42 protein-coding genes (1 of these 42 cut by a window edge) are annotated in these 44,774 nt (G+C 33.6%); 5 read left to right on the top strand and 37 right to left on the bottom strand.

Annotated elements, in window-relative coordinates:
* Nucleotides 1-205: 205 nt before the first annotated feature.
* From BN30_RS07960 to BN30_RS07855, 22 genes are all read right to left on the bottom strand, one after another.
* On the bottom strand, nt 206-1,180 hold the full coding sequence (locus BN30_RS07960; RefSeq protein ID WP_019214981.1) for a tetratricopeptide repeat protein: 975 nt from the start codon (nt 1,178-1,180) through the stop codon (nt 206-208).
* On the bottom strand, nt 1,180-1,923 hold the full coding sequence (locus BN30_RS07955) for a hypothetical protein (protein WP_195890982.1): 744 nt from the start codon (nt 1,921-1,923) through the stop codon (nt 1,180-1,182). The genes BN30_RS07960 and BN30_RS07955 overlap by 1 nt, the downstream gene beginning before the upstream one ends.
* A complete protein-coding gene (locus tag BN30_RS09445) occupies nt 1,877-3,571 on the bottom strand; it encodes a B12-binding domain-containing radical SAM protein (RefSeq protein WP_019214979.1) in 1,695 nt (564 codons plus the stop codon). Before BN30_RS09445 ends, BN30_RS07955 begins: the two co-directional genes overlap by 47 nt.
* Nucleotides 3,571-5,265, bottom strand: a complete 1,695-nt coding sequence (argS, locus tag BN30_RS07945; RefSeq protein WP_423219287.1) for an arginine--tRNA ligase — start codon at nt 5,263-5,265, stop codon at nt 3,571-3,573. The genes BN30_RS09445 and argS overlap by 1 nt, the downstream gene beginning before the upstream one ends.
* Before the next feature lie 12 nt (nt 5,266-5,277).
* Nucleotides 5,278-7,647: an endonuclease MutS2 gene (locus BN30_RS07940; protein ID WP_019214977.1), complete on the bottom strand. Its 2,370-nt coding sequence runs from the start codon at nt 7,645-7,647 to the stop codon at nt 5,278-5,280.
* Between the two features lie 8 nt (nt 7,648-7,655).
* Complete coding sequence (locus tag BN30_RS07935) at nt 7,656-9,731, bottom strand: U32 family peptidase (RefSeq protein WP_019214976.1); 2,076 nt, start codon at nt 9,729-9,731, stop codon at nt 7,656-7,658.
* Nucleotides 9,721-10,200: a cell division protein ZapA gene (locus BN30_RS07930; protein ID WP_019214975.1), complete on the bottom strand. Its 480-nt coding sequence runs from the start codon at nt 10,198-10,200 to the stop codon at nt 9,721-9,723. The genes BN30_RS07935 and BN30_RS07930 overlap by 11 nt, the downstream gene beginning before the upstream one ends.
* Nucleotides 10,201-10,211: 11 nt before the next feature.
* Nucleotides 10,212-12,587, bottom strand: a complete 2,376-nt coding sequence (gene pheT / locus BN30_RS07925) for a phenylalanine--tRNA ligase subunit beta (protein ID WP_019214974.1) — start codon at nt 12,585-12,587, stop codon at nt 10,212-10,214.
* Nucleotides 12,588-12,596: 9 nt separating this feature from the next.
* A complete protein-coding gene (gene pheS / locus BN30_RS07920; protein ID WP_019214973.1) occupies nt 12,597-13,619 on the bottom strand; it encodes a phenylalanine--tRNA ligase subunit alpha in 1,023 nt (340 codons plus the stop codon).
* 39 nt (nt 13,620-13,658) lie between these two features.
* Entirely contained in the window at nt 13,659-14,411 is a 753-nt protein-coding gene (locus BN30_RS07915) for a TrmH family RNA methyltransferase (RefSeq protein WP_026880721.1), read from the bottom strand.
* Nucleotides 14,401-15,063, bottom strand: coding sequence for a potassium channel family protein (locus BN30_RS07910; RefSeq protein ID WP_019214971.1), 663 nt, complete (start codon nt 15,061-15,063; stop codon nt 14,401-14,403). The genes BN30_RS07915 and BN30_RS07910 overlap by 11 nt, the downstream gene beginning before the upstream one ends.
* 8 nt (nt 15,064-15,071) lie before the next feature.
* The gene (locus tag BN30_RS07905; protein WP_019214970.1) at nt 15,072-16,415 is read right to left on the bottom strand and encodes a TrkH family potassium uptake protein; all 1,344 of its coding nucleotides are present in this window, start codon (nt 16,413-16,415) and stop codon (nt 15,072-15,074) included.
* Nucleotides 16,416-16,484: 69 nt separating this feature from the next.
* The gene (gene rplT / locus BN30_RS07900; protein ID WP_019214969.1) at nt 16,485-16,835 is read right to left on the bottom strand and encodes a 50S ribosomal protein L20; all 351 of its coding nucleotides are present in this window, start codon (nt 16,833-16,835) and stop codon (nt 16,485-16,487) included.
* A 13-nt stretch (nt 16,836-16,848) separates the two neighbouring features.
* Nucleotides 16,849-17,040: a 50S ribosomal protein L35 gene (gene rpmI / locus BN30_RS07895; protein ID WP_019214968.1), complete on the bottom strand. Its 192-nt coding sequence runs from the start codon at nt 17,038-17,040 to the stop codon at nt 16,849-16,851.
* An 11-nt stretch (nt 17,041-17,051) separates the two neighbouring features.
* On the bottom strand, nt 17,052-17,564 hold the full coding sequence (infC, locus tag BN30_RS07890; RefSeq protein ID WP_026880720.1) for a translation initiation factor IF-3: 513 nt from the start codon (nt 17,562-17,564) through the stop codon (nt 17,052-17,054).
* A gap of 212 nt (nt 17,565-17,776) precedes the next feature.
* Nucleotides 17,777-19,318, bottom strand: a complete 1,542-nt coding sequence (locus BN30_RS07885; RefSeq protein WP_019214966.1) for an ATP-binding cassette domain-containing protein — start codon at nt 19,316-19,318, stop codon at nt 17,777-17,779.
* A gap of 189 nt (nt 19,319-19,507) precedes the next feature.
* Nucleotides 19,508-20,755, bottom strand: a complete 1,248-nt coding sequence (locus tag BN30_RS07880; RefSeq protein ID WP_019214965.1) for a CdaR family protein — start codon at nt 20,753-20,755, stop codon at nt 19,508-19,510.
* A complete protein-coding gene (cdaA, locus tag BN30_RS07875) occupies nt 20,712-21,572 on the bottom strand; it encodes a diadenylate cyclase CdaA (protein WP_019214964.1) in 861 nt (286 codons plus the stop codon). Before cdaA ends, BN30_RS07880 begins: the two co-directional genes overlap by 44 nt.
* A gap of 8 nt (nt 21,573-21,580) precedes the next feature.
* Nucleotides 21,581-23,374: an oligoendopeptidase F gene (gene pepF, locus BN30_RS07870; protein WP_019214963.1), complete on the bottom strand. Its 1,794-nt coding sequence runs from the start codon at nt 23,372-23,374 to the stop codon at nt 21,581-21,583.
* 14 nt (nt 23,375-23,388) lie between these two features.
* Nucleotides 23,389-24,780 (bottom strand): peptidoglycan D,D-transpeptidase FtsI family protein, encoded by a 1,392-nt coding sequence (locus BN30_RS07865; RefSeq protein ID WP_019214962.1) that lies wholly within the window; start codon nt 24,778-24,780, stop codon nt 23,389-23,391.
* The gene (locus BN30_RS07860) at nt 24,773-26,002 is read right to left on the bottom strand and encodes an FtsW/RodA/SpoVE family cell cycle protein (protein ID WP_019214961.1); all 1,230 of its coding nucleotides are present in this window, start codon (nt 26,000-26,002) and stop codon (nt 24,773-24,775) included. The genes BN30_RS07865 and BN30_RS07860 overlap by 8 nt, the downstream gene beginning before the upstream one ends.
* Nucleotides 26,003-26,422 carry an FHA domain-containing protein gene (locus BN30_RS07855; protein WP_019214960.1) on the bottom strand — a complete coding sequence of 140 codons (420 nt, stop codon included), beginning with the start codon at nt 26,420-26,422 and terminating at the stop codon, nt 26,003-26,005.
* A 99-nt stretch (nt 26,423-26,521) separates the two neighbouring features.
* Between BN30_RS07855 and BN30_RS07850 the strand changes: the two genes are divergently transcribed.
* Entirely contained in the window at nt 26,522-26,962 is a 441-nt protein-coding gene (locus BN30_RS07850) for a regulatory protein RecX (protein ID WP_019214959.1), read from the top strand.
* Complete coding sequence (locus tag BN30_RS07845; RefSeq protein ID WP_019214958.1) at nt 26,962-27,225, top strand: GIY-YIG nuclease family protein; 264 nt, start codon at nt 26,962-26,964, stop codon at nt 27,223-27,225. The genes BN30_RS07850 and BN30_RS07845 overlap by 1 nt, the downstream gene beginning before the upstream one ends.
* A 29-nt stretch (nt 27,226-27,254) precedes the next feature.
* Here the strand turns inward: BN30_RS07845 and BN30_RS07840 are convergent, their stop codons facing one another.
* The 7 genes from BN30_RS07840 to BN30_RS07810 are packed head-to-tail and all read right to left on the bottom strand — an operon-like array spanning nt 27,255 to nt 37,459.
* A complete protein-coding gene (locus BN30_RS07840; protein WP_019214957.1) occupies nt 27,255-27,644 on the bottom strand; it encodes a hypothetical protein in 390 nt (129 codons plus the stop codon).
* Between the two features lie 60 nt (nt 27,645-27,704).
* Nucleotides 27,705-29,081, bottom strand: coding sequence for a hypothetical protein (locus tag BN30_RS07835; RefSeq protein WP_019214956.1), 1,377 nt, complete (start codon nt 29,079-29,081; stop codon nt 27,705-27,707).
* The gene (locus BN30_RS07830) at nt 29,065-30,477 is read right to left on the bottom strand and encodes a sensor histidine kinase (RefSeq protein WP_019214955.1); all 1,413 of its coding nucleotides are present in this window, start codon (nt 30,475-30,477) and stop codon (nt 29,065-29,067) included. The genes BN30_RS07835 and BN30_RS07830 overlap by 17 nt, the downstream gene beginning before the upstream one ends.
* Nucleotides 30,461-31,150, bottom strand: a complete 690-nt coding sequence (locus BN30_RS07825; protein WP_019214954.1) for a response regulator transcription factor — start codon at nt 31,148-31,150, stop codon at nt 30,461-30,463. Before BN30_RS07825 ends, BN30_RS07830 begins: the two co-directional genes overlap by 17 nt.
* Before the next feature lie 5 nt (nt 31,151-31,155).
* Nucleotides 31,156-34,083, bottom strand: coding sequence for a UvrD-helicase domain-containing protein (locus tag BN30_RS07820; RefSeq protein WP_019214953.1), 2,928 nt, complete (start codon nt 34,081-34,083; stop codon nt 31,156-31,158).
* Nucleotides 34,083-36,509 carry a PD-(D/E)XK nuclease family protein gene (locus BN30_RS07815; RefSeq protein WP_019214952.1) on the bottom strand — a complete coding sequence of 809 codons (2,427 nt, stop codon included), beginning with the start codon at nt 36,507-36,509 and terminating at the stop codon, nt 34,083-34,085. Before BN30_RS07815 ends, BN30_RS07820 begins: the two co-directional genes overlap by 1 nt.
* The gene (locus BN30_RS07810) at nt 36,506-37,459 is read right to left on the bottom strand and encodes a pseudouridine synthase (RefSeq protein WP_019214951.1); all 954 of its coding nucleotides are present in this window, start codon (nt 37,457-37,459) and stop codon (nt 36,506-36,508) included. The genes BN30_RS07815 and BN30_RS07810 overlap by 4 nt, the downstream gene beginning before the upstream one ends.
* A gap of 89 nt (nt 37,460-37,548) precedes the next feature.
* Here BN30_RS07810 and BN30_RS07805 point away from each other — a divergent pair, with 89 nt between their 5' ends.
* Nucleotides 37,549-38,166, top strand: coding sequence for an MltG/YceG/YrrL family protein (locus BN30_RS07805; protein ID WP_019214950.1), 618 nt, complete (start codon nt 37,549-37,551; stop codon nt 38,164-38,166).
* Nucleotides 38,167-38,212: 46 nt separating this feature from the next.
* Here BN30_RS07805 and BN30_RS07800 read toward each other — a convergent pair whose 3' ends face one another.
* From BN30_RS07800 to BN30_RS07790, 3 genes are read right to left on the bottom strand one after another with little or no spacing between them, the layout of a single operon-like run.
* On the bottom strand, nt 38,213-38,863 hold the full coding sequence (locus BN30_RS07800) for a DNA alkylation repair protein (protein WP_019214949.1): 651 nt from the start codon (nt 38,861-38,863) through the stop codon (nt 38,213-38,215).
* Nucleotides 38,864-38,867: 4 nt separating this feature from the next.
* A complete protein-coding gene (locus tag BN30_RS07795) occupies nt 38,868-39,341 on the bottom strand; it encodes a pyridoxamine 5'-phosphate oxidase family protein (RefSeq protein WP_019214948.1) in 474 nt (157 codons plus the stop codon).
* Nucleotides 39,342-39,352: 11 nt separating this feature from the next.
* Nucleotides 39,353-40,090 (bottom strand): carbon-nitrogen hydrolase family protein, encoded by a 738-nt coding sequence (locus BN30_RS07790; RefSeq protein ID WP_019214947.1) that lies wholly within the window; start codon nt 40,088-40,090, stop codon nt 39,353-39,355.
* 174 nt (nt 40,091-40,264) lie between these two features.
* On the opposite strand from BN30_RS07790, the gene BN30_RS07785 reads away from it, so the two are divergent.
* Complete coding sequence (locus tag BN30_RS07785) at nt 40,265-41,206, top strand: hypothetical protein (protein WP_019214946.1); 942 nt, start codon at nt 40,265-40,267, stop codon at nt 41,204-41,206.
* 174 nt (nt 41,207-41,380) lie between these two features.
* Here BN30_RS07785 and BN30_RS07780 read toward each other — a convergent pair whose 3' ends face one another.
* The 4 genes from BN30_RS07780 to BN30_RS07765 are packed head-to-tail and all read right to left on the bottom strand — an operon-like array spanning nt 41,381 to nt 43,912.
* A complete protein-coding gene (locus tag BN30_RS07780; protein WP_019214945.1) occupies nt 41,381-41,866 on the bottom strand; it encodes a dihydrofolate reductase in 486 nt (161 codons plus the stop codon).
* On the bottom strand, nt 41,866-42,837 hold the full coding sequence (gene pta / locus BN30_RS07775; protein WP_019214944.1) for a phosphate acetyltransferase: 972 nt from the start codon (nt 42,835-42,837) through the stop codon (nt 41,866-41,868). Before pta ends, BN30_RS07780 begins: the two co-directional genes overlap by 1 nt.
* A 9-nt stretch (nt 42,838-42,846) precedes the next feature.
* Complete coding sequence (locus BN30_RS07770; protein ID WP_019214943.1) at nt 42,847-43,383, bottom strand: chromate transporter; 537 nt, start codon at nt 43,381-43,383, stop codon at nt 42,847-42,849.
* A gap of 4 nt (nt 43,384-43,387) precedes the next feature.
* Nucleotides 43,388-43,912, bottom strand: coding sequence for a chromate transporter (locus BN30_RS07765; RefSeq protein ID WP_019214942.1), 525 nt, complete (start codon nt 43,910-43,912; stop codon nt 43,388-43,390).
* 115 nt (nt 43,913-44,027) lie between these two features.
* Here BN30_RS07765 and BN30_RS07760 point away from each other — a divergent pair, with 115 nt between their 5' ends.
* A complete protein-coding gene (locus BN30_RS07760; protein ID WP_019214941.1) occupies nt 44,028-44,543 on the top strand; it encodes a flavin reductase in 516 nt (171 codons plus the stop codon).
* 151 nt (nt 44,544-44,694) lie between these two features.
* Here BN30_RS07760 and serS read toward each other — a convergent pair whose 3' ends face one another.
* Nucleotides 44,695-44,774: the 3' portion of a serine--tRNA ligase gene (gene serS / locus BN30_RS07755; RefSeq protein WP_019214940.1), read on the bottom strand. Its footprint extends 1,198 nt past the window's final position; only the last 80 of its 1,278 coding nucleotides appear in the window; the start codon falls outside the window, past its right edge; the stop codon is at nt 44,695-44,697.

The following is a 44,774-nucleotide window of genomic DNA, read 5'->3' as shown; positions in this document are numbered from 1 at the left end:
AAAAAAGTTAAACAATTTTAAATTATTTTTAAAATTGTGTAAATACGTTTCTGTTACCACTATCTATAGTATTATTTAGTATAAGCTATTATTATCTTTTCCAATAAATTTTTTCAATTTTTATTTATAAATCTATAAAAAAACGCCCTCACTGGCTTACTCGTCAATGAGGGTTCATCTATTATTTATTCATCTATTTATTCATCTATTTATTCATTATATCTCTTTGTTCTTTCATCTTCTCTAAGTACTCTTTGGTGCTCGGAGTATAATCTTCTTTCTTTATCTGCTTTTCAAGTATAGCGATGGCGCTATCAAGATTGCCGCTGTTGTAGTTTGATATCGCAAGCTGATCCATGTACTGAGCGCTCTGCCTGTCCTTGCTTGCCTCTATCGCGTAGTCAAGTGCTTCTTTGAAATTACCTGTCATAGTCATCACAACGCTTAAGTAATAAAAAACTCTGTCGTCCTTAGCATTATCAATATTTTGAATCAATATATCATATGCTTCTTTAAATTTTTTCACGCCTATAAAGTACTCTGCTAGTTCAATTTTATACTCTTCATAGTCAAGGCTCAAAACGCCCTCTACTTCTTCTTTTTTCTCAAGCTCGTTCTCAAGCTTCAGATATTTTTCAAAGTATGCCCTGCTTCTGATATAATCTTTTTTAAATCTATAGTAATAGCCTAGCTTGTATAAAGCGTATTTTGTTTCTTTATTATTAAGATATATATTTTTAAGATATATATTTTCAAAAATTTCTATAGCTTCGTCAATGGCTTTTTCTTTATACTTTTCTTCAAGCAGCGAAACATATAAGTATACATAATTTATATCCTCATAATTTTCCTTAAGATAATAGGCATAGATTAGCCTTATGTCAAGGTCCGCATCTTCGTTTAAAGCCTCATGGAGTAAAAACTTATCAAAGTCCTTCACGGTTTTGATGGCCTCTTCATAAGCCTCTTTATGCTTAAAATTATTATCAAGCGCCAAAACTATTGGCATGGCTTTTAAAAATAATTTTACATCTATATCTTCTTTATTCTCTTTTACAATATTTCTCATGTCCTTGATAAGCACTGGATAATCAACATTTTTCTTAAACGCGCCTCTTTCGTCTTTTAAGTCTATGAAAAATATTTCGCTTAATAAATATTTAAAGCTATCGATATTCATTAGTCCATTCTCCTTCTAAATGCTCTCATTCGCATTGATGAATTGTCAAGTATTTTGAATAGGTGGCCTCTATATATAAAGATGATTGGCAATAAAACGTAGCTAACTAGTTTTCTTAAGATAAGAGTACCCGCAAATATATCATTGTTAAGCGCAAGCATCAATAGTATTGCCGCGAATAACCATTGAAGAAAGTTCTTTGCAAAAAATTTCGCTCCATAAGTAAATATGGCAAGGCTGTTGCTCTCTGTTTGATAAAGCGTCTCAAATGATGCGTTAAAAATGAAAACGGCAATTAAGTTCACAATCATTTTTTGAATTAATAGCGTATGATCTATTTGGTACGGATCGTAAAATGAGCCTGTTCTAAAAATCATATCTAGTGCTAAGCCAAACAAATATGTTATAAAAACGTAGTTAATTAGCTTTGTTAGATAGTATTTATATCCTACAAAAATGCTATTTAAGCTAATTTTTTCGCCTTCAACTACTCTTGATAAAAGGCTCGCAATAAATGAAAATTTCAAAAGCATAAGTATATACATGACTAGACTAATCAGCATAATGGTAAAACCGCCGCCAAAAGCCATAGCAAGTGCCATGCTTATTATATTTGTCACATAATCAAAGGCAAATAGTCCAAGCATTGTTATGATTAAAACTAGAAAATTGTCTTTAATTGTTACAAATAGCCTTTTAAACGCTTCTGTGTTTGTATAAATTATATCTTTGAACATAATCATCACTGATCCTTTCTACGTCCTCGTCAACAAGGTATGCCGCTCCATACATAAGTATGATGGCGACTTTATTGACGATGTCTTTGTTCTTCTCTTCTATATATTGCCATAAATAAGTTTTTCTAAACTCTTCATCTCTTAAAAGGCTATGAAGCTTGTCGCCTCTAAGCTTTGTAAATGGCATAAAATCTAGCGGTGCCTGTGATTTAACGTTTACTGCATAATCAAGGCTTAAAGTCTCAATTAGTTTATCTGAAAGAATGTCTTTTGCTTTTAAAAATTCATAGACTAGTCTATATAAATTTTCTTTTTTAATAGTTTTGTCCACGCCAAAGTTTTCATCTATAAAATTTGCTAGATCTTCAAACATTGCAAATGGGCTTGTATACTTTGATTCAAGTATATCAAGCGTCCTTTTAAAGCTTCCTTCGTTATAAATTTTGTCAACTACATAATCAATTTTCTTTAGCTCAATTATTTCATCTGTCGATAAAAATTCATTCTTCAAAACTTCATAAGGCGCATAATCAGTATACTTGTAGTCAAAAATCAACTCTTGCGAGCGAACTAAAGAGCCTTTAAGCATTTTCAAAAAGCCTAGCTGAATTTTTTCTATCTTAAAATCATAAAGATAATTAAAAGACTCTTTAAAGCTTTCAAAATCCTCGTAAGGAAGTCCAGCTATAAGATCTATATGCTGATGTATAGTCCCTAAATCCTTAATCTTTTGTGAATGCTCTTTTATTCTCTCAAGGTCATTGTGCCTTTGAATCGCTTTAAGGGTTTTCGGGTTTATCGACTGAAGGCCAATTTCAAACTGAATCATATCCTTAGGAAGCTTCTTTAAAGTCTCGTAAAATCTATCACTCATCCTATCGAGAGTGATTTCAAAATGAAATTTAGTATTCGTTTTATTGTTTTCTAAAATGTGTTCGATTATATTTATGGCAAAGTCTTCGTTTGAGTTAAAGGTTCTGTCTATAAACTTAACTATGGACGGCTTCATAGCTATTAGCCTATCTAAATCCATCTTCACTAAGTCTATAGGCTTATATCTAAGACCTTTTATTGCTGAAGATAAACAAAAAGAACACCTATATGGGCAGCCTCTTTGTGCTTCATAATAGAGTGTTCTATGCTCCAAAGCCTCTTCATCTTCATAAGGAAAGCTTAAATCCTTCATGTCGATAAGGGGTGCTTCTTCAGTTTTAATGTATCTATTATCATTAATATAGGCTAGATTGTGAACTTCATCGATACTTAGCTTGCCTTTTTTATAAAGAATAAATTCTTTCATAGCTCTCTCGCCCTCGCCATAAATTATGTAGTCACAGGCTGGATTTGCTCTAAGAAAACTTTCTTTTTCGAAGCTAACCTCAGGTCCGCCTAGGACTATAGTGTAGCTTGGCTTAATCTTTTTAAGTGAATTAATTACTTTTCTTATATAATCAATGTTCCAGATGTATGACGAAAACATAAGTACATTGGCGTCTTTCTTATGAAGCTCATAGACAATATTCTCCAAAGGCTCGTTTATGGTAAATTCCTCAAATGAAGAATCTACCATATCTTTAAGCTCATTGTTTAAATATCTTATAGCAATATTTGTATGTGAAAACTTTGCGTTAATACCTACAAATACGACTTTCATTACATTCTATCTGGAGTTTGTACTCCTATTAAGTTCATGCCTACTTTAATTGCTTTTTGAACTATGTCAACTATAGCAAGTCTTGAATTTGTAAGCTTTTCATCATCTGTAATTATTTGATTTGCTGCGTAATATTTGTTAAATGCTTTTGCTATGTCGATGATGTTTCTTGTGATATAGAATGCTTCGTATTTTTCCATAGCTAAAACTATAGTTCTTGGTAAATCGTAAACATATTTTAAAATTTCGTATGCTTCATCTTTAACTAGATTAAAATCAACTTTAGCTGGATCGAATCCGCCGTTCTTTTCGATTAATGATTTGCATCTAGCATAAGTGTATTGAGCATAAGGGCCTGTTTCTCCCTCGAATGAAAGTGTTTTATCCCAATCAAATACATAATCTTTGATTCTTTGGTTAAATAGCTCTTGGAAAACTATTGCTCCAGTACCAACCATCTTAGCTACTTCTTCTTTATTTTCAAGATTTGGATTTCTCTTTTCAATAATTTCTCTAGTTTTTTCTATTGCCTTATTTAAAACGTCTTCAAGTTTTAATACTCTTCCTTGTCTAGTTGATAAAGCGCCGTCCTTTAATGAGATTAAGCCGAAGTTAACATGTATACAATCATCTGCCCACTCGTCTCCCATAAGCTTAAGAACTTGCTTCCATTGTTGGAAGTGAAGATTTTGTTCGCTGGCAACTACGTAGATATTTTTGTAGAAATCATAAGTTTTCTTTCTATATCTTGCTGCAGCTATGTCTCTTGTAGCATAAGTTGTTGTTCCGTTGGACTTAACTATGATTAGTGGAGTTAGTCCATAAGGTTTTAAGTCAACGATGTATGCGCCGTCGTCCATCTTGCCTATGTTCTTTTCTTTTATCTCTTCGATAACTGCTGGCATCTTGTCTGAGTAGAATGCCTCGCCCTTGTATGAGTCATATTTTATTCCAAGCATATCATATACTTTTTCGAACTCAACTATAGAAAGTTTCTTCATCCAAGTCCATATTTCAGTTGCTTCTTCATCGCCTTGTTCAAGCTTTTTAAACCAGTCTCTAGCTGTGTCTCTTGCAGCCGGATCAAGCTCTTGAAGTTTATTGTATCTTACATATAAATCAAGAAGTTCATCAATAGGATTCTTTTCGATAGCTTCTCTGTCGCCCCATAATTTATAAGCTGCTATAAGCATACCAAATTGAGTACCATAGTCACCTAAGTGATTGATGGCGATTGTGTTATAGCCAAGGTGCTTGAATATATGATAAAGAGCGTTACCAATAACTGTTGATCTAATGTGACCTATGTGCATTGGTTTTGCAATGTTAGGAGATGAGAACTCAACTATAACATTTTTGCCCTTACCCATATCTGATGAACCATACATATCACCTTTTTCTTCTATCTCTTTATAAACTATTTCTAGAAGTTTTTCTTTACAGATAAAGAAGTTTACATAAGGTCCTGCATTTTCTACTTTGTCAAAATATTCATTATGTGATAATTTTTCTTTAATCTCTTCAGCGATTAAATTAGGTGCCTTCTTATATGTTTTTGCTAGTCTAAATACTGGGAAGGCGTAATCGCCCATATCAAACGATGGCGGTGTTTCAATTAGGTTTTCTATCTCTTCTTTAGATAGTCCCTCAATTACTGTGCTTAACGCATCTCTTACTTTTTCCTTAAAATTTATCATAATTACCTCCTATTTAATAACAGCTACGGTAGCTCCCGAACCGCCTTCCGTATAATCTGCTTCTCTATATTCTATAACATGTTTGCTATTTTGTAAATACTTTCTTATTGCATCTCTAAGTGTGCCTGTACCTTTTCCGTGAATTATTCTGACCTCTTTAAGCCTTGCAAGATAGGCATCATCAAGATATTTGTCTAGTAAAATTATCGCTTCATCAACTGTTCTTCCAATTAAATTTATTTCTGAACTTATATTTTTTGACTTAGCTTTGTTAATGGACCTAGTTTTTTTCTCGGCCTTTACTTCTTCTTTAGATTCACTTCGCTCTATATCCTTAATATTGCTTCTAACACTCATAATTCCGACCTGAATGTTTAAATCACCTTTCTCATCAGGAAGTGTTTCTACTTCTCCAAACTTGTCTATGCTAATGATTCTAACGCTTTCGCCAAGTTTGATGTCCTTTGGAATCTCTTTTGTACGCTTTTTATTGTCTTTTATCTTTAATCTGTTTTCATCTTCAAGGTCCCTTAGATAGTCCTTTGCCTCTTGAAGCCTTCGCCTGTCCTCTTTTTTTGATAAAGATGAGATGTCTTTTAATTCGTCTATAATGAAGGCGCTCTCGTTCTTTGCTTTCTTAACTATCTCTCTTGCTTCTTCTTTTGCCTTGTTAATGATGGCTTCTTGCTTTTCTTCAAGTTTTTTATTTTTATTCTCAAGCTTTTCTCTAAGCCTTTCTATCTCTTCATTCTCTTCATTTATTTTAATTCTTTTATTTTCAATATCAGTTCTATCTTCTTCGATGGCCTTAAGAACATCTTCAAAGCGAGTATCGTTCTCATTAAGAAGCTCTTTCGCGCTATCAATAATCTTTTGATCAAGGCCGAGCCTTCTAGATATTTCAAAAGCATTTGACTTGCCCGGTATACCTATGATTAGCCTATATGTTGGTGAAAGAGTATCGACGTTAAATTCCATCGACGCGTTTTTCACTCCTTCGCTCGTAAGCGCATAAAATTTGATTTGTGAGTAATGCGTCGTCGCCATGGTCCTGATTCTTCTCTCTCTAAAGAGTTTTAATATGGATATGGCAAGGGCCGCTCCCTCAGTTGGGTCTGTGCCTGCGCCTAGTTCGTCAAATAAAACTAAATCATTATACTCGGCATTTTCAACTATATGAACAATATTTTTCATGTGCGAAGAAAATGTTGATAGTGACTGCTCTATCGATTGTTCATCGCCTATATCAGCAAAGACTCTATCAAAGACCGCTACCGATGAATTATTATCGCATGGTATGTTTAATCCAGACTTTGCCATCAGCGTAATAAGTCCAACTGTCTTTAAGCTAACCGTCTTACCGCCTGTGTTTGGTCCTGTGATTATAAGCGATGTGTACTCATCTCCAAGTTCAAGCGTAGTTGGCACTACCTTATCTTTCGGTATTAATGGGTGCCTTGCATTTTTTAGATTGACATAGCCTTTATCGTTAAGTATCGGTTCTGTCGCCCTCATCTCTCTAGCGAGCCTTGCTCTTGCGAATATAAATGAAATGCTTTTTAAAGCTTCTTCATTCGTTTCAAGATAGGCCTTGTACTCAGAGACCTCGCTTGATAGCTCATAAAGTATCCTTTCTATCTCTTTTTTCTCTTCGTTTTCAAGCTCCCTTAGCTCGTTATTTAGTTTAACGACTGCCATCGGCTCGATAAAAACTGTTGATCCCTTTTGAGATATGTCGTGAATCATACCCTCAACGCTTGATCGATACTCATTTTTAACAGGAATTACATACCTTCCTTCTCGCATAGTAACTATGGCGTCTTGTAAATATTTTTTTGTTTTATCACTAGTTATATATGAATTTAATTTATCTTCTATCGCTTGATTCTTAAGTTTTTTGCTACGCCTTATGCTTCTTAAAGTGCTCGAAGCGCTATCCGCAACTTCATCTCTTGATACTATAGTCATGCTAAGCTTTTTCTTAAGATCATCAAGTGAAGCTAGACTATCATAAAGCTTTCTTAAGTGATTTAAATTTAAATTTTCATCATCTATAGATGTTTTTAAATATCTCTTAATTGAGCTTACTAAGAAGATGTTTTGCATTATATCGTACAAATCTTCTATAAATAACATGGATCCAAGACTTGCCTTTGAGACAAGATGCTTTATGTGTGATGCAGCCGAGTAATCTATGTCTCCGTACCTCACTAAAACCCTGTAGGCTTCTGATGTTTCCTCTTGCATGCGCCTTATCTCATCTATGTCATTTGACGGCTCAAGATTTTCTACCAAGTCTCTTGCAAGCTCCCCTTGAGTCAAGTCTAGTAGCATTTCTATTATTTTGTCATATTCTAAAACTTTGAGTGCTTTGTCCATTTATTCACCTATAAAACTTTTTTGTAGTAATGCGCTCTAGTAAAACTTTCTATCGCGTCTATTCCATCTCCATTATTAATTCTATCAATATATTCATTAATTTTTTTCTTATCATTTTCATTGTCAAGGTCTATGATAATACATGTTGGCCCTAATTTTTTAACATCGTCCATCTTGTCTAGCATAAAAATTTTTTGCGAGTTATAAATCTTTGTGTAATTATTTTCACGAGTGAAAATGAAACGCTCTTTATCCTCATAAACTAGTTCATTTTCCTTGTTTATAGGACAAGTCTCGCATCTTTGATCGCAATCAGTCCTAATATTTGCTAGTGGACAAGCCTTGCTCATCATCACGACAGGATATCCGTAAGTAAATAGCCTTGTCTCTAGACCATAGTTCATGAATTTTTCCATCTGTGCTAAGCTCATCTCAAGTGAGTATGTAAAGCCTGAGAAATAGCTTTCACTCATGTATTTAGCGGCTTCTGAATTAAAAATGTTCATCATATATGAAGCATAAATTTTTTTATTAAAGTCTTTTAACTTTTGATATGCACCTAGCTCACTTATTTCGATTGAGTCAACATTTTTGCCATATTCATTAATTAAATCATAGTACTCGTCTAGGTCTTCGTCGCTCGCTGCGTTTGATGTATAAACTTCTTTATTGATATTTATTTTACTTAAAAAATTAATATTATCTTTATTTAGATACAAGCTAAGCGTATCAGCCTTGTTTATATCAATTCCATCAAGGTCTTTGTAAGATGAGGCTCTAAGAATAATTTTTTGCTTATTATTCTTTTTATTATCATAAGGGGCCAAGATATCTTTTTTCTTGGTATTAATGTTAACGCCCTTAAAATCTTTTTTAAAAAGCTCGTCTATAAGCTCTCTTCTTAAGGATTTAAGCTCTTTAACCGGTATAAAGGCATCTTCATCTACATCTAATCTCACTTCTCTAACATTTAAAAAATCTTTTCCAGTCTTAATGATTGGATCAATAATTTTTTCTCTATCAATTGAAGCTGTTTTTGCTTTTTGAACTATGTATTCAGACTCTTTGGTGTATTCTTTATTCATATAATGAAGCGTTAAAATTATTTTTTTGCCTATCTTTGCTTTTAAATCAAAACTTATATCTTTTTTTGTAAATGAAAAATCTTCTAGCTCAAAACCGCCTTCAAAGTGCTTTTTCTCTTTGACCAGCATTTTGTCCATGCCATCTTTTAATATATGACCCTTTGTAAAGCCTCTATTAAAGACTTCGTCAGGTCTATGAGTATTTTCTACGCCTAAAATTTTATCCTTGTATAGCTTAGTTATAAGATAAACATAAGACGGATTTTTCATGCGGCCCTCTATCTTTAAGCTGTCAACACGGCCCACAAGTTTATCGATTGAATCTAAAGTGTTTAAATCGTACTCAGATATAGCATAAATTTTTTCTCTTAATAATTTTCCTTCGCTATAAACATCATACATCTTACGGCATGGCTGTGCGCATGTACCGCGGTTACCAGACCTTTCTCCTATGAGTGAGCTCATTAGACATTGACCCGAAACTGCGTAACAAAGTGCTCCATGAACAAAAGCTTCGAGCTCTATATCTTTTTCAGATGCTTTTTCTAAAAATCTATAGTCCTTTTCACGCGCTATAACCGCTCTTTGAAATCCATTCTCAATAGCCCAGTCAATGCTCGATAAATTCGCTATATTTAGCTGTGTTGACGCATGCACCTCGACATCTGGTAAATATTTTTTCACAAGTGATATTAAACCAAGATCAGTAATGATAAAGGCGTCGACACCCATGTTTCTATACTCTTCTATCAAAAAAAGTGCGTCGACTACTTCTTTATCATCTAAAATAATGTTTACTGTCATGCAAAGTTTGATATCATAAAGCTTTGCTAGCTCTATCATAGATTTTATCTCGTCATCTGTAATGCCCTTTGCAAAGCGCCTTGCGTTAAATTTTTCACTTCCAAAATAAACCTCATCAGCACCTGCTTTAAGCGCTGCAATGAACGCTTCGTAGGTGCCGACAGGGCTTAGTACTTTTGTCTTTTTATTTAACATTATTATTATTATTGTTATTCTTGTTATTCTTGTTATTATTTTTTATTGTTTTTGAGTCAATGTCTTGACTTGTTCCTTCTTTGATGCGGCTAAGCTGTTGATAAAGATCTTCTGTATTTAGCTTAGTCTTAACAAGTTCGTCTGCCTTGTTATTAAGCTCTTCTTGAAGCTTTTCTATCTTTTTAAGAGCTTCTTGATAAGCTTCATTAAGGTCCATGTATTCCGCCGACTTATTTATAGGAGTGTTTTCATACTCGCTAAGCTTTTTTTGTGCTTTAAATAATTCATCTGTAACATTGACAGTCGCAAGGGTTGTTGCCATAAGCGAGTCAAGCCTTGGATTATTAGCTAAAAGATCCTTTATTAACTTATTAACATAGTATGCGATGTCTGAAACATACTTTTCATCATACTCCGAACGAATATTAAAATCTCTGCCGTTTATATGAACGGTTACTCTCTCTGGCATGTCCTACCTCCTTACTTTCTTAAGATGGCAGCGAATTTTTCTTCAAGTGAAGCTAAAATTTCGCTCTCAACCTTTTGTATATCTTTATCTTTAAGAGTTTTTTCGCCTTGATACTTAATCTTGAAAGCTAATGATTTTTTGTCAGCTCCAAGCTTATCTGATTTGTAAATGTCAAATATTTGTACATCTTTAACAATTTCAAAGCCATGTGATAAAATTTCATTCTTAACGTCTCCAAATGGCACTTCATCATCTAAAACTATGGCGTAATCCCTCTTAACTGCTGGGAATTTATTTATCTTAACATATTTTCTCTCTAGATTAACTAGTGGATATATCTTTTCTATATCAAGCTCCATTACATAAACATCTGTTTTTATGGAGAAATTATCGCAAACAGCGTAATCAATTTGACCAAGGCTCGCAAATTTCTCGCCACCGATGTAAAAATCAGCGCTTCTACCCTTGTGGAATATGCTTGTTTCTGTGCTTTTCTTTACTTCATATCCTTCTATAGCAAGTCCTTCTAGTATCTTTACTAAAATATCTTTAATCATATAGAAGTCACCATAACCGTAGAAACCTACGGACATAGTCTTGTTTTCAATATATTTACTTCCTTCTTTTTCAAATGTATTTCCAAATTCAAAGAAAGCACCTTTTTCGTTCATGTTGTTGATATTTAGCGATAAAACTTTAAGCATATTAGCAATAAGTGTTGTTCTCATCGCTCTAAAGTCTTCTCCAAGTGGATTGATTAGTTCGATATATTTTCTAAATTCATGATTTTCTTTTAAATTAAGTGCATCATAATTCTTTGGACTGATGAATGAATAAGTTAGTATCTCATCCATGCCTTGTCCTATGAGTAAAGTCTTAATATGCTTATCGATTTGTCTTTTGTAATCAAGCATACCAACTGATGTTTCAGACTTGATAGGTTTTGCTTCGATATTGTGGAAACCATAGATACGACCAACTTCTTCAGCTATATCTTCTTCAATTGCAAGGTCAGTTCTGTAATATGGTGACTTTGAAATTAAAAGGCCGTCTTCATATTTTGTTTCTATGCCAAGTCTTGCTAAATTATCAAGCATTGTCTCAACACTTAAATCACTACCAAGTAAATTATTGATTCTAGCTGGATCAGACTTAATCACTTCGTCTTTTTCTTCGTAATTAACAATATCATAGTAACCATCAACCACAGTACCTACGCCTAATAGCTCAATTAGATAAGCAGCTCTATCAACTGCCTTTTTCGACATTAAAGGAGAAATGCCCTTTTCAAATCTATTAGAAGCCTCTGTTCTAAGGCCAAGTCTCTTTGATGTGTATCTGATTTGAGATCTATTAAAGCTAGCTCCTTCAAGCATGATAGTTTCAGTTGTGTCTGTAATAGATGAGTCAAGTCCGCCCATGATGCCGCCTAGAGCAAGATTTTCGCTTCCATCTGTTATAACGATATCTTCAGGCTTTAAATCTCTTTCGATTTCATCAAGTGTAGTGAATTTTTCTTCTTTAGCATTTTTTATATGAATTTCTTTTGTTTTAATAGTATTTACGTCAAACGCGTGAAGCGGCTCGCCAAGTTCAAGCATAACATAATTTGTAATGTCGACTATATTGTTAATAGGTCTAACACCCGACTCCATAAGTCTTTGTTGCATCCAAAGTGGAGAAAGAGCTATCTTTACATGTTTTACGACTCTTGCATAATATCTTAAACAGTCTTTTGTATCGATAGATATATTTTTAATATATTTTTTAATTTCATCAGAGTCTTTTGCTTCTTTATACTCAGGTTCTTTCAAATCTTTATTAAATGTTGCCTTCGCTTCTCTTGCCATGCCTAAAACGCTTAAGCAGTCAGGTCTATTTGGTGTAATCTCTATATCTAAAACTTTTTCTTCTAAATTAAGTATTTCTCTTATATCCTTGCCTATAGGAGTATCTTTATCAAGAATTAACACTCCCTCAGCTACTTTTTTGTTGATTACATTTGTATCATAGCCAAGCTCAGCTAATGAGCAGAACATACCATAAGAAACTACTCCTCTAAAGTCATGCTCCTCAATCTTGTTTCCGCCAGCAATTATTGCTCCAACTGTAGCAAGTGGCACTATGTCGCCTTCTTTTACATTTGGTGCAGCAGTTACTATAACAATCTCGCTCTTGCCATCATCAACATAGCAAACTCTTAATTTATCAGCATCTGGATGCTTTTCTATGCGCTTAATCTTAACAGTTATAACACCTTCAAGGCCTTTAAATGAGTCAACGATGCCATCTACGTGAGAACCTGTCAAAGTGATGTCTTCAGCTAGTTTTTTATTGTCGCAATCAATATTTACATAATCTTTTAGCCATCTAATTGGTAATAACATATCGTCCTCCTAAAACTCATCTAAAAATCTTTGATCGTTTTCATAAAGCAATCTTATATCGTTGATGCCATACGAAACCATAGTGATTCTGTCAACTCCGAAACCAAAGGCAAAGCCAGAGTATTTCTTTGGATCTATGCCGCAGTTTCTAAGCACATTTGGGTGCACCATGCCGCAGCCTAGTAATTCCATGGACCAGCCAGTTCCTCCACAAAATTCACAGCCTTCTCCTGCACACTTGTGACAAGTAACGTCAACTTCCATGCTTGGCTCTGTGAATGGGAAGTGATGCGGTCTATATCTAGTTTGTATCTTTTCACCTAAAAGTTCTCTAACAAATTGATCTATAGTAAATTTTAAATTCGCTAGAGAAATATTTTCACCTACTACAAGTCCTTCCATTTGATAAAACATTGGTGAGTGAGTGTTATCAACGTCATCAAACCTAAATGTTCTTCCGCAAGAAACCATCTTTAGCGGTGCTCCATACTTTTTCATCGCTCTAATTTGTACTGGCGATGTTTGTGTTCTAAGCAAATTTTCTTTATCAATATAAAAAGTATCAGACATATCTCTTGATGGGTGATCTTGTGGTGCGTTAAGTAAATCAAAGTTATTTTCAACAGTTTCAATCTCAGGTCCTTCTATAACCTTAAAGCCCATCCTCATGAATAAATCTTCAAGTTTTTCCTTAACCTTGATTAATGGATGCTCGTGTCCTAATGAAACTAAATCCTTATCAATACTTATGTCCAAAGTCTCTTCATCTAATCTTTTTTCTCTTTCAAGAGCATTTAAGTCGTCAAATTTATTCTTTAGAAGAGCTTCAATGTTCTCTCTTACTTCGTTAGCAAGTTGACCCATAACAGGTCTTTCTTCAGGTGATAGTGAACCCATCATCTTAAGTATGGCTGTTAAATCACCTTTCTTGCCTAAAAATTTAACTCTTAAATCTTCTAAACTCTTTAAATCCTCAGCTTTTTCAATCAAAGCTTTGGCTTCGTCTTTAATTTTTAATAGTTCTTCTTTCATATGCTTCCTCCGATACTTATATTATACCACATATTGCTACTATTGCATTAAATATCTTTCATATATGATAATTGAGCTTGCTACAGCTAAATTAAGTGATTCAAGCTTGCCAGTGTTAGATATAGTGATGGTCTCGTCGCTCATCTTAAACGCTTCCTCTGTCAAACCGTTGCCCTCATTGCCCATGAGTATAAAAGCCTTTTCGTCAGTATAGCTTATGGCCTTGCCTCTTGGCGATGTTGAGTAAACTTTGTAGCCATACTCTTTGAATGTATTTATTATATTTAAATCTTCATAATGAACATCAACTAAAAATATGGCTCCCATGGATGCACGTAAAACTTTTTCGTTATACACATCGCAGGAATTTTTTGATAATATTAATGTTTTCACATCAAATGATGCCGCACTTCTAATTATTGTCCCTAAATTGCCCGGATCCTGAATATCTTCTAAGTATAAAACTGTTTTTTCATCAAAATCATAAGCTTCATCTAATTTTTCTTTGCAAACGGCGATTATGCCTTGAGATGTAACTGTATCTTGTAAATTTTTAAATAAATTATTCTCGATTTTAACAATTTCATAAGACTTATCAGATATGAATTCATCGTCAAAGTCTTCGTTAATAACTATGTACACTATAGACGCAGAGCGTTCTATAGCCTCATAAACCAATCTTTTACCTTCAAGAATAAACATAGAATTTTTCTTTCTATATTTGGGCTTCTTTAAGGAATTGATTAATTTATAAATTTTGTTGTCCTTGGATGTAATCAGACTACTGCTCATTTTGAGAGTCCTTTTCCAAGGCACTTATATCATCAACTTGACCAAGAAGAACTAAAACATCTCCTTGTTCAAGACCCTTATCTGGTTTTGGTGACACATCGATGTTGTCATCGTTCTTAATAGCAATAACGTTAACGCCATAAATATTTCTAAGCTTAAGGTCAAGTAGGGACTTACCTATCCATGACTTAAGTATCTTAACTTCGGCGATTGAGTACTCACTAGAAAGTTCGATGTAATCAATAATGTTTTTGAATGTCAAGTTATGTGCAAGCCTTGTACCCATATCTCTTTCTGGGAATATAATTTTGTTTGCACCTATCTTTGATAATACTTTACCATGTGACTCGCTAGTAGCTTTAGCAATTATAGTCTTGATGCCAAGCTCTTTGCAAGTAAGCGTAGCGATGATGCTCGCTTCAAGGTCAGAGCCTATGCTTATGATAGCAACATCAAAATTTGATAAACCTATCTCTTTAAGCGCCATCTCGTTTTTTGCGTCAGCTTCAACAGCATGAGTAACATAGTCAGCCACTTCACTTACTAAGGCTGGGTCATAGTCTATCGCTAAGACCTCGTGGCCTATCCTTGAAAGTTCTTTCGAAAGTGCCATACCAAATCTTCCAAGTCCAATTATTACAAATGATTTCATATATCCTCCTATCCAACCATAAGGTTGCCTGGTGCGTTTCTATAGTCTCTCTTCATATTTCTTCTAGCAAATGCATAAGCCATAGTAAGTGGTCCAACCCTACCTATATACATAGTTAGAGTGATTACAAGCCTTCCTAGAGTGCTAAGTTTATCAGTTATGCCTGCGCTTAAGCCAACTGTGCCAAAGGCCGATGTTGACTCAAAAAGTAGGTTGATAAACTTTAAAGAGCTATCGGTAATTGTTAGTATGATAGCTGTTGAAAAGACTATAGCTAAGCCAATTAAAAATATTGATACAGCTCTCTTAATCGTTTCGAATGGTAACCTTCTATTTAAGCAGTTAACATCTTCCTCTCCCTTTACTACAGATATAGTCGTAAGGAGTAGACAGGCAAATGTTGTTGTCTTAATACCACCTGCTGTTGATCCAGGTGATCCGCCTATAAACATAAGCATTATAGTTGAGAATATGGTTGTTTCTCTAATCTTAGACATATCTACAGAATAAAATCCTGCTGTTCTTGGCGAAACGCTTTGGAAAAATGAGTTTGCAAGTCTTGATGGAAAGTTCATAGAACCCAAAGTGCCAGGATTTGAGCTTTCAAATAATAAAAAGCTAAGTGTACCTATTATTAAAAGCGATCCAGTCATGATAAGCACTACCTTCGAATGAAGCGTTAACTTTCTTAGCTTATCTTTTGCTAATAAATCCGCATAAACAGTGAAGCCTAAGCCTCCTAATATAATTAGTAGCGATAGTATAAGCAAAACGTAATAATCATTTTGAAATATAATTAAAGAATCGCCAAATATATCGAAGCCAGCATTACAATAGGCACTTATCGCATGAAATATGCTAAAGGCTAAGCCCTTTTCAAATCCAAACATAGGAACAAAGCGAAGGGCTAATAGTAATGATCCCATCATCTCAAGAAAGAAAGTGTAGCCGATAACCTTTTTGGTTAGCTTAACTATACCTTGTATTGATTCAGTATTTAATTGCTCCTTAATCATAAGCCTTTCTTTGAAAGATATCTTCTTGCCCATAATGATATAGCCAACAGTAGCTAAAGTCATTATGCCAAGTCCACCAAATTGTATCAAAGTGATGATGATGACTTGACCAAAAGGCGTGAAGTCCCTAGCGGTATTAAGAACTGTTAAGCCAGTTACGCACACAGCCGATGCTGATGTAAACAAACTGTTTACATAGCCAATAGAGCTGCCGCTTGATGAAGCTATAGGTAGATTTAAAAGTATACTACCTATAAGTATTAAGGATAGAAAACCCAGTGCCAAAACTTGTGGCGGGTTCAATTTGTCTTTAAATAATTTTTTTCTTATTTCCATAAGTATATTTTACTACAAATCAAGAATTTTTGCCATATAGAAAAGAAAAAGTTCCCAAAATTGAGAACTTTAAGCATTCTTTGCCATATCAACTAAATTCTTAAAGCTTTCTTTATCATGAATAGCCATTTCGGAAAGCATTTTTCTGTTTATGTCAATATTTAATTTCTTTAAACCACCGATAAATTTGCTATAGCTCATATCGTTTACTCTGCATTCAGCGTTGATTCTTGCTATCCAAAGTTTTCTGAAGTCTCTCTTTCTGTTCTTTCTACCAATGTATGCGTAGCTAAGTGACTTCATAACTGCTTCGTTAGCAGTTCTAAATAGCTTGCTCTTTGCGCCAAAATATCCTTTAGCTTGTTTTAAAACTTTTTTATGATTCTTTTTAGCATTTACTGCTCTTTTAACTCTAGCCATATTTATCCTCCTACTACATTACCATAGAGTCGATTCTCTTTTGATCGCCCTTTGATACTAATGATCCTTTTCTTAAATTTCTTACTCTCTTAGCAGATTTCTTTCCTGTTAAGTGACCCTTGTATGCTTTAAATCTTTTTAATTTACCAGAAGCAGTTCTTTTAAATCTCTTAGCAGACGCTCTGTGTGTTTTCATCTTTGCCATTTGTATTCCTCCTAATTTTTATTATTTTGAATAACAGTCATAGACATGTTTCTTCCTTCTAACTTTGGTGCTTTTTCAACCATAGCTTCAGGACCTAATAGTTCAAGAAATTGATCAAGAACTTCTTTACCAAGCTCAGTGTGTCCCATCTCTCTACCTCTAAAGCGAACGGATACCTTAACCTTGTCCCCATTTTGAATAAACTTTTGTGTAGTTCTAACCTTTACATTAAGGTCATGCTCTTCAATGTTTGGAGTCATTCTGATCTCTTTGATATTGATAACCTTTTGTTTCTTTTTAGCTTCCTTGTTCTTTTTTTGCAGTTCATATCTGTACTTACCGTAGTCCATGACCTTGCAAACAACAGGGTCAGCATTTGGAGAAACCATTACAAGGTCAAGCTTAGCAGCTTCTGCTATCTCTAAAGCCTTGCTGTTATCGACAATACCATATTGTGTTCCATCTTCACCAATAAGTCTTATCTTCGGATTTCTAATCTCTTCGTTGATTAGTAGCTCTTTAATTGTTTACACCTCCATTAAAAAAACGGGCATAAAAAATGCCCGTACAATACAATTAATTAACCTTATGAACAACCGGTTATAAGGTGAGAAAGCATTTTCTTCTTGTTTTATTATTCATTACTCATATAGTATATACTCATATAGATTATTTGTCAAGTACTTTTTTTGATTTTGCAAAAATATTTTACTATGACAATGGTATTAGAGTCATACTATGCGTTTATATTAACATTAATAAGACCACTTGTCAAGTCGTCGTGACTGATGATGAAGCATATCCTTTCGTCTCTAGTCTTGTTTAGATAATCATATATCTCTTTCGTCGATTCCTTGTCAATGTTTGAGCATATCTCATCCAAAACGAGTACGTCTGGATTTTTTAGTAAAGACCTTGCAAATGATATCTTTTGCTTTTCTCCGCCAGATAGGTTTGTACCACCAATAAGTATCTCGTCGTCAAGTGATTTCTTTTCAAGTATGGATCTAATAAATTGGTTTTGTGTTAAATCTATGTGGCTTCCGTCATCAAAATCAAGTAGAAGATTTTTTCTTAGTGAACCGTTGACTATAGGTGCGTTTTGAACAACATATTCAATACGATCTCTTATGTCTTCGTTTTTACACTTATCAATGTCTATGCCATTCACTTTAATTATCTTAACGTCTCTAAACTTTACTAGTCCCTTGGCAAAAGTGCTCTTGCCACTACCATTGGCGCCATTGATTCTAACTATATCACCCTTCTTAAGCTTTGCCTTTGCATTAAAGTCAAGTTTCATATCCTTAATATTTATGCTACTGATATCAAGCTCTATATCATTAATCACGTCAATCGCGTCACTGCCATCGGCTTCTTTATTAGCGATGAGTTCTTTTTCAAAATCTTTTGCTATATCAAAATTTCTCTTTTCAATATTTGAATTAGTTATTGTCGATACATTAGCAAAATATAAGGGGAAGATTAGTGTAACTAGTATAATTGAGTAAATGCTGCTGCTATTTGCCATGTAATCATAAACAACTATTAGCAGTAAAAGTGTTTTGATGATCTCGTTAATACCTTCTAAAACTACAGTCATTGACTGAGCGTACTCATTGACCCTTGCCATGCTGCCATAAACTTTTTCAGTCGCTGGCTCTAATTTATTATATATCATAGATCTATCAGATAGCTGCTTTACATAGTCAACCTCTTGTACATAAGAAAGTATTTCTTGAAAGCCCATGCCTGTGCTCTTTTGCATCTCTTCAGACTTTTTCTTTAGCTTCTTATTTAATAATTTATAGCCAAAATAGTTTATAGGTAGCGCTAAAAGCATTATCAAAGCTAGATACAAATTTACATTAGCAATTAAAATTAAACATACTAAGGCAACTAAAAGTGAGGAGAATATCTGTATGTAGCCACTCATCATGAAGGAGTAGATGCTGTTAACAGATATCGATGCCCTCTCTAGTAAGTTCATAGCGCCTTTTTCGATGATGCTATCGTAGTTCATATTGAAAATGTTTTTTATGTAAGAAATAAAATTGCCTTTATTATACTCTTTTGCAAACTTTTCTCTAAATATTGTAAATAATATAGTAAGCACTTTTGATGCAAGTATAAGTAAGACTATAAATACTATCTTCTTTGTATCAAGTGACGTGCCATTTGCCTTCCATAGCTGTATAAATATCGGCGCAAGTAGTGCTGATATTGATGAACACAGTATCAAGATAAACATGATTATAAAAAATTTCTTGTACTTCATAAGATCCTCCCTTGTAATGATTTAGCAAAATAAATTATTATTAAATATATTATACCACCCCAATAAAAATTTGCAAGCAATATTATATATATTAGTAAATTTTATACTTTATTCACTTATTATAAATTTTTCTTATATAAAAAGAAAACTGAGTAAGATCTTACTCAGTTTTTCTTCATATTATTTTTTTTAATTGTTTTTCATTGCAAAGTCTAGGCTAATAGTGTCGTTAATTAAATCCAGATACTCTTTGTCTGTTACTAGCTCAAGTCTAAGTTGTTGTTTGCCCTCTATTGTTACGTTTGATGCGTCTGCCATAAGTTTGAATGTTTCTTCGTCTATCTTGTCTAAGACGGATTTGTATCCTTTTAATTTTATTGTTATAAACTTTTCATTTGTATCTTTTAGTTCCATATCATCTTTTAGATTAACTAGCTCAAGATTTTCTATAGGCACTTTAATTTCTTTTTCAGCCTCTTCTTCTACTTCATATGTCACCGTGATTTTTACACTATCATCAAGAAGTGAAACGCCTTGTGGAAGTATTGGTTTAACTACTAATTCGCCATCCTTTGGCTCAACTGCATCGCTTACCTCTATCTTTTCTGTCTTGATTGAATTAACACTATCGATATCGTCTTGTCCTTTGATAACTAGCTTTTGTGGATTAGTTTTGATATTAACAATTTTGTAATTGCTTGGCAAATGACTTACAAAGTCTGTTTCTATAGGAACAGATTTTGTTTTATCTATCTGTACATTGATATTAACCACTTGTGGATATAGACTCACTTGATCGATTTGATTATCTTTTATATCAACTGCATATAATTTACTTGATATTGTAAATGGTTTATCCTTATTTGTTAAATCAATCTCGGCTATAACTTTATCAACTTTTGCTAAATAGCTTTCTGGTCCTGTCAATTTAACATTTTCCACGTCCATGGATATGTCTGACAAAGCACAATTTTCTTTAACTTCGCCCTTTTGTCTTACTTCTATAGGCTTCTTATATGATTCAACGCTATCAAGATTAAAAATTACCTCTGATGGTCCAACTGATGTTACTTGCAAGGTATTGTATTGGCCAATGATTTCTGCTTTAACTGGTATCCTAACTTGACCTGAATCGTAGCCTCTAAAGTCTATGGCTGCTTTGATGTTGTTTTCGTTAATATTATCAAGCTCACTCTTTTTACCTTTTACTTGAACTGAAACTTTTGCCTCATTTGGTCCAAGATTAACAAGTTTAGTGTTATTAAGGTATTCAATATTTTTAAATGCTACGTTAATATTTCTATATGTCCTTGTTTCTTCTGGATTGACAAGTCCCATAACATAGTACCAAAGAAAGATGGCAACGATGACTGAGACTACTTTTGCAATGATATTATTCTTGTTCTTGATCTTGAACTTCTTCATCTTGAACTTCATCTTTTGCCCTCCATTTAAATAATGCTTTTTCTTCGCTACTTTCTGGTAAATAAACGCTTAATAATTTTTCTCTAAGTGTGTTTTCGTCTAAGTATCTTGAAATAACGCCTTCTTCTGCTGTGGATATGGATCCTGTCTCTTCTGATACTATAACTGCAAGTGCATCACTCATCTCTGTTACGCCAAGTGCTGCTCTATGTCTTGTACCTAATTCTCTTGGAACGTTTTGATTATCTGTTAATGGTAAAAAACAAGCAGCAGCTCTAATCTTATCACTCTTAATAACTACTGCGCCATCATGTAGAGGTGTGTTTGGTATAAATATATTGATAAGTAAGTCACTTGATACAAGTCCGTCTATGTCAGTACCTGTATCAACTATCTCGTTAAGACCGGTTTTTCTCTCGATAACTATAAGTGCGCCTATCTTTTGCCTTGATAATGATAGGCAGGCGTCAACTATCTCATTAACTGTTCTTGAAAAATTTTCTTTTTTAAACTCGGAAATGGATTTAGAAAAAAACTTCATCCTTCCTATATACTCTAGTCCACGTCTCAATTCTGGCTGAAATACAACAACTAAAGCGATAAGACCTACATTGAATAGGTTTTCAATTAACCACCTAAGTGTATATAGGTGAAAAACGTCGCTTAGCTTGGTAACTATAAGCAAGGCCAAGAAGCCTTTTGTTAGCTGCTCAGCTCTTGTTTGCTTAACAAGCTTATATAGTTGATATATTATTAAGGCAATGATTGTGATGTCGACAAGGTAGCTTAGTTTAAAATTTACTAATACATCCTTAACTTGTTCGAACATAGGTCCTCCTACATAAGTTCTTCAAACTTATCCATAAATTCATTAAATGTATCTAAACTGTTTAGTATTGGGTCCTTCTTAGTCATATCTACGCCAGCTTCTTTAAGTATGTCAATTGGGTACTCGCTTGATCCCTTTGATAAGAAGCCAAGATATTTTTCAACTGCTCCTTCTTCTTTAGAAAGAACTTTTCTAGCAAATTCTGTAGCGCAGCTGATGCCTGTTGAGTATTGGAACACGTAGAAATTGTAGTAGAAATGAGGTATTCTTGCCCATTCGTATTTGATTTTATCATCAACAACTACATCTTCACCATAATAAAATTTATTTAAGTCATAGTAAGTTTTATTTAAGAAATCAGCGTTTAATGTACCGCCCTCTTGAGCGTACTTGTGAATTATATTTTCAAATTCAGCAAACATCGCTTGTCTATATAGTGTTGTTCTAAATGATTCAAGATAATTATCTATGAAATATAATTTTTCTTCTTTAGTCTTAGCATTGTCAATCATGTAATGAGTTAATAGTGTTTCATTCATTGTTGAAGCTATCTCTGCTAAGAATATACTATAGTTAGCATATTGAATAGGTTGATTTGTGTTTGTTAAGTATGAGTGCATTGAGTGACCCATTTCGTGACAGCATGTGAATAATGAGTCAACTGATTTATTATGATTTAATAAGATGTATGGATAAGTACCCTTAACACCTGATGAGAAGGCTCCGCCTCTTTTGCCCTTTGTTTCATAAACGTCAACCCATCTTGAGTGATATCCCTTATAAGCAATGTCTTGATATTCTTTGCCAAGTGGAGCAATTGCTTCTTTTATAATTTCAGTTGCTTCTGGATAATCTATCTCAAATTTTAAACTGCTAAGCATTGGCATGTATATATCATACATGTGTTGTTCTTTTAGTCCCATGTATTTCTTTCTAAGCTTCATATATCTATGAAGATAGTGAATTTTATCATGAACTGATTCGATTAGATTGTCATAAATTTTTTCATCAACAGCATTTGCGAAAAGTGCCGCTTCTCTAGCGCTCTTGAAATTTCTAACTTCTGCTCTAAAAATGTTTTTCTTAACAGCTGCCTTTAATGTAGCTGCAAGCATATTGATATGATCAGCATAATTGTCATAGTATGTGTTAAATGTATTTTTTCTTAAAACTTCATCATCTGATGAAAGAAGCTTAGTGAATACACCTGAGCTAAGTGGATGCATCTTGCCATCTTTATCTGCAACTGAATCAAATTTTAGATCAGCATAAGAGAACATTTGGTAGATATCATCTGGTGCGCTATATAAATCGCCTGCTTTTGATAATAATGCCTCTTCTTTTTCACTTAGTGTGTGAGCTTCATATCTAAGTATATCTTCAAAAGTCTTTCTGTACTCTTCAAGGCCTTTTTCTTCAGAGATAAATTCTTCAATTTTCTTTCTTCCTATCTTTAAAATTTCAGGTGATTCAAAAGCAAGTACTGTTGAAAACTTAACTTCTACTGATTGTGCCTTGTCAGCAAGCTCTTGGCTCTTTGTATCTGTAGTGTCTTGTGAAAATTTTAAGCTTGCATAAACATAAATTAATTCAAGTCTATGAATAAGATCATATTTTAATTTAGTAAATTCAAATAAAGTCGTTGCGCTTTCACCAAGTTTTCCTTCATAATCACTTAGCTTTAAAAAATCTTTAGAGAACTTTTCGTACTCTTCAAGCCATTTTTCATCACTTTCAAAGATTTTTGTAAGATCCCACTTAAATTGTTCCTCAATTTGATCCCTTGTTTTTAATTCGTCCATGTTAACATCCCTTTCTATTTATTATAGTTTTTTATTAAATAATTATTTATCAGTTTAACAATGCCTTGCATTTGGTAGCCCATCTTTCTTTGGTCTTCACTCACAACACAGATGCTGTAGTCAAGCTTATCCGACTGAATGAAACTTACGAGCCATGCGTTGTACTTGCCCTTGCCAAGCTCAGCTGTACCAGTTTTTGCACCAATTGTAAAGCCTTTTCTTTGTAAAGAGCTTGCAGTACCTCTCTTTGCTGTCTCTATCATCGCCTCTTTAACTTTATCGGCATCCTCTTTATTGCTAATAGTTTTATAAATTTCACTCTTAGTCGATTCAAGTAAAGTGCCTTTATTGTCCTTGACCATCTTAACAATGTATGGCTTAATCATAACGCCTTCCTTGCAGATGGCACTCGTCATCATAAGCATATTGAGTGGACTAACAAGTATTGATCCTTGACCTATGGCGTCAGAGGCTATCTCGGTTTTGCCAGCATCTCTATTGAATTTTGATTTGGCAAAAACTAAATCAAAATCAAAATCTTTATCGATATAAAATTCTTCAATCGTATCAAAAAATTTATCTTTATCCATATTCATAATCTTATTAATAAAATAAGTGTTTATGGAATTGCTCATGGCTGTGTTTAAATCTATGTTGCCATATTTTTTACCGCCAGAATTTTTAAATATATACGAGTCGACCGACTCTTTACCTGTATCTGTATAATTTAAATCCTGTTTTGACTTTAAAATCGCCATAGCGCTCACGAGTTTAAAAGTTGAGCCCGGTTGATATAGTCCTTGGGCTGCTCTATTTAAAAGCTCACCGTTATTTGAATTTACAAAGTCATCCCAGTTTTGATCAATAGTAGATGGATTAAATCCTGGGTTTGAGTGCATAGCAAGTATCTCTCCAGTCCTGTTGTCCATGACAATGACAGCGCCTTTATCTTTAGCAAAATTTTTCTCGATTAGGCCTTCTAAATCATTGTCTATAGATAAAACTAATGATTTACCTGCTCTATCATTAAAAATCTTTCTTATGTCTTTGAAATAATCGTCTTTGTCGGTACCCGTCAAAACATCGTTGAAAGTGCTTTCAAGACCCTGCTTGCCATATTTTTTGCTAGTGTAACCAATTACGTGCGAGTATCTTTGTCCAAATGGATATATTCTGGTCTTTTCTTCGCCTTTAACTTTTGTTTCAGCAAGTACTGTGCCCTTCCTATCATAAATTGTTCCTCTAATTACATTTTCTTCGTCGACCCTATTTCTTCTGTTATAAGGATTATTTTTTATGTCCTTAGCCAAGAATAGTTGGAAATATGTTAAATAAAATATTATTCCAAAAAATGCCGCCAAAAATATTATTAAAGAAATTATAATTCTCTTATTCGTTCTATCCATCGACTTCACCTTCTATGCTTGAAAGCTGCACCATGGCTAGTACTATGAATGACGCCAAAATTGATGTTCCTCCATAGGCAACAAAAGGAAGCGTAACGCCTGTTAGTGGTATCAATTTTAAAACGCCGCCTAATATTAATAGCGATTGAATTGAAAATAATACCGCACAGTTAAAGCTCAAAACTTTATAAAAAGTGTCATTCGATTTTAGTGATATTTTAAACATTCTCGATATAAGCATTATAAATAGCATGATAACTGCAATGCCTACAAGTGTGCCCATCTCTTCACATATAGCCGAGAAGATAAAATCGCTTGTCGCTACTGGTATTGTATTTGGAAGCCCTAATCCAATTCCTGTTCCGACGAAACCACCTGAACTGATGGCGAAGAGCGACTGTGTTATTTGTAGGCCAATACCGTCCATGTAGTCCCATGGATTGATAAAGCTTAAAACCCTAACTCTTACGTGACTAAATAAATAATAGCTTACGACGCTCATCACGACTGCTAAAAGTAAATTCACATACTTTAAATATTTTTTCTTCTCAAATACAAATTCGCTAAACATCATCATACCGTAGATGATAACTGCTGAGCCAAGATCTTTTTGCAAGAAGAAAAACATTATGAAGCTATATGAGATAAGAGTAAATATCTCTGGTCCAAACTTAATTGACGCGTATCTCTTATAATTTTTATAATAAATAGCCTGCAAGAATATATATAATATCTTGATGAACTCTCCCGGCTGAAATCTAATTGGTCCAAGCCTGATCCAATTTCTTGCTCCATACTTTGTCTTACCTAGCACAAGTGTAATTATAAATAGTATGTATATAAGTGATAATACTATAAAAAACATCTTATTGAATTTATTTTTCATCGCCGTTAATATAAATATGGCGAGATAAAATACAATTATGCCTATACTTATCCAAATAATTTGTCTAAAGCCACTCGTCTCATCAAGCCTTAGTATCTCAAAAGTTCCTATTGAAAATAGCATTGAAACGATAAGGTTTAAATATCGATCCGCCTTTGGTGATATCTTTATAAGTAAAATATTTAATAGATAAATAAGTACAAGTACTCCAGCTGTATAATATATAAAATTTTGTGTTGGCTTCATATCCTTGTAGAAGAAAAATAAACTAAGTTCAAGTATTACAAACATAAAGACCAACAATAAGGAACTTGATATCTTTACTTTTTTTCTCATTTATTGCTCCCTATTTACAAAAACAAATTTTATGTCATTAAGCTCAATTATGTCTCCGTCCTCTAAGATGACCTCATCATCAATCTTAGTTCCATTGACATAAGTGCCGTTTTTACTACCAAGATCACTTAAATAATATTCTCCGCCATCTTCTTCAATTATAAAATGATTTTTTGACACAAAATTATAATCAAGCCTTATATCTGAATATCTATCGCGGCCAACGCTTAAGCTCTCTCTGATTGGATATATCTTATCTTTTTCTTCATCGCCTAAAAGCATTAAGTACGCGCCCTTCTTCGAAGCTTGAGTAGACTTTATATCTTGGAAAATCATCTTCGCTATTTGAAAAACGAAAAGATATATAATTATTATAAAAATATATTTTAATATCATTGACAATATTGAAAAAAAGTCCACAGCTTTCACCTCATCTTTATTTTATCACAAATGAAGAGTTTTTGCCATGGATATTGAAAAAAATTTACTAATCTGTTAGAATTAATTTAGAGGTGTATTATGAACGAAAAAGCTTATAATTATGCAATTAAATATTTAAAGAACATAAAGACGAAGAAAGATGTCTATGATTATCTAATCAGAAAGGGTTTCACTGATGAAGAAACGAGTGAAGTTTGTGACTACATTGAAGAAGTGGGCCTTGTTGATGATGATTTGTATGTAAAATTTTTCGTTGAAGATAGTTTTCGTATAAAAAATAAAGGCGCTAGAAAAATTGTCTACGAGTTAAAACAAAGAGGGATAGATGACGATAAAATAAATGAAGCGATAGAAGAAGCAAGTGATATGCAGTATGATGCGCTTAAAGAAGCTTACGAGAGAAAACTTGAAGCAACTAAGAGCGAGACCGATGAGTATAAGAGAAAAAATAAAATTATTCGTTTTTTAATCAGCAGAGGCTTTGATTACTCAGACATAAAGGACATAGTCGATATATAATGAATAAGATTTATTATATATACATGCTTAGGTGCAAGGACGGGTCTATCTATACTGGCTACACCGATAATATTTATAAGCGCATAAAAAAGCATAGAAGCGGTAAAGGCGCGAAATACACTAGAGGGCGCGGACCCTTTGAGCTAGTTCACTACGAGAGCTTTTTAACCAAGGAAGAGGCAATGCAAAGAGAGGCAGCGATAAAAAAGCTTAATAAAGAAGCAAAATTAAAATTAATAGAAGAGAACGCAAAAAAAGAGTAGATGGTTTAAATATCTACTCTTTCTATATTTTATTTACTTGTTTCTTTATCTGTTTCTTCACTTTTACTTCTTTTTACTCTGGTCTTTCTTGACTTTCTTCTCTTTGCCATGGAACCCATAGCTATAGCTACAAAAAGTGAGGTAAAAGCAGCCGTCAATGAGATGATTGCAAGCTTCAAATCAATGATTGATGCTTGAAGTATACTTCTCTTATTGCCCTTTAATAAAACAAAAACGGCAAATATTATTAAGCTTATAGTCGGTATATATTTAACAAATTTATACTTCATAAAAGCTATATGCAAAAATAAAACTAAAACCGCAAAAACAAGTGCCACTATAAATATAAGTGACGTTTCTGTCATATATGGTTTTACTTCTGTAAGTATTTTTTCTAAAATCGATTTTATAGTACCCATTACTTCACCCTCGCCATGATTACTAATTATACTACATACAGACTCTATTTGCAAGCCTAATTATTTTATCTTTTTTGCGCCAAGCGAGATAAATTTTTCCTTCCACATGTCACCGTATTGACCAAGTGCCCACTCATTCATAATTATATTTGAATTTAAATCGATTGAGAAGATTTCATCATATATATGATCTTTAAAAACTTCATAGGCAGAGAAAGTTTTGTCCTTATATATCATGACCATGGATTTGTTAGGCGCACTGAAGGCATCCTTAAGCTTAGGGAATTTTTCTTTAAGACTTTCGTAATTAAAATAAAGCTCATCAAAGCGCACAAGATTTTTATTTGGCCTCTTCATAACATAACTATCCTCATAAAGTCTAGGATGATTAATATCATAGTCCCTCTTCTTAAGTATCCAGTAACCGTTGTTTCTCTCAACAGCTAAATTTCTTTCGTCATTTAAAATATTTTTAAACTCATCCATGCTATAGGTCTTGGTATTGTCTGCTTCGTCATCTTCAATTAACTCACGTAGAGAGGCTTTGTTGTTTTGAGAGTAATTATCAAGAAAATATACACCTATATCTCCGTTGTCATTAAATTTTGACTCTATTTCATAAGAAAAATAATCATTGCCAACGAATAAAATTTTTCTTAGTCTATCAAGTTTCTTTTCTTTTTCGGCATCATATAAAATTATAGATTTAAAAGTATTAACATGGTCATTGATAACTAAAAAGTCCTCTTGATATACGCCGTCCTTGTCAATGCTAACATTTTCAATCCTTGCAAAACCGTCGCGCCTTGGCACTAATAAATAATCAAGCTCGTATGCCTCGCCCTTATATGGCTGCATGTATATGGTTTTGTACTTATAAGTACCTCCGTTATCTTCTCTCACGCCCATCAAAAATCCGATATTTTCATCTATGACTTCTCCTTCAAGGTCTTGAGTGCTTTCAACAAGTGTAACTAGCTCCTTAAGATGCATCTCGTCAAGTTTTTTATCAGTTTTTGTTAGCGTGTAAAGATATTTGCCAAGTTTAATCATCATTTTACCATCGTTAATGATGAGGTCGTATCTAAAATTGCCATTTTCATAAATCGAGTAAACATCAGCATCTGCGCCATCAATATTATTTAGCTCTATCTTATAATTAAAGAAAAGATAATCTTTTAAAGATACTTTTCTATATTTTACATCAGCCTCTTTAATTACGTCGTTACCTATGATGTAGTCATCTTCACTTATGTAGATGTAGTCATCAACTCTAAGTGCAGCATCTACCTCTTTTTGTTTTTCTTCAACATCTTTTATCTCTTTTACTTGCCAAACGCCATATAGGTCTGGATTTGAAATATTTTTTTTGGGTGAGCACGAAGCTAATGTCATTACGATTATGACAAGCGAAATCAAACTAAGAATTTTTTTCATCTTTAAGCTCCTTAGCTAATCTTACCGTAAATTTAGTGCCTTCGCCCGGCTTCGACTCAATTTCAACGCTTCCTTTGTGAAGCGTGACAATCTCCTTAACTATGGCAAGACCAATACCTGTGTGTGATTTAGATTTTTTGCCCGCATAAAATTTTTCGAAAACGTATTTAATTTCATCATCATCAATACCAACGCCTTGGTCAATAACATCGATGAAAAAATTATCCTTATCTTGATAAAGATTAACCGTGATAAGACCACGCTCTTTATTAAATTTAACAGCGTTATCAAGTAAATTTATCATTACCTGCTTAATTCTGTTCTCATCGCCATAATAAATATATGAAGCTGGTGAAACATTAAGCTCGATTGTCTCTTTATTCTTCTCAAGCTTTGGAAATACTTGCTTTGTGATATTTTCAACACATATTTTTAAATCGAAATAATCTTTGTTAAGAGAAATTTTTCCTGAGATAAGTCTTGAAAAATCAAGAAGTTCCTCTAAAAGTGAGCTAAGTCTTTCGCTCTCGCTAATTAATATATCATGAGCAAGCTCTGTCGTCTCTTGATCAAGGCCGCCATCTTTAAGTGTATATGCCCAGCCAGTTAACGAGGTAAGAGGCGTTCTTAACTCATGCGAAATATTGGCGATGAATTCATTCTTTAACTCATCATGCTTGATTATCTCGTCAGATAGCGTATTCATCGCGTTCGATAAGGCGCCTATCTCATTTTTTAACTCAAGCTTTGATTTTTCTTTATAATTGCCCTTCGACATGCGCATGGCTATCCTTGTTAAATATTTTATTGGATTTACAATTGAATCACTTATAAAATTTGAAATAAAAATACAAACGAGCAAGACTAAAAGGCTTATTGCCGCTATGATGATAGATAGTTTACTAGTAAACTCATCAACTTGCCCTAAGCCAAAAAATAATCTTAAATAATATATAGGCTCATCCTTATGTTTAACAGCTGTACTAACTGTTAAAACTCTATCTCCAGATGCCTGGTCACGTCCTATCCAAGTCGCGCTGCCATTCTTAATAAGTGTTTCAATCTCAGGGACCGTAGTGTATTTATAGCCTTCCGAATCAAATAGCACTGTGCCATCCGTGTCCAAAATTTCGAGCCTTTGATCAATATTGTTATAGAAGAGGTTTGGATGCTGATTAATTGCTTCCTTTATTTTATCATTGCTTGTAAAACCATAAAATTTTCTATCGTAATCAACATACATATTCAAGGTATCCTTAGCATTTTTAATAGTTTGATTATAATAAAATCTCTTGAACATGTAAGACGAGAAAATATTTATAAGCACAAGCGAGATAAAGACAAGCAAGATGAAATTTTGCATCAAGCTCTTCTTTAAACTATTCTTTGTATTCAAAAGTAAATCCCTCTCCCCAAATAGTTTTTAGATGCTCAGGATTTGATGGATCCTTCTCTATCTTCTTTCTAAGCCTTGATATATTGACATCAACTAGCTTTGTATCCATTAGATAATCATAGCCCCAAACTGTTTTGACAATTTCTTTTCTCTTTACAAGCTTATTAGCATTTTCGATTAAATATTTGATTATGCCAAACTCAGTTGGTGTTAGCTCGATAAGCTCATCATTAAGATAAAAATCTTTTAAATTCAAATCTATCCTAAACTTGCCTAGAACAATTTCTTTTTCTTCTTTTTTATCAGCGATGAGCCTTCTGCTGATGGATTTAATTCTTAATATAAGCTCTTTTGGATTGAATGGCTTTGATAAATAATCATCAGCGCCTGATTCAAAAGCATTTATCTTGTCAATGTCTTCGCTCTTTGCAGTTAGCATAATTATTGCCATGTTTGGATAAACTTCTCTAAGTATCTTAAGAAGTGTGACTCCATCCATCTTTTCAAGCATTATATCAAGAACCGCTATATCGAAACTTTCCTCTTTGCACGCTTCTAGAGCCTCTTCTGCGCTTGGAAAATCGCTAACGATGTAGCCCTCCTTAACTAAGTTTATCTTAACAAATTTGCGTATAGCCGCTTCATCTTCGACTAAAAGTACTCTGTAACTCATATGATCTACTCCATATCGATTAATTTATCTCTTGATAGAATAAATATTTTTGCTCTCGCCTCTTTTTTGAAAATATTTTTTACAGCATCCACATACATTTTCATCTGTGTTTTATAAATATTTTTCACAGTATCTTCATCGAGGCTAGTGACCTTGTAGTCAATTATTTCTACATGATCTCCGTATTCATCTAATCTATCAATAACTCCTGTGTATATTATATCATCTTTAATGTAATAATACTCGAATTCCTTATATGTTTTTGCATTTGTAACTGTTTTGTAAAACTTTTCATAATTTTTTGCGCATATACTTAGTAGTTCTTTTTCTTTTTCACTAAGTTTATAGCTTTCGGCTGATTCATTTAAAATCTCATCAAAGTTTTCTCCCTCATAAGCCTCACAAAATCTGTGAGCAGCAGATCCAAGAGATTTTCTATCGCTACCCTCTTCTAAAATATCTCTCTCGTCATCATATACCTTAAAGCTGTTGGCATTAAAATCATAAGCGTAGGCAGCCCTCGATGGTAGCGTCGCATATAAGCTTTGCCACTGAAGCTTTTCTTTAGTAATGAGATCATCCATTGACTCTTCTATATCTAATTTTTTTGCTTCAAGCGTCCTCTCTTCAAGATTTGCGTCTTCACTTTTGCCGTCCATGCCCTCAAGAAGCAGCGTAAATCCAGCACTGCCATTAGATTTGAATATAATTAGCTTTTCTTTAGCTCTTGTTAACATAACATAAAGATTTCTTTTCTTTTCTTCTTCATCAAGAAGATTATCTTCTTCTTGAGAAGATTTAAAATTTGCATAAAGATCTTTAAATCTTAAAAATATTTTGTCTCCAGATAGTTTTACAAAACCCTTGTCAAAATTCTTTCTAAAATTTGTTTTTGCACATATAACTACTTTTGCTTCAAGACCCTTTGCCTTGTGAATGGTCATTATTCTTACTAAATCATCATTTTCACTGATATATGATGCCTCTGATGCGCTTCTATTTCTTGATGCAAGCAGAGCATCGGCAATATTTTCAAAATTTGTAATGCCGCTGTCATAATAAGTAGAAATTTTATTTATAAAACTGCGGATATTGGCATAAGCTTGTGGAGCTCTATTTCTATGCAAAATTTTTTCGATGTAATTAGTATTTTTGATAAAAGTCTTAATGACTTCATCAAGTCTTTCATCATCTTTCATCGATATATATAGATTTAGTTCTTCTTTATAATTTTTAAACTCATCTCTATCTTTAATCGTAAAAATCTCGTCATCATCAAGCGCGTAGACGCTGCTTCTTAAAAGCGCAATCAAAGAAAGTTCATCTTCATATCTTAAATAATGAATAAAATTATATATATCTTCAATCTCATCTCTTGAGTTAAGCGATATGCTCGCATTGTTATAAACAGGGATATTCACAGACTTTAGCATCTTTTCTATGGCTTCTGAGCTGTTATTGTTACGAACTAGTATAACTATATCCTTAAAAGCCTCTCCCTTCTCGTGTAAATCAATAATTTCATTTGCTATAGCACGCGCCTCATCGTCCCTTTCTCTGTCCTTTATATAATTAATTATTTTAACTTCGCTATTTACAATATCTCCCTTTGCTTCAAGATCTACATAGCCTGGCATTTTAGCATTAAATAGCTTATTTACACTTGAAATAATTTCTTTACCAGTCCTATAATTATCGTTCATCAATATACAAGTGGAATTTTTATCATCTTTCTCAAAATCTTCTCTAACTGAGTTATATAGACTCACGTCGGCTCCTCTAAATGCGTATATAGACTGCTTAAAATCACCAACGACGAAAAGCCTGTTTTTGCCAAGTATATCATTTAATAAATAATAAATTTCTTTTTGTATAGGTGATGTATCTTGAAACTCATCGACCATGATGTAGCTAATTTTTGATTTGATAAATTCGCGTAGCTCTCTTTGCTTTAATAAATCTCTAAATAATATTTCTAGGTCGTTAAAATCAAGAACCGCTTCTTCTTTTTTAATGCTTTTATATTTTTCGTGAATAGACTCAAGCAAATTAAAAAATTCATCATAATAGTCTAGCTTAGCTATCTCAAGTGCGCTGAGTATATAAATTGCGCTATTTGTGATGCTGTCGTATTCATCTTCTAATTTTTTATTTTGTCCTATATCATAAGCAAAAATCTTTATAAGATTAATATCGCTATCACTTACGCCATTATTTTTTAAATTATTTATGGCGGCTTCATGCTTATTAATCATTTTAAATAAAGTAGCTCTATCTGTTAATTTGCCCTTCACCTCAGCGATTGTATTTAGCATAGTATTAATGGCTTCATTTATCTTTTCTTCATTGTTTATTTCTTTAAGAAAAGTTTTAGTGTTATCGCATAATTTAGCTATATCCATGCCCATAGTTTTATTTGCAATTGCATTAAGACTAGAAACAAAATCATCGTCATAATTTTTTCCAAGCGCCTTAAAAAAATCATCATAATTTTTTTCTTCAAGCGCTTCTCTTATCGCTCTATCAAGTAATAATTTTGCCTCATCCTCTTCGGCTACCTTGGCGCGCGGATCGATCTTTGCAAGCAAAGGCAGTGATTTAAGCATCTTTAGTGCAAATTGATGCACGGTTGAAATGCTTGCGAAAGGCATATTATTATAATAAGCTTTAAATATTTCATCTGTTTTTGCTTTTTCATAAATAAGTTTTGAGATTCTTTCTTTAAGCTCGTTACTTGCCTTCTTTGTAAATGTTATAGCCACTACCGAAGAAAGTACATCCTCATTTTTTATTCCGTCAAAATTCCCCTTGTCTAAGATGTTTACATATCTATTGACAAGTACAGTAGTTTTTCCAGTACCTGCAGAGGCATCGAGTAAAACGTTTTTATCTATGGTATTAGCAGCCAAAGCTTGCTTTTCATTTAATTTCATCACTCTCTCCCCCTCTTACAAATATTTTTAAACTCACAAAACGCAGGACAATCACTTTTCTTTCCACTCTTGATTATAGGGAAATTATAGCTCTTCACGCCTGATATTATCTCACTAATAATTTCTTCAGCATCATCTTGTATTGGCGCCATAGTTTCTATTTGATCATCAAATTTGGATATGCCTATAAAGGCTGCATCTATATCTACGCCACTTGGCTTGTAATATAAGGAATAAGAGATGAGCTGCGAATCATGTGTCTTTGTGCTAGAGCTTTTTTTATAATCGATTAATAAAAGTTTTCCAGATAAAGTATCCTCGTCGACCCTATCTATCTTTCCTCTAATTTCATAGCCATCGACATAAATTTTTATTTTTTTCTCAAGCTCTTTAACGACATAGTTTGATTTTTTCATTCTTTCTTCATCATAAATAATAAAATCTTTTATATAAGTTTCAATATTTTCAAGCTCAAAACCATAAACATCGGCATATTCGTTAGTCTTTTTGATTAATTCCATAGTTTTTTCAAGCAGAGCCTCATCGTATATAACTTTTTTACCAATAAAATTACTATAATAAATTTCTAAAACTTTATGCATGTAAGTACCAATGTTTCTTGCCTTCATATCGACCTCGGCTGGCTCTATGCCATAGATGTATCCTAAAAGTGCTGAGTATGGACAAGTGTCGTAAGCACCTAAGAAAGAAACGCTAAAGCCATTGTTCAAAAATTCATCAACCTTTGCCCTGGTAGAATAATTTTCAAACTTTCCGTTGTATTTTGATGCTTCGCCTTCATTTCTAAGCTTATTTATCTCGTCGTAATCAGGATATTTAGTTTTGCTTAATCCTTTGTAAGCTTCTATATATTTCTTTTGCTCAGGATTTGTAGCAAGCATAGGACTTTTTTCAATCGCATTAAGACTATCAAGTGCAATCCATTTATTAATTTTATTCTCTTCATCAAATATATAAAACTCATTAAATAAAGATGAAGCGCCTTGATCTGAATCAGATAAAGTCTTCGCTGAGTACGATATAGTGAGCTTCTCATCAGTCGCCTTAATCAGTTTTTTCATCAAATTCTTCGACAGCCTTGACATGTACTCGCTTTTATCGTAGCCAATCTCATTATAAATATTGTCGAGCAAAAAGTTTTCGCTCATGCTCTTTGGAAAATTATCCATATTTGCTCCGATTATGTAGATTAGTTTATAATGCCTAAGTGTGTCAAAATCCGCTGTGTATATGGATACGCCAAAAGGCACTCTGTCTTTTTCTCTGTAAACCTCATACTTAAAAGCTATCTTTAATAAATCAATCCAAGTTTCTTTGCTAATGGCCTTGCCATAAATCTCTTCAATTGCTGCAATTATTTTTTCAAATTTATCTAAAAGCATCTCATCAGCTGTGTATTTATTTATCATCTCTAAAATGGATTCGCTTGTCATAGCCTCGTCGCTCGCATTTATATTGTTAAACAATTTTTCTTGCCAAACTATGTCTTTTAGATAAATGACGCTGTTTTTATTTATGGGTATCTCATAAGCATTAAGCATATAAGTAAGAGATATTTCTTCTGATTTATCCATAAGATAGATGAGCGCATCGCCATAAGCGTAGCCTTCTTTTAAAACTTTTTCTTTTATATCGGTCAAAGCGTAGTCAAGCTCAGCCTCAACTGAGTCTGCACGCACAAAATTTATTCCATCTGTATCAATAATTTCTTCATTAAATAATTTTTTTGCTAATTTTTCAAAATGGCCACTATTATCTTCATCAAGATGAACTTCATCAGCATTTTCTTTTAAATAAGCCATTAAATCATCTGAAGCAAAGTCTTCTTCAATGAAAATTTTAGTTTTTTTATCAAGACTCTTCGCCATATCAATCAAATAACTTAGCTTTTTATTTATTTCATTAAAGCCAATAAAGTATATGGCGTCCGCATTTTTTATCTTTAAAGGGTCAAGCTCAGCAGTATCGTTCATGCCAAGATATCCGCCCTCCTTGATTAAAGACTCGTAGTCTTCGTAAATTTTCTTGTATTCGCCGCCATGCACAAGTAAATCAATATCTTTTTTGCTAGCGTCCTTAATCGCTTCGTAAATTAAATCCATATACGACGGATAAGATAAAAATTCCATCTCATCTTTATTCATCTCAATAATTTTTTTAATTATAAGGCGCATGCTTAAATCAGATAAAAATTTATAGCTTCCCTTTGCATATCTTAAATAAAATTCATCTATGCTTAAAACGCTTGTGTTTAAGAGCATTCCAAGTTTTTTCAAACCCTCTTGAACGATAAAGTCTTTGTACTCAGTATTTTTTGTTAATATAAGAGTTTTGCCGCCCTCATCCATTTGCATGGCGCTAAAAAGGTTCGCAGCGTCTTTCTTTATTTCATATACGGATATCACTTGAGCAAAACCTCCTTGACTTTATCGTAAGTAGCCCAGTTATGCGCATAAAATTCTTTATTTGATAAATAATTAAAAAATCCATCAAGCTCTGGAAAAGAAATTTTATATGAGTAAAGAAGCTGATTATTGATTATATTTGCAAGCCTTGCATTTATCGCTGCATCGCCATACTTTCTGTCGCCAACGATTGGATGCTTTAAAGTTTTTAGGTGAAAACGTATCTGATGAGTCTTTCCAGTTAATAAAAGTACCTCGAGCTCAGTAAAATTATTTTTCATGTAAATGGACTTAAAATGAGTTATCATCTCAGAACCGTCATCAGATAGCTTCATCATATTTTTCTTTTCGTTCTTTTCGTAATTCACTTCAAAAGTTTCGTCAACATCAAAATTCCCTTTGACAATAGTTTTGTAATATTTATTTATCTTTCTATCTTTAATAAGCTTAGTCATCTCTTTAAGCGCTTCATAATTTTTACAGCCAATCAAAAGGCCCTTAGTGTTCCTATCAAGCCTATTGGCAAGGGCTGGCCTAAAAGTATTTTCATTACGAGGGAAAAATTCTTTCTTGTCTATAAGATACTTAATAAAGCTATCGACAACATTTTTCTCAAAGCCGTCCTTAGTAGCGTGACTTAAGACGCCTTCATCCTTATCGATGATGGCAATGTTTTCATCCTCATAAACTATATTCAAATCAATGATATTTGGGTTAAACCTCTTTGGCGCTTCGCAAAATTTTTCAAAAGTTTCGTCTGAGAAAAATACTTTTATCACGTCACCAGTTAAAATTCTCTCGTCTCCGCTCGCTTTTTTGCCGTTTAAAACTATATTTTTCTTTCTAAGCATTTTCATGAGAAAGGACTTTGTCGCATTTGGAAAAAATTTCACTAAGAAGCGATCAAGTCTTTGATCATTATCATTTTCATTAATTTTTATCTCTTTCATCATTTTCACCTTTTATTTTTCTATAATATATGATATAATTATAATACAAAGTATAAAAAAAAGAAAGTTTAATAATAAGAGGTGTAATAATGAATTTTTGGGAAAAATTTAAAGACTTTTTGTATAACTCGATTGATTACATAATCATGCTCATAGTAATCATAGCTGTTGTATGCATAATCAGCTGGAGACTTGACATCTTGTTTGTTAACAATGGTGCTAACTCTACTCTAACTAAAAACATTGAGAATAATAATGAAGATAATAAAGTGGTTGAAAATATAGACGGCGATCAAGATAACGAAGCTACTAACGAAGACAACGGAGAAAAAGTTAAAGAAGGTGCAGATAGTAAAGCTCCTGCAGAAACAGCCGGAGACGAAAAACCAACTGATGAAGAAGCTCCTGTTGAAACAGTAGGCGATGCAAAAGATAATGAAGAAAAACCAGAGGAAAAACCTGCAGAAAAAGCTGAAGAAAAACCAGCTCAAACAGGAACAGTTGAGGTCAATATACCTGCTAAGTCTTTACCAGGCGAGATAGGTAAGATACTTGAGCAACAAGGCGTTGTATCAAGCGCAACAGACTTCGTTAACAAGTGCGTTGAGCTAAAACTTGATACAAAATTAAAATCAGGTAAGTTCACAATAAATAAGGGAGCAAGCCTTGATGATGTCGTTAAGATTATCGCACAAATTAAGAAATAAGATAAAAGCCAGAGATAATTCTCTGGCTTCATCTATATATTATATATTATTTTTTAAGTGACTCACGAATTTTTTGCCGAGTCCTCTTTTTTATATCTTCATTAAGACTTGCACTAGATAAATATTTATTTATCTTATCCTTATTTTTGAAATAAATTTCACAAATTAGCCACGCCGCCGCCATATTTACATAATAAGTATCTAGCTTAATTATTTTTATTGCGTCAAGAATTTTTTCTATATGGTCATCGTCATTAAATTTTTTATTCATAATGACTAGGCCAAGGCGAATTGTATATTCATCTTCACTATGCACATAGCTTAGCACCTTATGAAAAATCTCTTCGCGATGCGCTTCATCAATAATTATTTCACCTGCGATTAAGTCCGTCACTTCCCAGCTATCGATGTACGGAAGAAATTCATCAAGCGTGTCCATAGCTTCATCAAAGCCCTCGCTCATCTTAAAAAAGCAAAGCGCATATAAAAGTTTTTCCTCTCTATAATAAAATTTTGCCTCGTTAAAAATTTCAATACTGCAAGTTTTTTTGATTTTTTTAGAAAGACGCCTTAAAGCTCCCATGCGCACACCGATGATAGTGTCTTTATTAATATTTGGAACGAGCTTAGCTATAAAATCCTTGTACTTTGCATCAGAATTTTCTTTTAGCTCAAAAAGTACATCTTTATAAATCATAATTTTATGCCTTTGCCTTGCAAGTTAATTCTTTCACGCAAATTTTAAATACACGCGTTCTAGGTATAGCAGCTCTTGCATAAACAAATTTTTCGCTCGGAATATGATACTTTTGCACTAAAACTTCAAGTGCCTCCTCTTTTTCGTCATAATCATTAATTTCATAAACCTCGCCCCTGCCTATGATGGACTCGTAATTCATAGTGCAGTAGCCACGCTCCTTGTCCATAATAAGCTTATGATTCGCACTCATTTGAAAGCTCACAGCAGCGCCATCTTTTAAATAATCATACTTCTTTCCTTCTCTTGCTCCGTGAATGAATAAAGTGATTTCGCCTTGGGCTTCGCTCACGCCAAAATTAACAGCTAAGATATATGGCGAGATCTCGTCGTTAAAGGCAAGAACTACATCGTCACAGTCTTTCATTATTCTAAGGATTTCATTTATATCCGTAACTTCTCTATCTGCTCTTCTCATAATTTTCCTCCTTAACTAATTTCAATTTTAAGTACCGCTTCAGCGCCCGATGGCACCTCTTTAATGATTTTGCCACCATCAAAATAACAAGCACCACCCTTAGAAATGTATGGCTCATCAAAATCGTAGCACACAGAATTTACATATAGTACAGGCGATTTTAATTTATCCGCTTGCACTGCATACTCAAACTTTTCTTCTTCGTTCCAAACGTGCGGCTCAAAATCAGTATAAACAGGCCAAAGAACTAAATCCTTTTCAATATCAGCCGCTTTTTGAATAAGTTCATCGTGCCAAAAATCACCGCAGATGCCGACTAGAATTTTTTTATCATCAAAATCAAAAGCGTGAAAACCATCGCCTTCCTTGTAGTGAGCGCCCGCTATTGGCTCTTTCCATCCATCAGATACTCGCCTAAAAACGTCCATTATTTCGCCAGTTTTGCCAATGGTGATCATCGATGAATAAATAGCGTCATCAGATTTTTCAATCATGCCAAAGCTAACAGCGATAGAATTTTCTTTCGCAGCAAATTTTATCTCATTAATAATGTCATCATTTATATCTATGGCAATCGCCTTGTCCTTTTCATAGTTCCAAGACAGAGCCTCAAAACCATGCAAAAAAGACTCGCCAAATACAAGTAGGTCCGCCTTGTGAGCGTATTCACGCATAGATTTTATAATAATATTTTTGTTTTGTTCAAGGTCCTTCGTTTTAAACGCTAAAGACATAAGATTGATTTTCATAAGATGACCTCCTTTTTATTAATTATATCATAAATAAGTCTTAAAACATAAAAAATCTGCCCCATAAGGAGCAGATAAAAAATATATATATGAATTTTACACTTAATTAATATATTTTTACATTTTTCTTTACAATATATATGTATAATGAATCAATCATAGGGGTGTAAATCTATGAAAAAAATTTTTTTATGTATGAGCTTAACTATTATGTTGCTTATCTGTTCATCCTGCTCAAGTGATAAGCCTAACGACAAAGCTAAAACAAATAGTGAAACAAAGATAGCGAGTGAAGATAAAAAAGAAGCTAGCTCAAGTACCGAAAAAAAGGAAACATCTGAAGAAAGCTTAAATGATGCGGCAAATGACGATAGTCTAGTCAAAGATACTGTATGGCAAGTTGAAATGACTGATAATGATAAAGAGTGGATAGAAAAAAATATTAAACTGCTTTGTTCTAAGGATATTGACAAAATAAAGTCAAGCCTAGCCGGCAGTGCAAAAACTGCGGTAGATAAAGATCCAAATCTAATTATAGAGGCGCTAAAGCCACTAGAAATCTCTGGCGATATTGTAAAGATTGAAAAGGTATCAATTGAGTCAGGTCAAGATGGAGATGGCAGCAAGGCTTACATCTACCAAGCACTATGCCAAGGCGAAAAGAAAAAGATATATTTTAATCTTGCAAGAAATATTGCTAATCAGCTTATAAGTTTCCAGCTAAGTACGGCAGACTTTGAAGAAAATCAAGATGAGCTAAAAGAAAAATACAAGGCATTTATAAATAAATCGCTTGAGGTCATTGGCACAGTCAAGTCTAAAGACTACGAAGCATTCAAAGCATACTTTGGTAATGTAGGTGCAAAAGAAGAAGACATTAAAAATCTATATGATATGATTCTTAATGATATCGATTCATTAAATAGCAATTCCTCAAAGCCTCAAATTAATATTGCAGAAAAAGAAGCAAAGGATGTTTTTGCTGATAAAAGTATGCAAGGCAAAGCTATCGAGATACTAATTAAGTATTTGGGCGATGCTACTAAACCAATACTTTATTATGACTTTTTTTACGATGAAGATATGAACATATACAATCTTACTTATCGTAGATAATTAAGATTCCCCATCAAAACTCTTAAGTGTAATACTTGAGAGTTTTTTATATAATTCAAAATAAGAAGTGACTTTTTAATAAATTATTTTAAATAATATGCACTTCGTAAATAATCTATATGCAAAATAAAACCCTCTCTACTGCTTTAGTAAAGAGGGTTTATATTGATAATTTTATTTCTTTCTAATATACTTTCGATACTCAAACTTCATTCCGTCATAATCATGTTCTTCGCTAATCTCAATTAATTCAAATCCTTCATCCTCATCCAAATTTCTCATCACAGTATCATAAGGCTCAAAATCTTTTTTAATAAAAGTTATCTCTGCCTCGTCCACCTCATCTATGAGCTGATCGATGAGACTTGCTCCGCCAACTAAGAAAATTTTCTTGTCTTGATACTTTTCTTTTATCATCTCTCTTAGCTCATCAAGGCTGTGGGCAATGTGAGCACCATCCACATCTTTAAGTGAGCGCGAGACGATAATCGTTTCTCTGCCAGGAAGTGCGCCTGTCGCGTCAAAAGTTTTTCTGCCCATGAGTAAAACTCCGCCCATGGTCATCTCTTTAAAGCGCTTTAAGTCCTCGGGTATCCTTGTAAGCATGTCCCCTTTGTAGCCAATCGCCCATTTGGCGTCGACCGCCATTACAAGTATCATTATATTGCTTGTTTTGCTGTGATTAAAGCTAGTTTGTAAACGTCGTCTGAGTTACATCCTCTTGATAAATCATTAACTGGGCTGTTTAATCCTTGAAGTATAGGTCCTATAGCATCGTATCCGCCAAGTCTTTGAGCAATCTTATAACCAATGTTACCTGCTTCTAGTGATGGGAATATAAATACATTAGCATGACCTGCGATGTCTGAGCCTTTTGCCTTCTTTTCAGCAACTGTTGGTACAAAAGCTGCGTCAAATTGAAGCTCACCATCAACTGCTATGGATGCGTCTCTTTCTTTAACTATTTCAAGTGCATTTATAACTTTTTCTGTTTCATCTGACTTAGCGCTGCCCTTTGTTGAGAAACTTAGTAGAGCGATCTTTGGATCAACGCCAAAGCTCTTTGCTGTCATGTTTGAAAGAATTGCTGTTTCTGCGATATCGTCTGAGTCAGGTGCTATGTTGATAGCGCAGTCAGCGAAGATATATCTTTCAGCGCCTTTAACCATTACGAATACGCCTGAAGTTTTTTTGTATCCTTCCTTCATCTTAATGATTTGAAGTGCAGGTCTAACTGTATCGCTTGTTGCATGTGCAGCGCCTGATACAAGTCCATCTGCCTTTTTCATATATACTAAGATAGTTCCGAAATAGTTAACGTCCTTTAGAAGTAGTGCTTTAGCGTCTTCAAGAGTGATTTTGCCCTTTCTTCTTTCAAAAAATGTTTGAGCCATCTCGTCTATGTCTTTAGCTTCAGCTGGGTCGATGAAATTGATATTAGCTAGGTCTTTGCCTATAGCTTTAGCAGCCCCCTCTACCTCACTTCTCTTACCTAGAACTATTGGTTCTAAAATATTTTCTTCTTTTAATCTGAAAGCAGCCTTTAAAACTCTTTCATCTTCACCTTCTGGAAAAACAATAGATGGATGTTTTTCTTTTACTTCAACTTTTAATTCTTCAAATAAATCCATAATAACCTCCTATTTATTCTTGATAAATTTATCCTTGCTAAGTGCAATCACAACTCCGCCAATAATTACGAAGATGGGATTGACATCTAAAAATACTACTATTAAAAAAGCTAAAGCGCTTATTGCGTATTCAAATTTATTTAAATGTGCTTTTTCAACTAAGCCTACAAGTGCTGCAAACACTAGTGCACATACGACTGGTCTAACGCCTTTGAAGGCCGCTTGCACATAAGTATTATCTTGAACGCCCATAAAAAAGTGCGATATAACTAGTATTATGATAAAGCTTGGCAAAACTGCGCCTAAAAATGCAGCGAGTGCGCCTAAAAAGCCATATATTCTGTAGCCAACTAGTATGGAAATGTTTGCTGCGATAGGCCCTGGTGCTGTCTGCGCAAGGCTTATCGAGTCTATGTACTCTTCGTCTGTCATTAATTTTTTCTTAGTAACTATCTCACGCTCGATAATTGGTAGCATGGGAAAGCCGCCTCCTAAGGTGAAGGCACCTATTTTAAAAAATGTTATAAATAAATTGATTATCTTCATCTAATCACCTATAAATAAATATGCCGACCACAAAACCTATAGCCATGATAAGTATTGGGTTTAGTTTTTTCACTCTAACTAGTATGAAGGCGATTATCGCTATAATTACTGATTTGTAATCAATTATCGCTCCCTTGCCAATGGTTACAACAGCTGCTAATACAAGTGCTAAAACAACTGGTCTTATACCTCTGATTGAGACTTTTACAGCATTTGATTCTCTAAATTTATTTATTGTTAAAAATATTATACTCATTATAATAAAGCTTGGTAGTGTCACTCCAAGTGTAGCGACAACGCTTCCTAAAAAACCTGCTAATTTATTGCCGATGAAGGTTGCTGAGTTAACTGCGAATGGGCCAGGTGTTGTTTGTGCGATGGCAACTATATCTATAAAATCTGAGTAGCTTATCCAGTGAAGACCATTGATGATTTCTTTTTCAAAAAGTGGCATCATAGCATAGCCTCCGCCGAAACTAAAGAGGCCTATCTTGAAAAACACTAAAAATATTTTGATTAAAAAATTCATATACTCACCAAAAACTATTATATCACAAAGAGACATATTTTTCTAGACTCGCAAGGTAAATTTTAAGTAATAAATTTATAGTCTTTGTGATATAATTTATCTAAGGGGTGATGGTATGAGCTTAAAAGCTATTGATATTAAAGAATTAAATTTTAATCCAATGACGCTGATTGGCAAGGAATGGATGCTTGTGAGTGCCGGTAATGAGAAGGCATTTAACACAATGACTGCTCAGTGGGGTCACTTAGGAGCGATTTGGAACGGTGATATGCCAACGTCAGTTATTTACTTAAGACCGCAAAGATATACGAGGGAATTTGTTGACAAGAATGATTATTATACGCTAAGTTTTTTTGACGCATCTTACAAAAAGGATTTATTATATCTTGGTACTCATAGTGGTCGCAACGAAGATAAACTCTCTAAAACATCTTTAACGCCTGTTTTTAGCGATAAAAGCGTTTATTTTAAAGAAGCTAAAATGGTTTTGGTATGCAGAAAAGTTTATAAGGGCGTTTTGCACGAGGAAGGCTTCATCGATCAATCCATACTTAAGAAAAACTACCCAGAGCGTGATTTTCACTATGTTTATATAGGTGAAATAGTAAAGGCTTATGTGAATGAAGAATAAAATATAATTATAAAAAGAGCTATGCGCATCGATTGATATGCATAGCTCTATATTTTTATTTAGCATAATTTTATTTTTAAGTAATTTAGTTTTTTCACCTAATTTAGTTTTTTCACCTAGTTTTGTTTTTTGAAGTAAATTTCTTTTTAAACTATTTTTCTTTTTTTACTATACGGTCCTTGCCAAAATATTTTTGTAAAGCTTTTGGTATAGTGATTGAGCCATCTTTAT

This window comes from Fenollaria massiliensis, assembly GCF_000312505.2.
GTDB lineage: Bacteria > Bacillota > Clostridia > Tissierellales > Peptoniphilaceae > Fenollaria > Fenollaria massiliensis.
The sequence above is the reverse complement of the archived record's forward strand: the minus strand, read 5'-3'. Positions and strand labels throughout refer to the sequence as shown.

Bases quoted from the DNA above. Each gene is read 5' to 3' on its own strand.
- BN30_RS07960 (WP_019214981.1), bottom strand. From the start codon at position 1,180: ATGAATATCGATAGCTTTAAATATTTATTAAGCGAAATATTTTTCATA.
- BN30_RS07955 (WP_195890982.1), bottom strand. From the start codon at position 1,923: ATGATTATGTTCAAAGATATAATTTATACAAACACAGAAGCGTTTAAA.
- BN30_RS09445 (WP_019214979.1), bottom strand. From the start codon at position 3,571: ATGAAAGTCGTATTTGTAGGTATTAACGCAAAGTTTTCACATACAAAT.
- BN30_RS07940 (WP_019214977.1), bottom strand. From the start codon at position 7,647: ATGGACAAAGCACTCAAAGTTTTAGAATATGACAAAATAATAGAAATG.
- BN30_RS07935 (WP_019214976.1), bottom strand. From the start codon at position 9,731: ATGTTAAATAAAAAGACAAAAGTACTAAGCCCTGTCGGCACCTACGAA.
- BN30_RS07930 (WP_019214975.1), bottom strand. From the start codon at position 10,200: ATGCCAGAGAGAGTAACCGTTCATATAAACGGCAGAGATTTTAATATT.
- pheT (WP_019214974.1), bottom strand. From the start codon at position 12,587: ATGTTATTACCAATTAGATGGCTAAAAGATTATGTAAATATTGATTGC.
- pheS (WP_019214973.1), bottom strand. From the start codon at position 13,619: ATGAAAGAAGAACTATTAAAAATTAAAGACGAAGCCAAAGCTTTGATT.
- BN30_RS07915 (WP_026880721.1), bottom strand. From the start codon at position 14,411: ATGAGCAGTAGTCTGATTACATCCAAGGACAACAAAATTTATAAATTA.
- BN30_RS07910 (WP_019214971.1), bottom strand. From the start codon at position 15,063: ATGAAATCATTTGTAATAATTGGACTTGGAAGATTTGGTATGGCACTT.
- BN30_RS07905 (WP_019214970.1), bottom strand. From the start codon at position 16,415: ATGGAAATAAGAAAAAAATTATTTAAAGACAAATTGAACCCGCCACAA.
- rplT (WP_019214969.1), bottom strand. From the start codon at position 16,835: ATGGCTAGAGTTAAAAGAGCAGTAAATGCTAAAAAGAATCATAAAAAA.
- rpmI (WP_019214968.1), bottom strand. From the start codon at position 17,040: ATGGCAAAGATGAAAACACACAGAGCGTCTGCTAAGAGATTTAAAAGA.
- BN30_RS07885 (WP_019214966.1), bottom strand. From the start codon at position 19,318: ATGAAGTACAAGAAATTTTTTATAATCATGTTTATCTTGATACTGTGT.
- BN30_RS07880 (WP_019214965.1), bottom strand. From the start codon at position 20,755: ATGAAGTTCAAGATGAAGAAGTTCAAGATCAAGAACAAGAATAATATC.
- cdaA (WP_019214964.1), bottom strand. From the start codon at position 21,572: ATGTTCGAACAAGTTAAGGATGTATTAGTAAATTTTAAACTAAGCTAC.
- pepF (WP_019214963.1), bottom strand. From the start codon at position 23,374: ATGGACGAATTAAAAACAAGGGATCAAATTGAGGAACAATTTAAGTGG.
- BN30_RS07865 (WP_019214962.1), bottom strand. From the start codon at position 24,780: ATGGATAGAACGAATAAGAGAATTATAATTTCTTTAATAATATTTTTG.
- BN30_RS07860 (WP_019214961.1), bottom strand. From the start codon at position 26,002: ATGAGAAAAAAAGTAAAGATATCAAGTTCCTTATTGTTGGTCTTTATG.
- BN30_RS07850 (WP_019214959.1), top strand. From the start codon at position 26,522: ATGAACGAAAAAGCTTATAATTATGCAATTAAATATTTAAAGAACATA.
- BN30_RS07845 (WP_019214958.1), top strand. From the start codon at position 26,962: ATGAATAAGATTTATTATATATACATGCTTAGGTGCAAGGACGGGTCT.
- BN30_RS07840 (WP_019214957.1), bottom strand. From the start codon at position 27,644: ATGGGTACTATAAAATCGATTTTAGAAAAAATACTTACAGAAGTAAAA.
- BN30_RS07835 (WP_019214956.1), bottom strand. From the start codon at position 29,081: ATGAAAAAAATTCTTAGTTTGATTTCGCTTGTCATAATCGTAATGACA.
- BN30_RS07825 (WP_019214954.1), bottom strand. From the start codon at position 31,150: ATGAGTTACAGAGTACTTTTAGTCGAAGATGAAGCGGCTATACGCAAA.
- BN30_RS07820 (WP_019214953.1), bottom strand. From the start codon at position 34,083: ATGAAATTAAATGAAAAGCAAGCTTTGGCTGCTAATACCATAGATAAA.
- BN30_RS07810 (WP_019214951.1), bottom strand. From the start codon at position 37,459: ATGAAAGAGATAAAAATTAATGAAAATGATAATGATCAAAGACTTGAT.
- BN30_RS07805 (WP_019214950.1), top strand. From the start codon at position 37,549: ATGAATTTTTGGGAAAAATTTAAAGACTTTTTGTATAACTCGATTGAT.
- BN30_RS07800 (WP_019214949.1), bottom strand. From the start codon at position 38,863: ATGATTTATAAAGATGTACTTTTTGAGCTAAAAGAAAATTCTGATGCA.
- BN30_RS07795 (WP_019214948.1), bottom strand. From the start codon at position 39,341: ATGAGAAGAGCAGATAGAGAAGTTACGGATATAAATGAAATCCTTAGA.
- BN30_RS07790 (WP_019214947.1), bottom strand. From the start codon at position 40,090: ATGAAAATCAATCTTATGTCTTTAGCGTTTAAAACGAAGGACCTTGAA.
- BN30_RS07785 (WP_019214946.1), top strand. From the start codon at position 40,265: ATGAAAAAAATTTTTTTATGTATGAGCTTAACTATTATGTTGCTTATC.
- BN30_RS07780 (WP_019214945.1), bottom strand. From the start codon at position 41,866: ATGATACTTGTAATGGCGGTCGACGCCAAATGGGCGATTGGCTACAAA.
- pta (WP_019214944.1), bottom strand. From the start codon at position 42,837: ATGGATTTATTTGAAGAATTAAAAGTTGAAGTAAAAGAAAAACATCCA.
- BN30_RS07770 (WP_019214943.1), bottom strand. From the start codon at position 43,383: ATGAAGATAATCAATTTATTTATAACATTTTTTAAAATAGGTGCCTTC.
- BN30_RS07765 (WP_019214942.1), bottom strand. From the start codon at position 43,912: ATGAATTTTTTAATCAAAATATTTTTAGTGTTTTTCAAGATAGGCCTC.
- BN30_RS07760 (WP_019214941.1), top strand. From the start codon at position 44,028: ATGAGCTTAAAAGCTATTGATATTAAAGAATTAAATTTTAATCCAATG.